39 protein-coding genes and 4 tRNA genes are annotated in these 51,062 nt (G+C 40.0%); 21 read left to right on the forward strand and 22 right to left on the reverse strand.

Annotated elements, in window-relative coordinates; all coding sequences use genetic code 11:
- Positions 1-899 precede the first annotated feature (899 nt).
- Positions 900-1,433, reverse strand: a complete 534-nt coding sequence (locus JQC92_RS05190) for a heme-binding protein (RefSeq protein ID WP_204998650.1) — start codon at positions 1,431-1,433, stop codon at positions 900-902.
- On the reverse strand, positions 1,426-1,629 hold the full coding sequence (locus tag JQC92_RS05195; RefSeq protein WP_204998651.1) for a twin-arginine translocation signal domain-containing protein: 204 nt from the start codon (positions 1,627-1,629) through the stop codon (positions 1,426-1,428). The genes JQC92_RS05190 and JQC92_RS05195 overlap by 8 nt, the downstream gene beginning before the upstream one ends.
- 538 nt (positions 1,630-2,167) lie before the next feature.
- On the opposite strand from JQC92_RS05195, the gene JQC92_RS05200 reads away from it, so the two are divergent.
- On the forward strand, positions 2,168-3,493 hold the full coding sequence (locus tag JQC92_RS05200; protein WP_204998652.1) for a sphingomyelin phosphodiesterase: 1,326 nt from the start codon (positions 2,168-2,170) through the stop codon (positions 3,491-3,493).
- 68 nt (positions 3,494-3,561) lie between these two features.
- On the opposite strand, the gene lysS is transcribed toward JQC92_RS05200, so the two are convergent.
- From lysS to JQC92_RS05220, 4 genes are all read right to left on the reverse strand, one after another.
- Positions 3,562-5,067 carry a lysine--tRNA ligase gene (lysS, locus tag JQC92_RS05205; protein WP_204998653.1) on the reverse strand — a complete coding sequence of 502 codons (1,506 nt, stop codon included), beginning with the start codon at positions 5,065-5,067 and terminating at the stop codon, positions 3,562-3,564.
- Between the two features lie 12 nt (positions 5,068-5,079).
- Positions 5,080-6,178, reverse strand: a protein-coding gene (gene prfB / locus JQC92_RS05210; RefSeq protein ID WP_204998654.1) for a peptide chain release factor 2 whose coding sequence is annotated in 2 segments (ribosomal slippage) — positions 5,080-6,102 and positions 6,104-6,178 — 1,098 coding nt in all. Because the reading frame shifts where the segments join, the coding sequence is not laid out codon by codon here.
- A gap of 108 nt (positions 6,179-6,286) precedes the next feature.
- The gene (chrA, locus tag JQC92_RS05215; RefSeq protein ID WP_204998655.1) at positions 6,287-7,444 is read right to left on the reverse strand and encodes a chromate efflux transporter; all 1,158 of its coding nucleotides are present in this window, start codon (positions 7,442-7,444) and stop codon (positions 6,287-6,289) included.
- Positions 7,445-7,872: 428 nt separating this feature from the next.
- Positions 7,873-9,060 (reverse strand): glycerol-3-phosphate dehydrogenase/oxidase, encoded by a 1,188-nt coding sequence (locus JQC92_RS05220; RefSeq protein WP_204998656.1) that lies wholly within the window; start codon positions 9,058-9,060, stop codon positions 7,873-7,875.
- 321 nt (positions 9,061-9,381) lie between these two features.
- Here JQC92_RS05220 and JQC92_RS05225 point away from each other — a divergent pair, with 321 nt between their 5' ends.
- From JQC92_RS05225 to JQC92_RS05245, 5 genes are read left to right on the forward strand one after another with little or no spacing between them, the layout of a single operon-like run.
- A complete protein-coding gene (locus tag JQC92_RS05225; RefSeq protein WP_204998657.1) occupies positions 9,382-9,858 on the forward strand; it encodes a CesD/SycD/LcrH family type III secretion system chaperone in 477 nt (158 codons plus the stop codon).
- The gene (sctE, locus tag JQC92_RS05230) at positions 9,851-11,509 is read left to right on the forward strand and encodes a type III secretion system translocon subunit SseC family protein (protein ID WP_204998658.1); all 1,659 of its coding nucleotides are present in this window, start codon (positions 9,851-9,853) and stop codon (positions 11,507-11,509) included. Before JQC92_RS05225 ends, sctE begins: the two co-directional genes overlap by 8 nt.
- A gap of 29 nt (positions 11,510-11,538) precedes the next feature.
- A complete protein-coding gene (gene sseD / locus JQC92_RS05235) occupies positions 11,539-12,534 on the forward strand; it encodes a type III secretion system translocon protein SseD (protein ID WP_204998659.1) in 996 nt (331 codons plus the stop codon).
- A gap of 10 nt (positions 12,535-12,544) precedes the next feature.
- Complete coding sequence (locus JQC92_RS05240) at positions 12,545-12,940, forward strand: hypothetical protein (RefSeq protein WP_204998660.1); 396 nt, start codon at positions 12,545-12,547, stop codon at positions 12,938-12,940.
- 48 nt (positions 12,941-12,988) lie between these two features.
- Positions 12,989-13,225, forward strand: coding sequence for a hypothetical protein (locus JQC92_RS05245; protein WP_204998661.1), 237 nt, complete (start codon positions 12,989-12,991; stop codon positions 13,223-13,225).
- 24 nt (positions 13,226-13,249) lie between these two features.
- Here the strand turns inward: JQC92_RS05245 and JQC92_RS05250 are convergent.
- The 4 genes from JQC92_RS05250 to JQC92_RS05265 form a co-directional block, all read right to left on the reverse strand.
- Positions 13,250-13,326: transfer RNA gene (locus JQC92_RS05250), tRNA-Pro, on the reverse strand.
- A gap of 35 nt (positions 13,327-13,361) precedes the next feature.
- A tRNA-Pro gene (locus tag JQC92_RS05255) sits at positions 13,362-13,438 on the reverse strand.
- 5 nt (positions 13,439-13,443) lie between these two features.
- Positions 13,444-13,519, reverse strand: a tRNA-His gene (locus tag JQC92_RS05260).
- Positions 13,520-13,567: 48 nt separating this feature from the next.
- Positions 13,568-13,644 (reverse strand) — tRNA-Arg (locus tag JQC92_RS05265).
- A 248-nt stretch (positions 13,645-13,892) separates the two neighbouring features.
- On the opposite strand from JQC92_RS05265, the gene JQC92_RS05270 reads away from it, so the two are divergent.
- Positions 13,893-15,779 (forward strand): diguanylate cyclase domain-containing protein, encoded by a 1,887-nt coding sequence (locus JQC92_RS05270; RefSeq protein WP_204998662.1) that lies wholly within the window; start codon positions 13,893-13,895, stop codon positions 15,777-15,779.
- Here JQC92_RS05270 and rep read toward each other — a convergent pair.
- The gene (gene rep / locus JQC92_RS05275; protein ID WP_204998663.1) at positions 15,776-17,791 is read right to left on the reverse strand and encodes a DNA helicase Rep; all 2,016 of its coding nucleotides are present in this window, start codon (positions 17,789-17,791) and stop codon (positions 15,776-15,778) included. The two genes, JQC92_RS05270 and rep, sit on opposite strands and share 4 nt — an antisense overlap.
- A 367-nt stretch (positions 17,792-18,158) precedes the next feature.
- Here rep and JQC92_RS05280 point away from each other — a divergent pair, with 367 nt between their 5' ends.
- From JQC92_RS05280 to asnB, 5 genes are all read left to right on the forward strand, one after another.
- Complete coding sequence (locus tag JQC92_RS05280) at positions 18,159-18,734, forward strand: TetR/AcrR family transcriptional regulator (protein WP_204998664.1); 576 nt, start codon at positions 18,159-18,161, stop codon at positions 18,732-18,734.
- Between the two features lie 15 nt (positions 18,735-18,749).
- Positions 18,750-19,868 carry an efflux RND transporter periplasmic adaptor subunit gene (locus tag JQC92_RS05285; RefSeq protein WP_204998665.1) on the forward strand — a complete coding sequence of 373 codons (1,119 nt, stop codon included), beginning with the start codon at positions 18,750-18,752 and terminating at the stop codon, positions 19,866-19,868.
- Positions 19,869-19,878: 10 nt separating this feature from the next.
- Positions 19,879-22,950 (forward strand): multidrug efflux RND transporter permease subunit, encoded by a 3,072-nt coding sequence (locus JQC92_RS05290; protein ID WP_204998666.1) that lies wholly within the window; start codon positions 19,879-19,881, stop codon positions 22,948-22,950.
- 71 nt (positions 22,951-23,021) lie between these two features.
- Positions 23,022-23,273 (forward strand): ubiquinone biosynthesis accessory factor UbiK, encoded by a 252-nt coding sequence (ubiK, locus tag JQC92_RS05295; protein ID WP_204998667.1) that lies wholly within the window; start codon positions 23,022-23,024, stop codon positions 23,271-23,273.
- 103 nt (positions 23,274-23,376) lie between these two features.
- The gene (gene asnB / locus JQC92_RS05300) at positions 23,377-25,311 is read left to right on the forward strand and encodes an asparagine synthase (glutamine-hydrolyzing) (protein WP_204998668.1); all 1,935 of its coding nucleotides are present in this window, start codon (positions 23,377-23,379) and stop codon (positions 25,309-25,311) included.
- A gap of 10 nt (positions 25,312-25,321) precedes the next feature.
- On the opposite strand, the gene JQC92_RS05305 is transcribed toward asnB, so the two are convergent.
- Positions 25,322-25,843, reverse strand: coding sequence for an FxsA family protein (locus JQC92_RS05305; RefSeq protein ID WP_204998669.1), 522 nt, complete (start codon positions 25,841-25,843; stop codon positions 25,322-25,324).
- A gap of 351 nt (positions 25,844-26,194) precedes the next feature.
- Between JQC92_RS05305 and cutA the strand changes: the two genes are divergently transcribed.
- Together cutA and JQC92_RS05315 are read left to right on the forward strand one after the other, a co-directional pair.
- Entirely contained in the window at positions 26,195-26,419 is a 225-nt protein-coding gene (gene cutA, locus JQC92_RS23140; protein WP_204998670.1) for a divalent cation tolerance protein CutA, read from the forward strand.
- Positions 26,358-28,187: a protein-disulfide reductase DsbD gene (locus JQC92_RS05315; protein WP_204998671.1), complete on the forward strand. Its 1,830-nt coding sequence runs from the start codon at positions 26,358-26,360 to the stop codon at positions 28,185-28,187. The genes cutA and JQC92_RS05315 overlap by 62 nt, the downstream gene beginning before the upstream one ends.
- A gap of 24 nt (positions 28,188-28,211) precedes the next feature.
- Here the strand turns inward: JQC92_RS05315 and JQC92_RS05320 are convergent, their stop codons facing one another.
- Both JQC92_RS05320 and JQC92_RS05325 read right to left on the reverse strand, forming a co-directional pair.
- Positions 28,212-28,778, reverse strand: a complete 567-nt coding sequence (locus JQC92_RS05320) for a hypothetical protein (protein WP_204998672.1) — start codon at positions 28,776-28,778, stop codon at positions 28,212-28,214.
- 129 nt (positions 28,779-28,907) lie between these two features.
- Positions 28,908-30,008, reverse strand: a complete 1,101-nt coding sequence (locus JQC92_RS05325) for a phosphoribosylaminoimidazolesuccinocarboxamide synthase (protein ID WP_204998673.1) — start codon at positions 30,006-30,008, stop codon at positions 28,908-28,910.
- Between the two features lie 234 nt (positions 30,009-30,242).
- Here JQC92_RS05325 and JQC92_RS05330 point away from each other — a divergent pair, with 234 nt between their 5' ends.
- From JQC92_RS05330 to arsJ, 3 genes are read left to right on the forward strand one after another with little or no spacing between them, the layout of a single operon-like run.
- Positions 30,243-30,584 (forward strand): metalloregulator ArsR/SmtB family transcription factor, encoded by a 342-nt coding sequence (locus JQC92_RS05330; protein WP_129945578.1) that lies wholly within the window; start codon positions 30,243-30,245, stop codon positions 30,582-30,584.
- A gap of 25 nt (positions 30,585-30,609) precedes the next feature.
- Entirely contained in the window at positions 30,610-31,617 is a 1,008-nt protein-coding gene (locus JQC92_RS05335; protein ID WP_204998674.1) for an ArsJ-associated glyceraldehyde-3-phosphate dehydrogenase, read from the forward strand.
- Between the two features lie 11 nt (positions 31,618-31,628).
- On the forward strand, positions 31,629-32,867 hold the full coding sequence (gene arsJ, locus JQC92_RS05340) for an organoarsenical effux MFS transporter ArsJ (RefSeq protein ID WP_204998675.1): 1,239 nt from the start codon (positions 31,629-31,631) through the stop codon (positions 32,865-32,867).
- Positions 32,868-32,888: 21 nt separating this feature from the next.
- Here the strand turns inward: arsJ and JQC92_RS05345 are convergent, their stop codons facing one another.
- The 6 genes from JQC92_RS05345 to JQC92_RS05370 form a co-directional block, all read right to left on the reverse strand.
- Positions 32,889-33,230, reverse strand: coding sequence for a hypothetical protein (locus JQC92_RS05345; RefSeq protein WP_204998676.1), 342 nt, complete (start codon positions 33,228-33,230; stop codon positions 32,889-32,891).
- Positions 33,231-33,346: 116 nt separating this feature from the next.
- The gene (locus JQC92_RS05350; protein WP_204998677.1) at positions 33,347-35,173 is read right to left on the reverse strand and encodes a DEAD/DEAH box helicase; all 1,827 of its coding nucleotides are present in this window, start codon (positions 35,171-35,173) and stop codon (positions 33,347-33,349) included.
- 469 nt (positions 35,174-35,642) lie between these two features.
- Complete coding sequence (locus tag JQC92_RS05355) at positions 35,643-36,485, reverse strand: hypothetical protein (RefSeq protein WP_204998678.1); 843 nt, start codon at positions 36,483-36,485, stop codon at positions 35,643-35,645.
- Positions 36,486-36,632: 147 nt separating this feature from the next.
- On the reverse strand, positions 36,633-37,853 hold the full coding sequence (locus tag JQC92_RS05360; protein WP_204998679.1) for a hypothetical protein: 1,221 nt from the start codon (positions 37,851-37,853) through the stop codon (positions 36,633-36,635).
- A 134-nt stretch (positions 37,854-37,987) separates the two neighbouring features.
- Positions 37,988-40,816, reverse strand: a complete 2,829-nt coding sequence (gene uvrA, locus JQC92_RS05365) for an excinuclease ABC subunit UvrA (RefSeq protein ID WP_204998680.1) — start codon at positions 40,814-40,816, stop codon at positions 37,988-37,990.
- A gap of 148 nt (positions 40,817-40,964) precedes the next feature.
- A complete protein-coding gene (locus tag JQC92_RS05370; protein ID WP_204998681.1) occupies positions 40,965-45,329 on the reverse strand; it encodes an ankyrin repeat domain-containing protein in 4,365 nt (1,454 codons plus the stop codon).
- A gap of 320 nt (positions 45,330-45,649) precedes the next feature.
- Between JQC92_RS05370 and JQC92_RS05375 the strand changes: the two genes are divergently transcribed.
- The 4 genes from JQC92_RS05375 (at position 45,650) to JQC92_RS05390 (ending at position 49,250) form a co-directional block, all read left to right on the forward strand.
- On the forward strand, positions 45,650-47,014 hold the full coding sequence (locus tag JQC92_RS05375; protein ID WP_204998682.1) for an MFS transporter: 1,365 nt from the start codon (positions 45,650-45,652) through the stop codon (positions 47,012-47,014).
- Positions 47,015-47,124: 110 nt separating this feature from the next.
- Positions 47,125-47,751: a single-stranded DNA-binding protein gene (locus tag JQC92_RS05380; RefSeq protein WP_204998683.1), complete on the forward strand. Its 627-nt coding sequence runs from the start codon at positions 47,125-47,127 to the stop codon at positions 47,749-47,751.
- A gap of 436 nt (positions 47,752-48,187) precedes the next feature.
- Complete coding sequence (locus JQC92_RS05385; protein WP_204998684.1) at positions 48,188-48,349, forward strand: hypothetical protein; 162 nt, start codon at positions 48,188-48,190, stop codon at positions 48,347-48,349.
- A 136-nt stretch (positions 48,350-48,485) separates the two neighbouring features.
- Entirely contained in the window at positions 48,486-49,250 is a 765-nt protein-coding gene (locus tag JQC92_RS05390; protein ID WP_204998685.1) for a hypothetical protein, read from the forward strand.
- Between the two features lie 44 nt (positions 49,251-49,294).
- Here JQC92_RS05390 and JQC92_RS05395 read toward each other — a convergent pair whose 3' ends face one another.
- Positions 49,295-49,816 carry a hypothetical protein gene (locus JQC92_RS05395; protein WP_204998686.1) on the reverse strand — a complete coding sequence of 174 codons (522 nt, stop codon included), beginning with the start codon at positions 49,814-49,816 and terminating at the stop codon, positions 49,295-49,297.
- 15 nt (positions 49,817-49,831) lie between these two features.
- Positions 49,832-50,662, reverse strand: a complete 831-nt coding sequence (locus tag JQC92_RS05400; protein ID WP_204998687.1) for a S1 family peptidase — start codon at positions 50,660-50,662, stop codon at positions 49,832-49,834.
- Positions 50,663-51,062: the final 400 nt, after the last annotated feature.

The following is a 51,062-nucleotide window of genomic DNA, read 5'->3' on the forward strand; positions in this document are numbered from 1 at the left end:
GACATATGCAATGGTTGCATCAATATCAATGCCACTAACTTTCAAAATAAGCTACAACTCAATGAATGATATCAACAGCATGACATGATGATTAGATCGGTCAAATGATCGTGAAAAATAGTGAGTTGAGTGCAGGTATTTTGTTCATTTAACTTTCAGAGTGCTGAATAGTTACAAAAGAAGAAAGTATTTCAGTAAACAAGTTCAAAGGGTTGCTCCAGAATTTGCAATACATTATTTGATGAAAAACGGTTCAGCACCGCTCTATTAAAACCTGAATATACCCAAGGGCATAAAAGCTCGTTGTCATGATAAGGTGATAGAGGCGGATACCATCAAGGCTACAAGACAGATTTCTTGATAAATAAGCCGAATATATGACAGCAATGAACCCTGTTTTTTCAAAAACTAATGCCTTGTAAATAGGGGAGAGTCCATATATGGGTATATATTGCAACCTCAGCTTTGGGTTACCATTATCATCCTGCTCAGCTAATTCTTGAAGGTAAAACGTTAATTGCATTTCCGTTGCCTTGGCCTTCTGATTAATAAAAGGAATATTCTTAATGCCTCCACTTTTATTTCTAGAATCAAACGTAAATAGAGTCGTTTTTGTTATCTCTTCGCTTTCGTTTACAGATTTTAGGTAATCACTGGGGTGCAGTGGGTCAAATACGCCTTGAACCTAGAAAACTCAGTTGGGTACGTTTTCAAGCGCAGAAAAAATTATCGGTAGCAAGGCAGAGCGTGCAGCAAGTAGTTAATCTACTTGCAAATGTTCTAACGCAGATAACGGCAATTTTAACCAGCTTGTGAGCGTAGAGCGATTCACCCAACAGGTGATAATATTCAATCAGGTTATTAATTTACTTTCATGGGCTTAAAAAGTCATTTAGCGTTCAACTGAGTTTTTTAGGTTGAAATAAATGCTCATGAAAATGCTTATAAGGCGCTAAATAAGGAGAGTTAATATCTCGTGCTGTAGCAATGGGCAATCCTGCAAAATCTTTTACATCAGGCACACCATCCGTTTGGCTCATATTTCCCAGTACCAATACAGAGTCGCCATGAGGGACTACTTCTATTCGTGCTATATCAAAATCTTTCTTTTGTGAGTTTTTAATATAGAGAAACTTACCGACCTCATGGTGAATATCAAGATTTTTACCTCCAGCTTCGCCACTCACAGGACTATCCTCTGCCGCAAGTTGTTTTATACTCTGCTGATAAGCTATAGCTGTTATAAACTGATCTTTTGGAAACCCTCTATTTGCGACATTTTCATCAATGTGTTTAAAAGTTAATTCTTCATTGTATTGATTTACGAGTAAACGGTAGGCGAACGGACCTTTTGGATAGGGCAAAGCAATCATATTGAAGCCATGCCCCGGTAGCGTTTTATTGCTCCAAGTGCCTACAAGCTGCTTAAACACACCTTGATAATTGCTTACTTCCTGCTGTGAAAGGAAATGCCGAGTAGGGCTCGATGAGGGATGAGGGGAAAATTTTAGCTGATAGCGGCATAGATTGAACTGCCATCGCAGCCAGTGCTGCCGTACAGCCAAATTTAATAAAGTCACGGCGACTTTTACTGCAATCACTCTCTTCATTATTTTTTCTGTTTGCCATTAATTATACCTTCACATTCAACGAAAACGCTTATTTCTGAGGTATGTTACTCGGTTCACACTTGCTGATTATTGAATAAAGCCTAGGGGCTGTTGATCTTTGTTTAATAATTCAGCTGAGCAATACATCGCCTTAATCGAGGCGGAAATAGTGCAATTTAGTCATCTAAATAAACTATTTTTAACACAGAGTAAGGCGATTTAGACTCAGCCCGTAGGGCAATGGTTATTTTTAACGCTATCTGCATTGTCACTGCGCTCATTTAGAAGAACTAAATAACGCTTGTTTCGCTTTGCTATCGTCAAAAAATAATCATTGCTGAAAATATAAACAAAGATCAACAGCCCCTAAGTTAACCATTCCGAAAACGTATAAATGTTGATGTTCATTTCATTACTGAATCATCAGTATTTGAGCTGAATATATCTAATAGCATTTTTAAATATAATATGTTGAGTTCCCCGCTTATAATCAACTGTTCTACAAAGGATATTATCCGCTCGGACGCCATACATTTATCGGCATTTGAGGATACAATATGACTGCTAAGCGCTTATCTATTGCAAGCAGTATGCTAATTTCATTATTTACGATGAACAGCTATGCAAGCGATTTTACGATTTCAATTACCAACAGCTTCACGAATCCAATATCCATTACATCCATCAAACAAAACAAGGCAGAACTACTTGATGAACCAACAAGCATTGCTGCGTTGAGCAACAGTAATTTTAAGCTAATCGGTAATGATGTATCTGATAACCAATTTGAAATTCAGCTTGAAAATATGAGCCGTCAACTGACATTGGATATTACTGAAGCCGACGGAGCAATCAATGCCACTTTATCAGGAGATTGTGATTCAAACGGCATACACAAATTATGTAATTTAGATTTAAAAGCGGATGATAAAGTAAATAGATTTAACCCTGAAATTGCTTCAATACATTCGGAGGTTGACGCCAAATTATCTTCTGCTAATTTATCGGTCATGTTAAACCCAACGCACAAGGGGCCAGAACTCAATAATGATGCAAGTAAAATCTCGGTACTTTCTTACAATGTTTGGGGAACTAAAATATACGGTTCTAAAAAAGAAAATGAACGCTTCAATGCCATTCCCGAAAACGTTGCTGGTTATGACATACTTGCACTCACGGAGGCAATTGATCAGAAAGCTACAACGAATATTTTACTCCCGAAATTAGCGCCTGAGTATCCCTATGCAACTAAAAATTACCATAACCTGTTTTTTGATCACCTCCCCAGAGTTGTGGGTTCTGGTTTAAGAATTGTATCTAAATATCCAATTGTCAGGGAGGATATCCATTACTTCCATCGTTGTGACGGGCTTCAATGTTTCGCCTCGAAAGGTGTTGTATATGCAAAGGTTGATAAACTCGGTCAGATTTACCATATATTCCTTTCTCATACTCAGTCAGGTACATCTTTTGATGCTAAAAATGATCGATTAGCTCAAATAAAAGAGATTAAAGATTTTATTGATTCAAAAAATATCCCTGATAACGAGCCTGTTATCGTAGCCGGAGATCTTAATATTGATAAAATCAACATGCCAGACGAATACGACACCATGCAGACGAGTCTAAATACTCAGGTGCCTCCAATGTCAGGATGGGAATATTCATATGATCCTCACCATAACCACTGGGCTAAAGGTGATAATGAATACTTAGATTACGTACTGCCCATAAATGACCATTTAATACCGTTGAAATCCTTTAACCGGGTACTGTCTTTAAGAAGTACTAATGACGATTTATGGGGGGTATGGGACTTATCAGATCATTATGCCGTAGCAGCTACTTTCGAGTATGCGTTGAACCCACATCCAACGAGATAAAGCTTTGCCCCTAAAAAAGCCCTGAACTTTCAGGGCTTTTTTTATTGTCATTCACACCAAGGTGAAGACTATTGTCCTTGAGGACGCATCGCTGGGAATAAGATCACGTCACGAATCGTATGGGTGTTGGTAAACAACATCACTAAACGGTCAATACCAATGCCTTGGCCTGCTGTTGGTGGCAAGCCGTGCTCTAGTGCAGTGATATAGTCTGCATCGTAGAACATTGCTTCGTCATCGCCTGCATCTTTCGCTTCAACCTGTGCTTTAAAGCGGTTGTCTTGATCTTCTGCATCATTAAGCTCAGAGAAACCATTTGCGACTTCACGACCACCGATGAAGAATTCAAAGCGATCAGTGATAAATTCGTTTTCATCATTACGGCGAGCAAGCGGAGAAATATCTGCAGGGTAACCAGTGATGAACGTTGGTTGCATTAACTGAGGCTCGGCGGTTTCACCAAAGATCTCTTCAAACAATTGACCACAAGTCCAGAATGACTCAACTTCAATGTGTAGACTTTTAGCCAGCTTGCGCATGAATTCTACGTCTTTAACTTCTTCATAAGTCATTGACTGAACCGTTGCGTTGTCTGGGTTGTAATGCTTAATCGCATCAAGCATGCTCATACGAGCGTATGGCGCACCAAAATCAACGGTATGCTCACCATAGGGAAGTTTAGTGTCACCACAAAGTTCTTTTGCGATTGAACTCAGCATCTCTTCCGTTAGATCCATTAGATCTTGGTAGTCAGCGTACGCCATATAGAATTCCATCATAGTGAATTCTGGGTTATGGCGTGGTGATAACCCTTCGTTACGGAAGTTACGGTTAACTTCAAATACACGCTCGAAACCACCAACCACTAGACGCTTTAAATAGAGCTCTGGCGCAATACGTAAGTACATAGCCATATCAAGTGCATTATGATGAGTCTCAAATGGACGCGCTGTTGCGCCACCTGGGATGGTATGCATCATTGGTGTTTCAACTTCCATGAACTCTTTTTTGATCATGAAGTTACGGATTGAAGAAACCACTTTAGAACGCATAATAAAGGCTGCACGAGAGTCTTCATTCACGATCAAATCAACATAACGCTGACGATAACGCATTTCTTGGTCAGTTAAGCCGTGGAACTTTTCAGGCAATGGACGCAATGCTTTGGTCAGCAATTGGTAGTCTTCCATGTTCACGTAAAGATCGCCTTTACCAGAAAGGTGCAATTGACCAGTAACACCAATAATGTCACCAATATCTAAACCTTGGTATTTTGCTTTCAGTTCTTTTTGAACAGGCTTACCAGCATAAGCTTGAATGCGGCCAGAAACGTCTTGGATCACTAAGAAAGGACCACGTTTCGCCATTACACGCCCCGCGATTGAACGCTGAACGCCCATTTCTTCTAGCTGCTCTTTAGTGTACTCGCCGTACTCAGCTTGAATATCAGCAGCCTTGTGTTTTCGATCGAAGTTGTTTGGGTGACCATTAGCAGGACAAGCTTCGCGAATATGGGCGAGCTTTGCACGACGCTCAGCAATGAGCTTATTTTCATCTTGGACGTGTTCAGTCATTTTCTTCTCTCTTTACAAACCTGATTTCAGGCTGGCTTCAATAAATCTATCTAGATCACCGTCAAGGACGGACTGTGTACTGCGATTTTCTACGCCTGTACGTAAATCTTTAATGCGGGAGTCATCCAAAACGTATGAACGAATTTGGCTTCCCCAACCGATATCAGATTTTGCATCTTCTGCAGCTTGCTTATCCGCATTTTGCTTCAGCATTTCAAGCTCATACAATTTCGCTTTTAACTGCTTCATAGCTGCATCACGGTTTTTATGTTGCGATCGATCGTTTTGACACTGCACAACCGTATTGGTTGGCAAGTGAGTAATACGAATTGCAGATTCCGTTTTATTCACGTGCTGACCACCTGCCCCTGAGGCACGATAAGTATCGACACGTAAATCAGATGGATTGATATCAATTTCAATTGAATCATCTACTTCTGGATAAACAAAAACAGAGCAAAATGAAGTATGACGTTTACCTGATGAATCAAAAGGCGATTTACGTACAAGACGATGAACACCAGTTTCAGTACGTAACCAACCAAACGCATATTCACCAGTAAATTTGATTGTTGCGCCTTTAATGCCGGCAACATCACCATCCGTCACTTCAATTAATTCAGGTTTAAAATCGTGAGCTTCACCCCAGCGCAGGAACATACGTAAAACCATGTTCGCCCAATCTTGCGCTTCAGTACCGCCTGAGCCTGATTGAATATCAAGGTAGCAATCAGATTCATCATTTTGACCAGAGAACATGCGACGGAATTCTAGCTCTTCAAGGCGAGATTTAAGATCGGTTAATTCTGCACTAGCATCATTAAACGTTTCTTCGTCATCTTCTTCAATCGCCAGCTCTAAAAGACCTTCAACGTCCTCTAGGCCGTTATCCATATCATCAATGGTCTTTACGACTTTTTCTAACGACACACGCTCTTTACCGAGCGCTTGGGCATGTTCAGGATTATCCCAAACTTCTGAACTTTCAAGCTCACGGGTAACTTCTTCTAGACGCTCTTTCTTAGCATCATAGTCAAAGGTACCCCCTAAGAAGATCTGTCCGCTCAGACAACTCCTTAATTTTGGTTTTCACCGGATTTACTTCAAACATGAATTTCTATTCGCTTATCCGTATTGAAAACCGTCATTGACGGCTTTCAGGTAAATTAAAAAATCAGCCGAGTATTTTAACCTAAGCGCCCTGCTCTGGAAATAGCCACTACAGGTTTTGTAGAACAAATTTTACGATTTGAAAGAGTAGGATAAGCATACTGAGCTTAAGAATCGAAAACCCTTGCCATCTCAATAGGTAAAACCCGGTAAGAACGATCAAACCATCAGCAACAGATACAACGGATGAGATGGCAACGGGCGATACCCAAGCTGCCGCAAGAATTCCTACTACAGCTGCACTCAGCATGTTAATCGCAGCACTAAAATTTGGCCGTTGGCTTAAGCTTTCCCAAGTAGGTAATACAGCGAGTAACAGCAGAAAACCAGGAGCAAAAATAGCGAGTGTCGCCAGTAGTGCACCAATAAAATTGTTTCCTTGCCATACCGTTGTGCCTAAAAAGCTGCTTAACGTGAACATGGGCCCAGGGATAAGTTGAGCAAAACCGTAACCAGCTAAAAAGGTCTGCGAATCGATAATTTCAGACAATCCATTTTGTAAAAGCGGCAGCACCACATGACCGCCACCAAAAACTAATGAGCCTGCTAAGTAGAACTCTTTAAGCACTTGAATATTTTGTGGATAGTGGTTTGACCACAACAACGCAAGCAATAGTGCTGAAAACAGCATTAACCAACGCTTTTTAAACTTCAAAGACGAAGTTTCACTTACTGCTTTTGTATTTGCGAAAAGTGTACTTCCTATGATTGCCGCTATCAGCAATACCGCAATTTGTATGATCGCGTTAGGGAAATACAACAACACGACAAACGAAAATAACGCCATAATTCGAGTGGCGATGTCACCACAAAAGTTTTTACTCATCCCGACGACAGCATCGGCCACGACTATCACAGCTAATAGCTTCAATCCATGAATCAATAGCTGCAGCCAAGAGGTTTCAAGCCAAGTTGAACTGACAATCGCTAATACAAACATCAATACAAATGAAGGTAATGTAAAACCAATAAAAGCGGCTAGCGCTCCAACTAAACCACCTCTATGATATCCAACGGCAAAACCAAGCTGACTGGAGGCTGGACCTGGTAAACACTGACATAAAGCGAACAATCGTTGAAACTGTGCCTCACTAAGCCACTTCAATTCGCCAACAAATCTTTTGTTGAAGTAACCGATATGTGCAACAGGCCCCCCAAAACAAATACAACCTAAAATAAGAAACTGCCCAAAAATATGTAGCGGCATTGCCTTTTCCCTTAGTATTTTTGGGGCCAGATTATGACACTTTAGTGTCATAATTATTACATACCTCAATTGCATTAGATTTATACCCATGATACCTGAAGATGCATGTTTCAGGACTTTTTCAGCGCCAATTCTTTGAGGCGCATTAGCGAAGGAATATCGGGATTCTTTCGAGCTAATGTAACAAAGAAGAATTGGCGCTGAGAAGTCCACGCAGTGCGAGTTGCACAGCTTGTTACTCTTCGTTGCCAGTGCTAACAATAGTTCACTATTGCCGCACACTGTCGCCTTGATTAACAAGTTGTGCATTCTCGCTGAAATCGAGCATCTTCAGGTATCATGGGTATATAACAACAAACTTAAATCTTTGAGATAAGTTAAGTCTTAATAAAAGCATTAAAGCGACTTTGTCTGAACGGAGTATTTAATTAGTTAGCCTTTGGTTTGGTTAAAGCAATCTTATCAAAATCAGCCACTTGAGTTCTTTTTCCCAATCGTTTTTCAAGCCAAACCAGTGTTTGTTTTGCCGTCACTCGATAAGTTGTTAATTTGCCACCTAATATAGTGACCACATTTTGATGCTCTGGGTATACTTTCATCATGGTTTCACGTGAGCGTTTGTAAGGATTAAATGAATTTTTAGGTAAAACTCTGGCGCCACAAAAGGTTCTTATAATCAAACTTTTTAATTCTTGATAGGAGTACTGCTCAAAATAATGAGCATAGATCTCACAAAGGTACTGAATCTCATTTTCGGAAGCTTTAAATGTATCAGGCGCTTCTTTAACTGCACTCTCAGTTGTCCCGACCAGGGTTTTTCCGTACCAAGGCATCACAAAAACCACTCTAGTATCTTGATGCGATTCAAGATATAGAATATGGTCGCTCGCTGAAATATCCAGTAAAACATGAGAACCAGCCACGAGCTCTACTTCCAAATCAGGTACTCGCGGGACCAGTTTTTTTGCTATTTCTGTTCCCCAAGGCCCTGCAGCATTTACGACACATTTGGCATTAATCTTTACAATTTCACCTTTTGATTCAGTTTCAACCACATAAGATTCACCTTTTTTCTCAATTTTAGTGCAATTGCAATTTTCATAGATTTCGGCGCCCATTTCTTGTGCACTTTGGGCCACCGAAGAAGTTAAAAGGTAATCATCAGTTTGAGCATCCCAATACTGAAATAGTGCGATCATCCCTTCTTGTCTAATGCCTGTAATGGTTGCCCATTCCTTTCTATTTACACGACGAAACTGGCCGTAACGGTTAAAACCACTCAATAAATAATACAAACTTAAACCAGCAAAAAGCTGCCAAGGTTTTCGTTGGCTAGATTGGTATACTGGAATATAAAACTTAACTGGCCTCACTAGATCTTTTGCATTGGCAAGTAGAAACGAACGCTCTGATAATGATTCATAAACCAGCTTTAATTGCGCCGTTTCAAGATACCTAAGGCCACCATGAATCAATTTACTCGAATTAGAGGATGTGGCCTTAGCGATTTTATTTTTATCGACTAAGATCACTCTATAACCTGCTGCTGACGCACATTGCGCTACGCCAGAACCTAAAATTCCACCTCCAATTATCACTACATCTGCATCTTTCATTTAAATGCCTCGAACATTAGTAATGTGATAAATAACCATCCAGTGGTTTGACCAGTTACAAAAATACTTCTTCTATTTTTCGATATCGCCAGAAACTTAACCATCTATTATTAATATCAGAAGAAGTCTAAAAACGCTGTTAAAAATGACCTGTTCATCAGCCAAACTCAGCGATATGACTATACTAAAAACTATAGCAGCTAGACGTTAAGTACAAAAAGGTAGAAACCACTGCCCCTTAACGATTAAAAGAGTGAGCATCAGACTTCTAGCAAAACAATTTTTATTCATCTGTGTAGTACCTATTGAAGGAGTTGTAAGATGAAAAATGAAGATTTCGATACGCTACAAAAGTTCGTTCAAATGGGCGGCTCTTTGAAAATGCTAACGGATATTGAAGATAAAGATTTAAATAACCTTTATCAATATGCGTTACAACTTGTCGCTTTCAAAGACTATCACGGTGCAAGAAACATCTTCTATATGCTTTGGCGCATCGATAGTTGGAACTTTGATTATAACTTCTCTTTAGGCTTGATGTGTCAACAATTAGATCAGCATCACGAAGCCATTTATTGCCTATGCAGGGCTGGAACTCTTCAAATCGATAACCCACTGCCTTCATACCATGCAGGGCTAAGTTATAGTGCACTTGGAAATTTAGAATTTGCAACAAAGAGCTTTACTGCTTCCTTAAATTGGACAAACGGACGGCCTGAGTTTTCCGAAGTAGAGATTTCAGCTAAAGAGCAATTGGCTCTGTTAGATACTCAAACTAAGGAGGTTCAAAATGCCTAGTGGTAGCGGAATTGCAGGTAAGCCTGGTGTTCATATTCCCCATGTGGGAACTCCAGACTACAACACTGACCTTAACCCAAACTTAATCGATGCTAGCAATCATGCGATCAAAAAAGCAACATCATTACCGCATTTTAATCAATCTGCCGGTGCATTGCTGAGTCATGTTGATGAACAAGACAAAAAGCAAAAAAAAGAACAAGTAAGTTTTAAAGATTATGATCAATCTACGCAGAATATCTTAAATGCGATAACTCATAATGCGAAGCCCAGCTCTCCAGAGATGAAAGCGGCGATTAAATCACTCAGCAGTATTTCTGGTAGAGATCTACCAAAAATAGATATGCGAGCACTAACTGGCATGATGGGTAACCTTTGTTTATCAGTCTTCTCGGCTACAGCTGATGCGAAGTCTAGAGCCAGTAAGATTATGACTGATTCACAATGTGATATCCGAGACAAAAAAGTTAAGCAGTATCAAGACCAGCTAAAGCAACAAGCTGATGCTGCTAAGAAAGCCAAAAAGCTTGGCATTTTTGCTTGTGTTGTCGACTGGGTGGTTAGTATTGCCGAACAGATTTATGGGCTATTCAAACTCGTTGAAGGGGTTGTTGAAGCCGTCGCCAGTTTCGGTTGCGACCCAAATGCTTACGCCAGTGTTGTAGCTGGTGCGGCCTATTTCACTGCAGGTGTAGTCGGCATGGTCAAGGCTGCGGCTGAAACAGCTAAACTCTGTGGCGCTGACCCGAAAATCTGTGACAAGGTAGCTGAAATAGCCGGTTATATACAACTGGGTGTTGAAATGGTTGGTCTTGCAACGGATATCTTTGGTGCAGGTATGGCCTTTAAAGCGGCAAGTGGTGCGGTAAAAGGTGCGGCTGAAGCTGCAACCAAAGCTGCCGGCGAAGAAGTGATGAATGCCGTCACCAAAGCAGGAACTGAAGGTGCTGAAGAGGGTGTTATGGAAATGACAGAGTTAGGTGCTAACTCTGCAGCTAAAAGCATCGAAGAAGTGTCTGAAAAAATAGCTGAAGAAGTATCTGAAAAACTTGGAGACTCTATTGTTACACGAATTCTTAATCAGGGCGTCAAAGAAATCGTCGAGGAAGCGGGTAAAGAAGGTTACAACTTAGGTAAAGAAGCACTTAAAGATACGGTTAAAAATGTATTCAAACGCGTAACAAAAGCCTTCGGTAAAGATGCGATTAAATCAATGGTTAAAGACAGCCTAAAAGAATCGATGGAAGCGGCAGCGAAGCAATCCTCTAAAGGCGTAAACCGAAGCCTAACAAGAATTATTAGCGACATGAACGTAAAACTCATGAAGCGTTGTGCGACTGCAGCACTTAAAGTCGCCGTAAAAGGCGGGTTTTTAACCGCTGTTTTCGGCTTGGGACAATCGATTAGTCAAGGTGGTAAAGGGGCGAATGCTATCGTTCAGGGTAATTTTACAAAAGCAATCCAAACCCTTATAACGCAACAAGGATTTTTAGGGCTTCTCGACCAAGACATGGACTCAAGCAGGAAAGAAGAAGAGAAACAAATCAAAGACGTGCTAAGTAAAAGTGCAACTGTCCTACAAAACGTTAAGGATATGCAAGAGCAAATGATGCAAGTCAGCGTTCAGGTTGCTGTGAATATTAGCCGTTAATATACAGGTTTAGACATGAGGAATTTATTATGACTAGCATTACACCACTCCATGCGGCGCACATTGCAGCACAAAACGCCGACATGCTTTACTCAGACGATGATGACATCAAAGGTGGAACAAAAGGAAAAGGCAGAAAGCGAGCATTAAGCAACAGAGGAAACCTAAAATCATCAACGGGTCATCACAATGGAAATAATAAAGCCCGAAAAGGAAAGAACCAACAAAACCAGTTGAATCGAACCTTAAATAGTGAAGTACATCGTCAATTAGATGAATTAGACGATGAAGTACAAGACATAGGTAAACATACCCAAGATTATAAGCAAAGACATGCTGCTTTCGCTAAGTTAAGTGATCATGACAGGCTTACAAGTACGCTAAAGTCAGACAATAAGTTCATTAATGACCTTGGTGACTTAAATAAAGATTGTAATGACTTTTATTCAGCCCTTAAAAAAGATTACGGCAATCTCGGTTCAGGTAGTCTTGATGGTGCTCAAGCCATCGCCGAAATTAACGATCTGATGTTTAAGTTAGCTAAAATGTTCCAAGCACTGCGTAATATCGTTCAGGATGCTAAAACACTGTTTGATAAGCTCAATTGGGATATCAAAATGAACGCCTTAAATCAGAAAATGGATGCGATAGGACAAACACGTAATGCAGCTATGCTTGCCGGTGGACTGAGTGTTGCTGGTGCTGCAATCGGCTCTGTTGCGAGTGTCTGTGGTGTCGTTGGTGGTGCAGTAGGTAAAGTCGGAATCGGCGAGAGTTTATCAATTGGTGGTCAAATGTTCAGTAAACTTTCTGATGGCGCTGGTAGTATGGGCAGTGCACAGATTACTTATCAAGCTGATATCAAAAGAACAGTCGCAGGTTTAGTCGACCAAATTTCTGAGCAGTTTTCTAAAGATGTCAGCGATGCATACTCAAGAGCAAATAAAACCTCTGTTGATATGATTTCGCTATTAACAGAACTTGTAAACTTGCATAGAGCTATCGAATCCGCACTCAGCAAATAATAGGTGAATCATGGATCCAGTTTCTGAATATTTTGAAAGTAAGGGAATTACGCCCGAAACAGCCTACTTCGGAGAGAGTAACTACGAAGTAGGAAAAACGGTCAATACCGAAGAATGGACAATGACATATCGAGTTGAAGAAAACGAAGTGATTATTGGTAATTTTGAAACCCATGAAAAATCTCCAAAAGGAATAAAAAGTTCGGTTTCAGCTTTTGTGGAATTACTAAAAAGCTTTAAACAGCTACCCGGAATTGAGAGGGTCAAAGGCATGGTGTTATCAAAACAATGCTTCCCTTGGGAAGAAGAGGAGCGAAAAAAGCTAGAACTACTCAAAAAGATATATTTACAAAACGGAGCGGTAGAAGAACTTGATGGAGAAGGCGATGTTTGGGTTGTTTACTGATTGTTAAAAGCGAGTTCCATTAAAGCGTTATTTCCAAGGAGTGGAATTATGATGTATTCACGGCTCAATATTATCCCATACGATAATGGTTTAAAATTAGAACCATTGAACGAGCTTTGCCTTCTTTCGAACAAATCAGCTGAAGAGCTATTGGTTTCGTTTACCCAGCAATCAGCAAGAAATATCAATACCCATGACTTTCCTTTAAACCTTAAAGGTTCAGATCACAGTCGTTTTTATTACCCGATTCATTTTGACGCTCAATCAGATACAAAAAAGCCCTAGTGTTTAAACTAGGGCTTAATGTTTTGGTCGGTGATAGAGGATTCGAACCTCTGACCCTCTGCTCCCAAAGCAGATGCGCTACCGGGCTGCGCTAATCACCGTATCTGGGAAAACTGAAATATCAGTTTTTAAAATGTGGTCGGTGATAGAGGATTCGAACCTCTGACCCTCTGCTCCCAAAGCAGATGCGCTACCGGGCTGCGCTAATCACCGAGAAGTGGGGTGACTGATGGGGCTCGAACCCACGACAACCGGAATCACAATCCGGGGCTCTACCAACTGAGCTACAATCACCACAAATATTTGCTAACAATTTCATGAATAGTGCATTCATTCCAGAAATGGTGCGCCCAGAAGGATTCGAACCCTCGGCCTCACCCTCCGGAGGGGTGCGCTCTATCCAACTGAGCTATGGGCGCTCATCATCGGTTAGCGCGGCGTATAATAGGGATAAATGAATGCCGCGTCTAGTACTGATTTCACTTTTTATTTTATTTGCTCAAGAAATAGCACATTAAGCCGAGTTTTATACATTATTCGATTAAAATTTGACTTAGCAGATAAAAAAAGTCATGTTAATTCTAGTTGCGATAATAAAAAAGTCATGTTAATTCTAGTTGCGATAATAAAAAAGTGAATAATTCCAAGCTGGAGTGAATACGAACAAATGGATTTTGGCGTAAATAAACCAGAAATACATCAAAAAAGCAGTACCGTAGGTCGATTAAAGAAACGGATTGTTCGGCTGAAAGACATTGCTTTGCAGTATAAGCAAGCTAAGTGTGCTCGAGACACTCTCATTTCTATTTCAAACATTGCCTCTAAAGCAGAAACCCTCAATTGCTTTTATCAGGGCGTTCATCAACACCTGCAACAAATCATGCCTGCTGATAATTTTTTTATTGCGACTTTGTGTACTCAGACCAATCGAATCGATATTCCTTTTTTTGTGGATGAAAAAGACGATTGTTTTTCTGTTAATACTGCAGAGCAAATCTCAAAAAAGCTTTGGAAAGATCTGACTGGTCATGTAATCAAAACCGGAGAAACATTCTTATTTTGTGGTAAAGATATTGATGAACAAATATCAGCTCAAGGAATTACTCCCCAAGGTCCTGCTTGCAAGTCATGGCTTGGAACTCCCATCATGCACGGTGGTACACCAGTCGGCGTTATTGTTGTTAAGAGCTATAGCTCTTCCGATTGTTATGGACAACCAGAGATAGAACTACTCAGCTTTATTTGTCAGCACATAGAAGGCGTAACCGAGCGCTTAAAGCAACACGCACAATTAGAGCAAGCTATCTCAATAAGAACGCGTGAACTGATTACGGCTTATAACGATTTAAAACTTGAAGTCACAGAACGCATCAAAGCCGAAAAACTCCAAAGTTCACTTTATAAAATCGCCAATCTTAGTCAGTCCTATATTGACGACAATGATTTTTACCGCGAATTACACAACATTCTTTGTGAATTACTTGAAGCAAATGACTGCTATATTGCCATGCATGATAAGAAAAAGAATTGGCTTAATTTTCCGTTCTACAGTTCAGAGAACTCAAACAATATTCATGAAGGTCGCGGTTACAAAGATGGTTTGACTGAATATGTAATGAAAATAGAAAGGCCAATTTTATTTTCTAAAGATGACATTCTTTTAATGACAGAGCAGAAGTTGATCTTTCAAGAAACACCGTTCTGCTTGAATGTCCCTTTAATAAAGCAATGGATGGGCACTCCACTGATCATCCAACAAAAAGTTCGTGGTAGCCTCGTCGTCCATCACAATGAGCAGGATGTTCTCTTTCACGAGAAAGATTTAGAGCTGCTCAATTTTGTTGCGCAACACATTGCTGCGGCTATCGAGAGAAAAGAATCCAAAGAAGCAATGCAATGCAGTTACAAATTGCTAGAAAAGCAGGTAGATAAACGTACAAAAGAATTAGAAAAATCGAATAAAGAACTTGAAAAGGAAATCAGTCGACGTAAAAAAGTTGAACAACAGTTAATTTATGATGCTAAACATGACCCACTAACAGGCTTACCGAATAGAGCGATGTTTATGGAACGCTTGCAGCAAGCCATCAATCATGTTCAGCGCCATCAAGATGACACTTTTGCTTTAATGTTTATTGATTTAGACAAATTTAAATTGATTAACGACACACTTGGACATATTGAGGGTGATCGTTTTCTTGTAGAAACCGCTGATAGGCTAAAACTTTGTATAAGACAAAATGACACACTTGGGCGTTTAGGCGGAGATGAATTTGTCATTTTGTTAGACAGCATTCAGCACACCAACGATGCGATTGAAATTGCCGATCGTGTATTGCAGCTCTTATCTCAGCCTTACTCTCTCAATGAACACAAGTTTTATTCTAGTGCCAGTATTGGGATAACCATCAGCACACAAACCACATCTTGCACAGAAAATATGTTAAAAAATGCAGATATGGCCATGTACCAAGCTAAAGCTAAAGGACGTGGACGCTATGTCCTCCACCAGCCTTCTCATACAATGAATCCAACGCCTAAAGTCGCTAGCTAGTCTTTGGTCAGCATTGCTCTTAAATTCGAAATATTGGACTTACCAGCACTCACCCTTTCTTGTTCTGACTGCGCGGGCTTTTTGTTTTCCCAAATAACATCGTCTTGTGGCAACTCCATTAAGAATCGACTTGGCTCCGTCCTAATAACCTCACCATACTGCCTGCGTTCTCGACAAATAATAAACCACAACTCTCGTTGTGCACGAGTGATACCCACGTATGCTAAACGACGCTCTTCTTCAACATTATCCTCATCTATTGACGTTTGATGTGGTAACAGACCTTCTTCCATTCCGACCATAAATACATAGGGAAACTCTAGACCTTTCGATGCATGTAATGTCATCAACTGCACTTGATCACCTGCTTCGTCCTCACTGTTTCGCTCCATCATATCTCGGAGTGTTAAGCGAGTAACCACTTCAGGCAAGGTCATTGGCTCATCCAACTCATCACCTTGCAGCATTTCAGTCACCCAGCGATATAACTCTGAGATGTTTTTCATTCGCATTTCAGCAGCCTTTGCACTTGTACTGGTTTCATACAGATAATCTTCGTAATTAATATTACGAATTAGCTGTTTGATGGCATCAATACCTTCGCCACGGGTTGCGATTTCGCCTGTATCCACAATAAACTTTCCGAACTTATATAACTCACCGCACGCCTTTGGACTAAGGTGGTGATTAAGCTCAGCTTCAAAAATCGCACTGAATAATGAAATATGTTTACTGTTAGCAAAGTTACCTAATATTTCTAATGTCGCAGGGCCGATACCTCGCTTTGGCAGGTTGACGACTCTTAGAAAGGCGTTGTCATCATCAGGATTAACCACTAAACGCAAGTAAGCCATGATGTCTTTGATTTCCGCTCTAGAAAAAAATGAAGTACCGCCACTAAGCTTATAGGGAATACGGTTGGTCATCAGTGCGCGTTCAAGCAATCTAGATTGGTGATTACCACGATATAAAATTGCATAATCACCATAACGAGTTTTTCCAACAAACTTATGCCTAATGATCTCTGCCACGACCCTCTCAGCTTCTTGCTCTTCGGAGGCTGCGAGTAAAACTCTTAATGGCTCACCATAGGCGAGCTCACTAAATAGTGATTTATCATAAACATGAGGGTTATTAGCAATCAAAATATTGGCTGACTTTAGAATTCGCTGACTAGAGCGATAGTTTTGTTCAAGCTTAATCAACTTTAAGTGTGGAAAATCTTTACCCAATAACACAAGGTTTTGTGGTTTAGCACCACGCCATGAATAAATCGACTGATCGTCGTCGCCCACGACGGTAAATCTGGCTCTTTCACCTACCAATAATTTCACTAATTCATATTGACTCGAGTTCGTATCTTGGTACTCATCCACAAGCAAGTACTGAAAACGAGTTTGCCAGCGCTCCCTCACTTCAGCGTTATGCTTGAGTAATAGTGTTGGCAGTAAAATTAAATCATCAAAATCAAGCGCATTATAGGCTTTCATGTGTTGAGCATAACGTTTGTATAACAGAGCAAAAAGTTGTTGCTGCTCTCCTTTAGCAATCTTTAATGCATGCTCTGGAATGACAAGGTTACCTTTCCAATTGGAAATTTCGGTCATTAATGCACGCAGTAAATCTTTATCTTCTTGTAGTTCATTTTCTGTAAGCTCTTTTAACAAAGCTAATGAATCTTGATCATCAAACAATGAAAATCCGGCTTTTAACCCAACGACTTTGTATTCTTTTTTAATGATTTCTAAACCCAGAGTGTGAAACGTCGAAATCCATAACCCACGTGATAACTGTTTACCGATGGACTGTGCGACACGCTCTTTCATTTCACGAGCCGCTTTGTTAGTAAAGGTTACAGCTGCAATATTTCTCGCTCGATAACCACATTTCTCTAGTAGATAGGCCATCTTATTAATGATCACCCGAGTCTTACCACTACCAGCTCCAGCGAGTACGAGACAGGGGCCTGAGACATAGTGCACAGCTTCGTTTTGACCAGGATTAAGTTTCATTAAAAGCGAATTCCAAAATATGAGTGACGATGGAGTTAAAAGAGTAATATAACGTAAACGCACCCAGACTAATAAAATAGTATAAAAGACGTTTGAGACACCACTCCCCTTTAGGCGAGCAGTTGACTATCGTATACAGTGAGTTTTGTGATCAATTATATCAAAGCCTTCTATACTGATAAATATTTGTGAGCGTGATCTAACTATCTGTATCAGAGCTGAACCAACATATCTTAAAACTCATCAGACTGTATACGACGGATAAAAACACGATCAGAATCACATTTTCATATGCACTTTTTGCTCGTTATAAGTACAAATCATATGATAATTAAATGAACGTTCATTCATTTTATTTTTTGGATCTATGGCATATAAACGAAACGTAATTTTGAGAGCAGCAGAGCAGCTCATCGCCGATGAAGGTCTTCACAACCTCTCAATGCAGAAGCTAGCCACGACGGCTCAAGTAGCTGCGGGAACCATTTATCGTTATTTCACGGATAAAGAAGCACTTATCTCTGAGTTAAGAAAAGACGTACTTAAAAACGTTGCAGAGTTTGTTTTCAGTGGCTTCACACAAGAAAGTGTTGAAGCGCAATTCACTCACCTTTGGTTTAATTTTTTAAAGCTTGGCAGTAATCGGAATTCAAATCAGCTGAATTATCAGCAATACAGTCAGCTTCCTGGCATTGAATCCGATGAACACCGAGCATTTGAACAAAATACATTTGAACCTTTGCTCACGATGTTTAAACAAGGCCAGCAACAAGGGTTAATCACCGACCTTGAAGATGAATACTTGTTTTCAATTGGCTTTGAGCCAGCGATTGCATTAGGACACAGAATTTCAGAAGGACATTTGGAATATAACGACTCAGAACTACTTGTTGTTTGCAAGCGGTGCTGGTCAGCAATATCTACTTCTTTTTCAGATAGCTAGGAGTCATAACAGATTATGAAAAAGTGGATTCTAATAATGCTTTTGGTTGCCGTTGCAGCCTTTGGCTCAGTTATTGGCTTCAATTTATTTGTGCAGGGAAAAATCTCTGACGCTTTATCCAATTTACCTGAACAAGAGTTCCCAGTAACGACTCAGACTCTGAAACAACAATCATGGCAGCCACAAGTCAATGCCATTGGTTTTGTTGAACCATTACAGGGTATAACCATCTCCAATCAATTAGCTGGCGTGATCAGCTCTATTGACTTTAAAAATGGCGCTGAAGTCAAAAAAGGGCAAGTCCTTGTTCGTTTAGATGCTGAAGTAGAAAAAGCAAATTTAACCAGTAAGCGAGTTCAGCTTCCTGCCGCAAGAGCTGATTATCATCGTTTAAATAAACTGTTTCGACAAAAGTCGATTTCTAAACAAGATCTCGATAATGCCGAAGCAAAATACCTTGCTTTAGAAGCAGATATAAAATCATTGCAAGCGACAATTGACCGTAAAGTCATTAAAGCGCCTTTCTCAGGCTTAATAGGTATTCGAAGTGTGCACTTAGGTGAGTTCCTTAAAGCAGGCAGTGAAATTGTCCGTTTAGAAGATATAAAAACACTAAAAATTCGTTTTACTATTCCTCAAACTCAGTTATCAAAAGTAAAGGTTGGCCAAGCATTAAATGTCAATGTTGATGCTTATCCTAGCCAACATTTCGTCGGTCATATTTCAGCGATAGAGCCTGCAGTATTTTACCAAAGCGGCCTTATCCAAATACAAGCAGAAATTCCAAATCCTGATGAGAAACTTCGTAGTGGTATGTTTGCACAAGTTAACGTCCAACTTTCTAAGTTAGAAAATCAAATTGTTATTCCGCAAACGGCAATTAATTATGCTTTATATGGCAGTACGGTTTATGTAGTTAACACCGTGACAGAAGGTGGCAAGTCGATAAAACGAGCCTCTCAAGTGGATGTAAATATTGTCGAACGCAATGGAAACCTTGCCTTAGTAAAAGGCAACCTACAACCTGGCGATCAAATCGTGGTTACCGGGCAAATTCGTTTAAGCAATAACAGTAAAGTAAAAACTGTGAACGCCAAAGCAATCACAACGCCTAAAGCTATGCCACAACTTTAAGGAGGCAGTGATGAAGTTTACTGATATATTTATTAAACGACCTGTTCTTGCTGTCTCAATAAGCTTACTCATCTTAATGTTGGGCTTAAATGCATTGAGTGGTATGCAAGTTAGGCAGTACCCTAAAATCACAAATACTGTTATTACTGTTTCCACCAGTTATTACGGTGCGGATGCGAATCTGGTTCAAGGGTTTATTACTCAGCCCATCGAACAAGCCATTGCTCAGGCTGACAACATCGACTTCATGACATCTGAAAGTACCTTAGGTACCTCGAAAGTTACGGTTAATATGAAGTTGAATACTGACTCTAATGGTGCACTGGCTGATGTGTTAGCGAAAGTTAATTCAGTTCGTTCTCAACTCCCTAAAGAAGCACAAGATCCAACTGTGACCTCATCGACAGGCTCGCAAACTGCTGTATTGTATATTGCCTTTTCAAGTGACAAGTTAAACTCCAGTCAAATCACTGACTATTTAGAGCGTGTTGTTAAGCCGCAAATGTTTACCGTAAATGGCGTAGCAAAAGCTGACTTGTACGGCGGGATTCAATACGCCTTGCGAATATGGCTTGACCCTGCACGTATGGGGGCTTTCAACCTTACGGCATCAGAAGTCAACCAAGTATTACAAGCTAATAACTTTCAATCCGCCGTCGGACAACTCAATAGCTATTTCACTCTAATGAATGGCACGGCAGATACACAAGTATCAACGGTTGATGAACTTAAAAAACTGGTCATTCGCAGTAAAAAAGGCGGTGTGGTTCGATTAGGGGATATTGCAAATGTCAGCCTAGAAAAAAGTCGCGACGTCTATCGTGCTCTTGCAGATGGAAAAGAAGCCGTCGTTATTGGCGTTGATGTAACACCAACCGCTAACCCATTGACTGTGGCTGCAGGAGTAAGAGATCTATTGCCTCAAATAGAGCGAAACTTGCCTCCTTCAATGAATGCAAGAGTGCTATATGATTCATCTCAAGCAATTAATGAGTCAATCAATGAAGTCATAAAGACGATCACAGAAGCGGCATTAATTGTCGTCGTCGTAATCACTTTGTTTATGGGATCGTTAAGAGCCGTACTGATCCCAATTGTCACCATACCTCTATCTCTGATTGGTGTAGCACTCGTCATGCAGATGTTCGGCTTCACCATTAATTTAATGACTTTACTGGCAATGGTACTGGCTATCGGCCTTGTCGTAGATGATGCCATTGTGGTCGTTGAAAATGTTGACCGGCATATTAAACAGGGAGAGCCTCCCTTTAGAGCAGCGATTATTGGTACTAGAGAGATCACGGTACCAGTGATCTCAATGACCATTACGCTAGCTGCCGTTTACGCTCCAATTGCTTTGATGGGTGGCGTAACAGGCTCACTATTTAAAGAATTTGCCTTAACCCTTGCTGGTAGTGTTTTTATTTCAGGTATCATTGCATTAACACTGTCGCCAATGATGTGCGGTAAAATTCTGAAAGCACACGTAGAGCCTAATGCGTTTGAAAAAGGAGTAGAACGTTTTCTTTCAGGTTTAACATCACGCTACGATCGAATGCTAAGTGCAACCTTGAACAAACGCTCTGTCATTCTTATTTTCTCTGCCATTGTATTGATTTCAATACCCATTATGTTCAAGCAAATCCCGACGGAACTTGCTCCTAATGAAGATAACGGTGTGGTAATGATGTCAGGTACTGCACCATCTTCGGCTAACTTAGACTTTATTGAAGCAAACATGGAGCAAGTTACAAATATCCTTAAGAAAGCACCTGAGACTGCAGCAACGTTAGCGTTTGTAGGTATTCCAAGCTCTAACCAAGCGTTCGGTATTGCGCCTTTAGTACCATGGAGTGAACGTACGAAGAGTCAAAAAGAAATGCAGAAAGAATTTTCTGCTGAACTTAAAGATATTCCGGGAATAGCGTTGACCACATTCCAAATGCCAGAACTTCCGGGGGCTTCAAGTGGTTTACCCATCCAATTTGTCATCACCTCTTCTGAGCCCTTCGTCAACTTATTCCAGTTAGGTTCTGAGGTGCTTGCCAAAGTTCAAGCCAGCCCGCTTTTTGTGTATAGCGACATCAACTTAAAATACGACTCAGCAACAATGAAAATCCATATCAAGCGAGATTTAGCGGGTGCCTACGGCATCACAATGCAAGATATTGGTACAACATTGTCAACTCTGATCAGTGATGGATATGCTAACAGAGTCAACCTTGACGGACGCTCATATGAAGTGATCCCACAAGTGACTCGTAACCTTCGAACAGGGCCGGAATCGCTATCACACTACTATGTGAAAGCAGCCGATGGACGAGAAATCCCGCTGTCGAGTTTGGTAGATGTAGAAATGACGACTCAACCTCGTTCATTACCACATTTTAACCAAATGAACTCTGTTTCAATCAGTGCCGTAAACTCTCCAGGCGTTGCATTAGGTGACGCTATTAAGTTTATGCAAAACATTGGCAACAATGATTTACCTAAAGGTTATAGCTATAATTTTTTGGGTGAGGCTCGTCAGTACGTAACGGAAGGCAGCTCACTGTATACAACCTTCATTTTAGCGATTGCCATTATTTTCTTAGTGCTTGCAAGCCAATTTGAAAGCGTGAGAGATCCCTTAGTCATTTTGATCACCGTGCCACTCGCCATCAGTGGAGCATTAATTGCGTTAGACTGGACCCATATCTTTGGCATGTCGTCGATGAATATCTACAGTCAAGTAGGGATGATTACGCTGATCGGCTTAATCACGAAACACGGAATCTTGATGTGTGAAGTTGCAAAAGAGGAGCAACTGCATAATGGGTTAAATCGCCTTGAAGCCATAAAATATGCAGCATCTATACGTCTAAGACCCATTTTGATGACGACAGTATCAATGATTGCAGGTTTAATTCCGCTCATCTTTGCTTCTGGCGCTGGCGCTGTAGCAAGGTTCAATATTGGATTAGTTATTTTAGCTGGTTTAGGCATCGGTACGATTTTCACCTTATTCGTACTTCCCGTGTTCTATACCTTCATCGCTGAAAAGCACCAACCACTAAAAGAATTTAGTGAAAATAAATCTTAACTCATTAGGGGATAGCGACAAGTTATCCCCTTTTCGTTATGATTAACATATTGCCTTAAAAAGTAAGATTAATGATGAACCCAAAGAAAATTGAAGAGATTGCTAAGCAATTATCTGACAACATGCCTGACAGTTTAAAGCAGTTTGCCGGCGAGTTTGAAAGTAAAAGTAAGCAAGTCTTACAAAACCAATTGATGAAGCTGGATTTTGTAAGCCGTGAGGAGTTTGAAGTACAGCAACATGTTTTATTAAAAACACGTGAAAAACTAGAGCAACTTCAACAGCAAGTCACTGAATTAGAAAAGTCGATAGCCGATAAATAATGAATTAACGCTGTCAAATTAAAGACTAAATACCGTCATATATTGACGTAACATCAACCGCACACTTTAATGACTAAACCATGATCTAGAAGTGAAGGTTTATATGTGCGGTTTTTTATGTGCTTTTGCTCCAACTAATGCGATTGATAAGCAAAGTATTTTAAATGGAATAAACGCTATTCAGCATCGCGGTCCTGATGAGGTTGGTCATTGGGGGAGCTTTGATAACCGCATACATTTAGGGCACGCCCGCCTTTCAATTATTGACCTCAATCAGGGGCATCAACCTCTTACAAATCAAGATCAAAGTATTGTCGCCGTCGTAAATGGTGAGTTTTACGACTATAAACGCATTGCTCGAGAGTTGATTCTTGAAGGTTACAAATTCAAAACACATTCCGACAGCGAAATCCTAGTACACCTTTACCAAAAATATGGCTCAGGATGCTTTGAACACCTTCGGGGCGAGTTTGCTTTCGTATTATGGGATAAGAACAATAACCAAATCTTTGCGGGGCGAGATCGTTTTGGTATCAAACCTCTTTTTTATTATCAAGATAAAAAGAACATTTACTTTGCTTCAGAAATGAAAGCTTTTAAGCCCTTAGGTTTACCATTGAGTTGGAACAAAGCTAACTTTTTACAAGAAAAATCATTGTTTCATATTGCTGATCACTCGCTCATTGAAAATATTCGTGAACTACCCGCCTCACACTATCTCACAAAAGCTTTCGATTCAGACAAGCTCTCCATCAAGCAATACTGGGATATTGAGTACCTTTCAACAAAAGCCCAAAAGCAGTACGACATTTCAGAAGCTGAAGCCGTGCAAGGATTCAGAGAAAAATTTGACGAAGCGGTCAAGTTTAGACTAAATGCTGATGTACCAGTTGGTTGTTATTTAAGTGGTGGTATCGATTCAAGCGCTATTTTAGGTGCTGCACAACAGCATTATCATCGACCAATAACGGCTTTTACATTGTCTTTCGATGATCAATCTTATGACGAATCCGTTTATGCAAAAGAAACCGCAAAATTCACTGGGAGTCACTACGTAGAGGTACCTGTCACCGCTATGGATATTGTCGATAACTTCGAAGACAGTGTGTACAAAGGTGAAAAGCTTATCTTCAATTGCAATGCCGTTTCAAAACACTTACTCAGTAAACATGTTCAGCAACATGGTTTTAAAGTTGTACTCACGGGTGAAGGCTCTGATGAATTTTTAGCTGGATATGCCAGTTTTCGCCAAGATTACCTCGCTCATTACATGGACGAAATGTCTGCGGCTCAAAAACAAGAAGTTGAAGTCGAATTTAAAAACGCAAATAAAGTCAGCCAAGGACTCCTTATTGGAAAGCAAAATGACCCTGCGATGAATACTGCACAACGTATTCTTGGATATCAGCCCAACTGGATGAGTGCATTCACGTACATCAGTGCAGCAAGCAAACAGATATTTAATGACGATTATTTGAACTTCGTAAAAGATTCTGATCCTATAGCAAACTTATTACACTCATTGCCAGTAAAAGAAAAACTGCTTGGTAGAGGGATTTTGCATCAAAGCCTATACCTTTGGACACGCTCAATGTTGCCTCACTATTTACTTACATTATTAGGAGACAGGATGGAGATGGCTCACTCGATTGAAGGCCGAGTACCATTTTTAGATCATAAACTCACTGAGTATGTGGCTCGGTTACCTGAGCATTTTAAAATTAGAGGAATGAAAGAGAAATACTTACTCAGGGAAGCAGCAAAACCAGTGTTAACTGACACTATGTATAAAAGGATGAAACACCCCTTTCTCAGCCCGCCGTCTAAAAATAATCGGAGTCAATTACTCAATGAATTCTTACTTGATAAAATCCATAGTCAATCGATGAGAAATTTACCTTTTTATGATCAGCAAAAATTAATTCAGTTTGCTGAAAGCTCGGATGACAACATTAACCCAACTCAAAGAGATGTCATCCTTATGCAAGCTGTTAGTGCTTGTATCTTAGGTGAAAAACTTGGCTTAAACTCAATTTAAGTTTAGAAAGTTATTTTTTCTCATCATCGTTGAGTCGATTTTCAGGCTTCACTTCTTCTCGCTTTATTTTGAAGTCACCTTCAAAGGTATTTCCGTGTTGATCATTTGAATCACGATCAAACGGTGAAGAACCAAATGGATTATTAGGTTGACCAAAGCTTTGATTAGAAACAACATTCACTTTCATTCGAGAGAAAATAAACTTAGCAATCGGTTTACGAGTAAACGGCGTGATAAACAACAAGCCAATAAAATCAGTGATAAATCCAGGTAACACCAGAAATACACCCGCAATTGCAAGCATCATGCTTTCAACGATTTCAATACCGGGTAATTCACCTTTTGCCATTTTCTCACGTACAAGGATCAACTTAGCGACACCTTGACTTCTGACAAGTGACGCACCAATAACTGCGGATAAGATAATGAGTGCAACAGTATTCCATGTTCCTAGCACTTGCCCTACATGGATCATCAATGAGATCTCAAGAACAGGCAAAGCAATAAAGATGATTAATAAAGCAAGTAACATGAATACACCAAAAAAATTTAATTCCGTTGAATAATTAGTGGGGGTAATTCGGTCTATTTTCAAGTCTTAGATAGAGATAATTACGAATTGATTACAATATGAGCAAAAGTTAATCTGCAATTAATGTTATTTCAGTATAATAACCATTAAAGTAGTAACTTTTAGGAATAAATGTAAATAATGCAACATCTTGTTTCTTGCGATGCACCAATGATTATCAGCTATAGTTTTAATGAAATTGCTACTACTAAAGGTTTAACCTAACAATTATTAGAGCAGATAAAGTGTTATCGATACTACAAGTAATACCACATGTAACATGTAACATCTTACTATTAGAAACGAGATGAAATGTGCGAAGATCAAGAGGCTGCATTGCATATAGATGCAAGTATTGAAGCAATGTTAAAACTGCTCAATTTGCACCATCCATACGATGTACCTGAACGTATTGTGTTATCAATACATCAAAGTTCAGGAGCTTATTTAAACTGGATTAAACCACGACTCAGCTATGAAAAAATTATTAAGTATATTGCTTACCAGCTTAGTTTTACTAGCGCCGCTTGCTCATAGCAATGGCATCTTTAACAATTCAAGTGGTGGACTATTTAGTTCTGAACCTGAAATTCTACCTGTTGAAAAAGCCTTTGATTTCGAAGCGAACCAACAGGGAAACAAGCTTAAATTAAGTTGGGTCATTGCCGACGGATACTACATGTATAAAGGCAAACTCAAGTTTAAGGCTGATGGCGCAACTTTGGGTGAAATAGCCTTACCAAAAGGAAAAATTCATCATGATGAGTATTTTGGTGAGCAAGAAGTTTATACCAGTTTTATCGAATTTCCGATAAGTCTAAAAGAAGCGAAAGCAGGCAGTACTTTCACAGTTACTTTTATGGGCTGTGCAGAAGGCAAACTTTGTTACCCTCCAACCAAGCGAGTCGTTAAATTAACTCAGGTAGATGCTAGTACCGCAACGGCTGATGACTCAACGACTAGTGACAAAGCATCAACTGCGGAGAAAAAACAAGCACCAATTACACAGCAAGATAAGCTGTCGCAAATGCTTTCGAACAACAGCTTGTTAATCACGTTATTAATCTTCTTCGGCTTAGGCATTGGTCTCGCACTCACACCATGTGTATTTCCTATGTACCCTATTTTGTCCGGGATCATTGTCGGACAAGGTGAAAAGCTTTCTGTAGGTAAAGGCTTTGCATTAGCGATGACCTATGTTCAAGGTATGGCTATCACCTACTCTGTTTTAGGGTTAATTGTTGCTTCTGCAGGTTTAAAGTATCAAGCTGCGCTGCAAAGCCCTGTGATATTACTGATTCTTGCCGCATTATTTGTGGTATTAAGCTTATCTATGTTTGGCTTGTATGATTTAAAGCTACCGGCCAAATGGCAAGATAAAATGAACAATGCGTCCAATACCCAAAAAGGTGGTAATTTCATTGGCGTATTTGTAATGGGTGCCATTTCAGGTTTAGTGGCTTCTCCTTGTACCTCGGCGCCGCTTTCTGGTGTATTAATCTACATTGCCCAGTCTGGCGATTTAGTACTGGGTTTCTTAGCACTATACATTCTAAGTATGGGCATGGGTGTTCCATTGCTTATCATGGGCGCTTCTGGTGGTAAGTTATTGCCAAGAGCAGGCGGTTGGATGGAAATCGTTAAGACGGTATTTGGTTTCCTTCTCATCGCAGTATCAATCATGATGATAGGCCGTATTTGGACAGGCGTTGTGTCCGATGTGTTATGGGCTATTTGGGGTGTGGCACTGACTGGTTACCTAATACATCAAAATAAGAAAACTGAGTTTAACTGGAAACAAACCGTTCGCTCAGTTCTACTCACTGGTGCTTTACTTGGTAGTTTTTCTTACGGCTTTATGTCAATGATGGAAACGTTAGGTTTTCAAGCTCCAAAAGCGGAACGAGCACAAGTTGCTGATGGTAGTGAGCCTCAACAGCAGCAAGGTTTTAAACGTGTTAAAACCTTGGCTGAACTGAACACTGAAGTCGCTAAAGCAAGTGCTCAAGGTAAAGTTGTGATGTTCGATTTATACGCTGACTGGTGTGTCGCATGTAAGGAGTTCGAACACATCACGTTTGCAGATAAAGACGTCGCAGCTCGCATGAACAACATGGTGCTTTTACAAGCCGATGTTACTAAAAATGATGATGATGATATCGAGTTGCTGGAACATTTCGATGTTCTCGGTTTACCAACAATTATGTTTTTCGATAAACAAGGCAAGGTTACTGATCAATATCGTATAACCGGGTTTATGGGGCCTAAAGATTTTGGCGCTCACTTGGATTTGCTACTGAAGTAAACACCAATTATCCAGCTAGACTAATCACTCCGGTCTAGCTGGGTTAGGGGCATCAATATTAAGTCTGCTGATATAACGCTGTCTAATTCTCAAGTCAGCTTTACTACCTTGTGTATTATTTATATATTCTTTACTTATAAGCTGAGCTTGTTCTGAACGTTGAGCTTCTTTTTCTTTCAACTCTTCACTTTCACTACCTTGTTTAGGTCTGCGATGGGTTTGCACGTCTTCATTATTCGTTGTAAATACTGCACTTCCTTCCTTGCCATCAGAATCAACTTCGGCAAGCCCTACTGTAGCTTTAGCAAATGCTGCAGATGTATCTCGAACACTTGTGGAAGTATAAAGTGCAAATTTTTTCATTTTACCGCCAGCTGAAAAAACAACGCTTGATAAATTTTCGAACAGATGAAACTTCGAAGCTCTTTGATGACACTTTGGTGCCCCATCACTTACTGCGAATGCAGAGCCCCCTTCATCAGTGATACTAGTCCCTTTTTGACTCCCAAAGTCTTCAAGTTGTGTACCTTCAGGAACTGATTGTTTCTCATAGTGAAACTGCGGATTCAACAATTGATAAGGTAACGCCATAGTTTTAACCTGTTAATAACGATAAAAACATTATAAACATGGAATTATTAAGATGTTACAAAGATAAACGTTATTTAATTTAGAGGTAATCCACATTTTAAATTTAATGCAGATTACCTTTTCAGAGGATTAATCAACTAAATGATAATTTTTTAATACTGAAATAAGCTCTAGCCTTGGATTTTCTGAAATCTCAATTTTTTTACCTGTCGCTTTTTCTGAAATTCCTATATAAGTTTTAGAAACATTCATCATTTCTTCTAATGGCAAAGCATTGTCTCTAGCTAACGCTTCTCGTTCGGGCATACGGTTCTTATTAAGCAGAACATCAGGATCAGGGAAGTAATTAAGCAGCATCTGACGGAAGCCTTCTTTCGAATTCTCAATGACTCGACCATCACGATAAGCTGCACCATCCCAAATTCTTGACGAATCAGGTGTACCTACTTCATCCATATAGATTAATTTTGAATTGCCCTGCTTGTCCGTCACGTAACCAAATTCAAACTTTGTATCGACAAAGATTTGATCGTGAGTGGCTAATTTGTCAGAAATCAGGTTAAAACCATCTTTCAGCAATGTCTCATAAAGATCGATATCCGCTTTTGATTCAAAGCCAAAAGCTTCAAAGTTGTCTTCAATATTCTTTCGAGAAACATTTACATCATCTTGTGCTGGCACACCTGGGATACCATTTAGAATACCTTTCGTAGATGGTGTGATCAGTAATTCAGGTAATTTTTGATTCTTTTTCAGCCCTTCAGATAAACGAATGCCACAAAATTCTCGTTCACCTTTTTCATAAGCTCTCCACATCGAGCCTGTAATGTATTGACGACAGATAGCTTCAACCATTACAGGTCTGGCTTTTTGTACAATCCATACCAGTGGATGTGGTACATCTAAAATATGGCTATCTGCAAGTCCTTGCTCTTTAAAACAATCAAACCAGTAATTTGAAATGGTGTTTAACGCTGCACCTTTTCCTGGAATACCATTTAACCCTTGCTCACCATGAAAAATACAATCGAAAGCTGAGATACGGTCGCTGATCACCATTACCGCAAGCGGGGTATCATCCTCTACCGGGTAGCCTTTTTCTTTTATCAAACGGCGGCTATCAGTATCCGTTAACCAATAAACGCTTCGCACTTTACCACTATGTACTGGTTTATCAGTGCGAATAGGAAGATCATCATTTACAGCAAGAACAGAATCAGCAAGACTCATCTCAGAGTTTTCCTTCAGGTAGGGTAATTTATTTTTTATTTATTTTCATAAGGTTATATTTAATTATTGTTAAAACACTCCTTTAAAAATGCTTTAAATTTTCGTTATTAGTCAAATATCTAACCTAAAAAATTGACCAATATCTTACGTCTAATTGAAGTAGTAATCTAGTGATTTACATATATGCTTTTTAATATATACTATTTTTGAGATATTTACTGGGAGATCATTTTTATGGATTCATTAAGCTTATTTAAAGCACTTTCTGACCAAACTCGTTTAACGAGTGTTGTGCTCATCCACTCTCAGCAAGAACTGTGCGTTTGCGAACTTATGGTTGGACTGGATGAAATCCAGCCTAAGGTTTCACGTCACCTTGCACTATTAAAAAAACAAGGTGTGTTATGTGGTCGAAAACAAGGGCAATGGGTCTTTTACTTCCTCAACCCTGAATTGCCAGCCTGGTTTATCCAAATGCTCGATCAACTCGTTTTAGAACCACAAAATTATCAAGCTGCATTAGACAGATTAAACAAAATGGGTGACCGACCTCTACGTCAAACCCAATGTTGTTAATTTATTTTTTTATTAGGAAATTGTTATGACAATTAGAGTTGGTATTAATGGCTTTGGCCGCATGGGTCGCTTAGTTTTACGCTCAGCATGGCAGTGGGAGAATATTGAGTTTGTGCAACTCAATGACCCACAAGGTAATGCTGAAACCTTTGCACATTTAATGCAGTTTGATTCTGTACACGGTATCTGGAATGAAACGGTTACAGCAGAAAACAACTGTATCTTAGTTAACGACAAGTCTATGCGTTTTACACAAAACACAGCGATTGCCGAAACAGATTGGTCTGAATGTGATGTCGTTATTGAAGCCTCTGGTGTAATGAAAGACAAGCAAAAACTGCAAGCTTACCTCGATCAAGGCGTTAAACGTGTCCTCGTTACAGCTCCAGTAAAACAAGAAGGTGTTCTCAACGTCGTGATGGGTGTTAACCACCACCTCTACAACCCTGACGAACACAGAATCGTCACCGCAGCATCATGTACAACAAACTGTTTAGCCCCAGTAGTCAAAGTACTGCATGAGAGTATTGGAATTGAACATGGCTCAATGACTACAATTCATGACATTACTAATACGCAAACTATCTTAGACGCTCCACATAAAGATCTTCGTCGTGCACGCGCTTGTGGAATGAGTTTGATCCCCACAACTACTGGTAGTGCAACGGCCATTACTCATATTTTCCCTGAGTTGAAAGGCAAGCTAAATGGCCATGCTATTCGTGTACCCTTAGCCAATGCGTCGATTACTGATTGTGTGTTCGAGATGAAACGCCCTGTTACAGCTGAAGAAATCAATCAACTGCTTACTGATGCCGCTGATGGCGAACTTGCAGGCGTGCTAGGGGTTGAGACTCGCCCACTGGTCTCTATCGATTATAAAACGGATCCCCGTTCAGCCATTGTTGATGCTATGTCGACCATGATCATCAATGACACTCAAGCTAAACTGTATGTTTGGTATGACAACGAGTGGGGCTACGCTAACCGTACGGCAGAGTTAGCACGCATGATTGGCGAAATGGATAAATAGGGAAATACCCCATGCTGGCTGCAATTAAATCCTTACCTGAATCAGTAAAGCAATATCTGATTATCACTGGAAATTATTGGTGCTTTACCCTAACCGACGGCGCTTTGCGTATGTTAGTGGTACTGCATTTTCACCAGCTGGGTTACTCACCACTCGAAATCGCCATGTTGTTTTTGTTCTACGAATTTTTTGGTGTCGTTACCAATTTAGTTGGCGGCTATCTAGGTGCAAAGCTTGGTTTGAATCGCACCATGAATATTGGTTTGGCTCTACAAGTGTTCGCTTTACTCATGCTCACTTTTCCAGCGGAACTATTGCCAAGTGTTATCGCAGGTATTCCTTGGGTGATGGCCGCACAAGCATTTTCGGGTATTGCGAAAGATCTGAATAAAATGAGTGCTAAAAGTGCAATTAAAACCTTGATTCCGGCCAATGCACAAGGAAAGCTCTATCAATGGGTGGCACTGTTAACTGGCTCTAAAAATGCACTCAAAGGCATAGGCTTCTTTTTAGGTGGATTATTGCTGACTGTGCTTGGCTATCAAGATGCTTTGTTTGCAATGGCCATAGCGTTAGCCGTCGTGTGGGTATTCAGTATTGTAATGCTCAAGCAAGAGCTCGGTAAATCTAAAGCAAAGCCTAAGTTTAAGGATCTGTTTTCTAAAAGCCGTGAAATCAATTTACTGTCTGCTGCTCGTCTATGCTTATTTGCCTCTCGGGATGTTTGGTTTGTGGTTGCTCTACCGGTTTATTTAGCAGTAACGTTAAATTGGACAGATTGGGAAGTCGGTTCTTTTATGGCTTTGTGGGTCATCGGTTACGGTATTGTACAAGCATTAGCACCTAAGGTTACCGGCAAAGAACAAGGTCAAGCACCAACAGCAAAAGCCGCTATTTTCTGGTTAATACCTCTATCCGTTATCCCAGCTTTGATCGCATTAGGGATTGGTAACTCGACTCAACTTACCTTGATTATTGTCTCAGGATTACTGATTTTCGGTGCTTTGTTCGCAGTAAATTCATCACTACACAGTTATCTGATTGTTAGTTATGCCAAAGCCGATGGCGTGTCGTTAGATGTTGGTTTTTACTATATGGCTAATGCTATGGGAAGGTTGATCGGCACAGTGCTCTCTGGGTGGATTTACCAAGTTTATGGGTTAGAGGCTTGTTTGTGGTTTTCTAGTGCACTATTAGCAATTGCATTTCTGGTTTCTCTAAAGCTCCCATACAAGGTTACAAATCAATAGCAGAATATAAAACGGGAGAAGTTAACACTTATCCCGCCAACTAATATAAATACAGTCAAAAATTGCCATTAACCAACAAGCAATCAAAACTTTTAATCCCATTGATGCTGACAGTAAAATATCTTGATAAACACTTTGGTGGATGAGCTGCATAATTTTAGCGGGATCGAGAGGGATGCTTCCAGCGACGATTTCATTAGCTATTTTATTGGCGATTTCCATGATTTTTTGCATCAATAAAGCAAAAGCACCAACTGTAACAATGATATAAACCCAACCACGAAGCCGCTGCTTTAAAATAAAGTGCCCAGAACCTGGAAATACAAAGGCTGAAAATAAGAGTGCTTTTGTTGATGGTTTCATATCGTTAACTGATTAAGCATGAATAATTCAATCTTAATATATGACAAACAATTAGCAAACAAAAAGGAGCCGAAGCTCCTTTATGCAATACAGTGAATGCTAAAAAGCATCAAAAATTAACTTTCTTGCTTTGGACGACGTGGTCGACGTTGCTCACCGCCTGAACGGTTTGAACGATTTCTGTCATTACCACGACGCTCACCGCCACCATTACCACGGCGATCATTACCACCACCGCTACGACGACGTGGAGGACGACTGTTGTTATCAGTAATCGCTTGCTCACCCGCTTCGCGAATGTTCAATTGACGTCCACATACACGCACTTTTTTCAGGTGCTGTAACACTTCTTTTGGCATGCTATCAGGTAGGTCAACCGTAGTAACGGCATCATATAAATGAATTTGACCAATGTAGCGACTGTCAATGTTTGCTTCATTCGCAATCGCACCAACAATATTTCCAACACCCACTTTGTTATCACGACCGACTTCAATCAAGTAACGACACATTTTAACGTCTGGGTTATCTTTAAGTGATTCCGCTGTGCCCATATTTTGTGGCATACGGCGGCCACCGTCACGTCCATCACGGCGTTTGTCACGACCATCACGAACACGCTCTTGCATTGCCGGTAATTGAAGAGGACGCTCTTCTTGCACTTTGTGCAATAATGCTGCAGCCAATAAATCAGTATCAACTTCAAGTTGGTTGCACAGCTCTGCAACCGCTTCTTTCATGAAGTCTAAGTCGCCAGATAGCGTTTTAGCTACTTGCTCACCTAAACGAGAAAGACGTTTTTCAGCAACAATTTCAGGGCTCGGCACTGACATTGGTGCAATTCGGCTATTCGTTGCACGCTCAATGGTGCGTAACATACGCATCTCGCGATGTGTTACGAATAAGATAGCCATACCTTGACGTCCAGCACGGCCTGTACGACCAATACGGTGAACATACGCTTCTGTATCGTAAGGAATATCATAGTTGATAACATGACCAATACGCTCAACATCAAGACCACGAGCTGCTACGTCAGTCGCAATAATGATGTCTAACTTACCTTTTTTAAGCTGATCAACGGCACGTTCACGCGCTTGTTGATTCATATCGCCATGTAAAGGTGAAGAAGCATAGCCACGAGCTTCTAGCTTTTCAGCAAGTTCAACACAAGAATTACGAGTACGAACGAAGATGATGATCCCTTCGGTATTCTCAACTTCAAGTACACGTACTAAAGCTTCTAGCTTGTTATGTTGTGAAACTTGAACAAAGCATTGCTCGATAGATTCAACCGTCGTATGGCTCGCTGCAATACTGATATAAGTTGGATCGTTCAAATGTTTGCTAGCAACACGTTTGATTTGCTCAGGCATAGTTGCCGAGAATAATGCAAGCTGACTGCCAGCAGGCTTATGATCTAATACCCATTCGATATCGTCAATGAAGCCCATTTTTAGCATTTCATCAGCTTCATCTAATACGAGTGCTTTTAAGCTATCAAGTTTAAGCGTACCACGACGCATGTGATCCATCACACGACCTGGTGTACCAACAATAACTTGTGGTCCACGCTTTAGATGTTGCAGCTGTTGCCCCATGCTTTGACCACCGTAAATTGGTAGTACATGGAAACCTTTCATATGTTTTGCATAGCTATTGAAAGCTTCTGCAACCTGAACAGCAAGTTCGCGCGTTGGCGCTAAAACTAAAATTTGAGGTGCATTCAGCTTTGGATTACAGCTGTTTAAAAGAGGGAGTGCGAAAGCACCGGTTTTGCCGGTCCCCGTTTGCGCTTGACCAAGAATATCCTTGCCAGCCATTAGTGGCTCAATACTGGCAGATTGGATTGGAGTTGGTTTCTCGTAACCTAAATCGTCAAGAGAACGCAATAATGACTCAGATAAACCGAGATCACTGAAAGTTTTTTCACTGGATGACATTGAGTTGTAGCCTTGTGGATGCACAGAAAAGTGCAAAGTAATTCACAGACAGAAAATCAACCCCGTGTCGATTTCCCGCACCGATAAGCGGCGTAGTATACCTCAAAGGCAAATAAATTACTATTGATTAATAAGCAATGTATCAATACAAAGTTTATGACTTCATAAAAGACATATTATTTGGGTAAATAAAAATACTATGTGACTAGGGCTGCATATCTTTCGTGATTGTTTTTGCATTGATAAATTAGTTGTTTTATTCAAGGCAGATTTTTTGCGGTTTGGTTTCTCCAAATTAGCAAGCGATAACGATGAAGAAGTGACCCATTTACGCTGTCTTCGGTGCTTTTGAGCATTCAATGCTCTGTGTTGTGATCAGTTTACTTAGATGGCTAAGCTCCACTGCTCACGCCTTGAACAGGTAAATGCTCAAATAGCACAAAATTTAATCCTGAAAGATAAACAGCCCCTAAGCAAGAGTATGCATTCTTTTAGGGCTATACTTTTCAACTTTACGAGCTAATCGACAATGTTCAGGAATATTACGTTCTCTTAGCACCCTATTTCTTCTCGCTTCTCTTTTTTCAGCTCTCGTCTTTACAGGTAACTCATCACCACCCCAATTAGGCATACTTTTCAAGAGGTAATAACTATTATCAGGACATTGTAGATATTGATTATAAGTATCGCCTACTGTTTCATCAAAAACTTGATATTTACCGATGCTTTTCTCAGTATTTAGTATGCGACACAATGTCTCGGCTTGCACCTTTAATTCATGGATAGTCTCGTGCTGTTTTCCCATAGTGAAGCGAAGTTGAGCTTTTACTTCTTCAGCTCTTGGGTGGTGTGTTGTGCGACGTTTTAACTCACGAAAATTACCGTTAAGATGCTCTATGTGATTTCGAAGAGCATCGCAATCTGCCGGTACTCTGTTTAACTCGATAGGGTCTGCACCTGGAATATTTAAAATATAAGTGGCTTCAGGGTTTTGACCATTTTCATCATAATCAATTGTATAAGTAACCTTTACACCCTTAGCTGGTTTCAGGGATTCATTTAAGTTACTCATCGCCCTAAAACAACCTTTATCAGTCTTCGAATTAACTAATGTCTTAACTCCATCTTCTACTTGACTCTGATTCAATCCAAAAAAACGATTTATCAATGCTTTAACAACCTTGACGACAACATTATCGTCACTGGCAAGCTCTTTCATTTCAAAAGACACACCCTTTGAATGATCAGTTTCATGCATTGAAATTTGAAATCTTTGTGAATTAAGGAAACCAGCAGATACAGTGCCTGACATAATACCTCCAAACTTAATCTTCTTGCTTAGATTTTAGCACCCAAAGATTAAGTAATACTCAGCCATTAAGTTAATATTGGTTCACAAAGCACTATTTGAAACTGTGGCAAGGATGAGGTACTGTTTACAAATTCGGCTCAAAAAATCTTAAACAAGTTTATGAGCAAACTTGCGATTTAAAATTGCAGTAGGGAAGGATACTAAAAGGAACTCTTTGTGCTTTTCTTCTGTTTGCTTACCAACTTCTGAAGCTAACGATAAATAGTAACTCACACCATCTGCATGATTAACTTTTTTGCAACGAACACCTTGATTCCATCCATTCTTTTGAATTTGCTTGGCTAACTCGTCGCAGTCCGACTCTGATAATTGTTGATTTGAAGGTCCAGTAATTTCGTTAAAGGGTTCGTAAAAATCTTGGTTCTCAAAAATTAAATAATCCCAATTTTCTCCTAATTGCTTGCTCATTGTTTTCATTAATTCACTATAACGGCAGGTTTCCATTTTAACAGGTCTGGAAGAATTGGAGTTTGAGATCGAATTGTCTTCGTCACCTTCTGCAGCTGTGGGGTTCTTGCCTTTAATCGTATCTACGGAGGGTTCGCCTTCATCGCCGCCCTCTATAACGACAGGGATATTGCTATCATCAGAGTCAACTATCTGTAGTTTTAGTTTATCAGGAATAGATCGAGTTACGATATTATCAAAATCCATTGTACTCAAACTCACAGAATATAATGGAGGTACTCCGTTTCGCTTTGCTTCAAAACTACAAGTCTGACCCGCTTGATTCAAGTGCTCAACAAATTGTTGAGTTGCGTTGAGGAGATCATCCGAGTACTCAAATTCTCCATCGATTAATTCTAGCAATTCATCGATTAATTCATGATCATCAACTGAAATATTAAAAATTTTCATTAACTCTTGAATTCGCTGCCTATACAATTGATTTTGTACATACTCTGAATCTTCAGAAGCAGGAACGCTTCTTAAAAAAATCGGATCTTGATGAGGGCTATTTAAGTAGTAACTGACTTGGCATTGACCATTAGCGTCTGGTTTTGTGCATCTATATGAAACGTAAACACCTTGTGCGTATTTCAACTCCTGGTTTATTGAGAACATCGCTTTTCGACAAGATATATCATCTGAGCCATCATTCATTTCATTTAAGCTATTAGACAAACGTTCACGATGAAAACCAGAGGTAAATGATGAAAGGTAATCTAATATTTTTTTTACAAATATCCTGACATTAGATTTACTCGATGATGAATTTGATAATTCAATACTATTGTGCTCTCGCACTAGCTCAACTTGACATGAACTCAACCTTTGAAAAGGTACAGATAATGCTATACCACTCATGACATCTTCCATTTTCTATTCTATATCAGAATTATAGCATTTTGTTCTAAATTAAACCCTTGCAGCCCGATTAAGCTTTCTTAACCAAAAAAGCCCGAGATATTCGGGCTTATGACTAAAGCTAAACTTAGCACTTACTTTAGCATCGGTTTTAAAAACCTTGCCGTATGCGACACTGGGTGTTCAGCGACTTGCTCAGGTGTACCACAAGTTAAAATAGTGCCGCCGCCCGAGCCACCTTCTGGGCCAAGATCAACAATCCAATCTGCGGTTTTCACAACATCTAAATTGTGTTCAATCACCACAACGGTATTACCATGCGATTTTAATCTATGCAATACATCTAACAGCATTTGAATGTCAGCAAAATGCAGGCCTGTTGTTGGCTCATCCAGAATATAAAGCGTTTTTCCGGTGTCACGTTTTGACAACTCTTTTGCTAACTTCACTCGCTGTGCTTCACCACCCGATAACGTCGTTGCACTTTGTCCTAAACGAATATAAGACAAGCCAACATCCATTAAGGTTTGTAATTTACGAGACACGGCAGGGATGGCAGTAAAGAATTCTCGTGCATCTTCAACCGTCATTTGCAGCACTTCATGGATGTTTTTACCTTTATAGCGTACCTCTAAAGTCTCACGGTTATAGCGTTGACCATTACAAGAGTCACAAGGAACATAAACATCAGGTAAAAAGTGCATTTCAACTTTAATTAAACCATCGCCTTGGCAAGCTTCACAACGACCACCTTTAACATTAAATGAGAAACGCCCAACCTGATAACCACGACTGCGCGCCTCTTGTGTACCAGCAAAGATTTCACGGATTGGTGTAAATATCCCAGTATAAGTAGCAGGGTTCGAGCGAGGTGTACGGCCAATAGGGCTCTGATCAATATCGACCACCTTATCGCAATAATCCATACCAATAATTTCGTCATAAGGTGCGGGTTCAGTCACAGTAGCTTTGTTCAACACTTTATGAGCAATGCGATAAAATGTGTCATTGATGAGGGTTGATTTACCAGAGCCTGAAACACCAGTAACACATGTCATTAAACCAACTGGAATGGCTAAATCAACATGCTTAAGGTTATTACCTGAAGCGCCCTTTAGCTCAATAAGTTTATTTGCATCGTAAGGTACACGATCACCTTTCACGTGAATCTTCAGTTCGCCTGAAAGGTATTGACCTGTCACTGACTCTTTGCAGGAGGTAATGTCATCAAATGTACCATCCGCAATCACTTGACCTCCATGAACACCAGCACCTGGGCCAATATCGATAACATGATCGGCCATGCGAATGGCATCTTCATCGTGCTCGACCACAATCACGGTGTTGCCCAAATCACGTAGATGCTTCAAGGTTTTCAGTAATCGCTCGTTATCACGTTGATGTAGGCCAATAGACGGTTCATCAAGTACATACATCACACCAACAAGACCTGCGCCGATTTGACTGGCTAAACGAATACGCTGTGCTTCACCACCAGACAAAGTATCAGCTGAACGAGATAAGTTAAGGTAATTCAAACCGACATTTACAAGGAAACCCAAACGCTCTTGAATTTCTTTTAAGATTTTTTCAGCGATTTTTGCTTTTTGACCTTCAAACACTAACTGATCAAAATAGGCTTTAGCTTCACCAATAGACCACGTAGTCAAAGCAGGTAAGTTGATATCGCCAATAAACACATTACGTGCTTCTTCTTTCAGGCGTGAACCATTACAACTTTGACAATGTTGAGTATTGATGAATTTTGCCAGCTCTTCTCGAACCGCATTGCTCTCCGTTTCTCGATAGCGGCGATCCATATTGTTGAGGATACCCTCAAATGGGTGATTACGATTAACTACATCACCTTTATCGTTGACATATTTAAAGGCTATTTTTTGACGACCCGAACCATAAAAAACGATTTTTTTAATATTGTCATCCAGCTGGTTAAACGGAGTTTCAACATCAAAATCATAATGCTCAGCCAGTGACGTTAACATCTGAAAATAATAGAAGTTACGTCTATCCCATCCACGAATGGCACCACCAGCTAGCGATAAATCATCATTAATGACGACTCTCTCTGGGTCGAAAAACTGCTGAACGCCCAAGCCATCACAAGTACCGCAAGCACCAGCGGGATTATTGAATGAGAAAATTCGCGGTTCAAGTTCAGTAATCGAGTATCCACAATGCGGACATGCGAAGTTAGCCGAGAAAATAAGAGGCTCATGACTTGCATCGTCATCCATCGACACGACATGTGCAATGCCACCTGATAGCTCCAATGCAGTCTCAAACGATTCTGCTAAACGCTGTTTTAAGTCTTCACGCACTTTAAAACGGTCTACCACGACTTCGATGGTGTGCTTTACGTGCAAATCTAGCGCTGGCGGATCGGATAAATCACAGACATCACCATCAATTCGAGCACGAATATAGCCTTGTGCAGCAAGGCTATCAAGCAGCTTAACGTGCTCACCTTTGCGAGCGTTAACAACAGGCGCTAATAGCATTTGGCGGCTGCCTTCGGGCAATTCGAGAGCTTTATCCACCATTTGACTTACCGTCTGCGCCGTCAATGCCTGATGATGCGTCGGGCATCGAGGTTCGCCGACTCGTGCGAATAAAAGACGTAAGTAATCGTAGATTTCGGTGATGGTTCCAACTGTCGAGCGAGGATTATGCGAGGTCGACTTTTGTTCAATCGAAATTGCAGGACTTAACCCTTCAATGTGGTCGACATCTGGCTTCTCCATCAAACTTAAAAATTGACGGGCATAAGCTGACAGTGATTCAACGTATCGACGTTGACCTTCTGCGTAAAGCGTATCAAAAGCTAAAGAAGATTTACCTGAGCCAGATAAGCCAGTGATAACAATCAGCTTATCTCTGGGAATGGTTAAATTGATATTTTTTAAATTATGGGTTCTGGCACCGCGTACTTCAATTTTATCCATCTGACTCTGTATGCCCTTAGCGTAAAAAATTCAGTCCGCTAGTATGACAGATTCTGTTTATTGAAGTAATGCTATTTGCGAGTAAACGCTATTTTTCTAATTCGCATAGCATAAAGGCAAGGTAGGATTTAAATTTCACTTTGTAATTTTAATCCGATAAGTGACTCTGCTCTTCATGAAGCCATTGAGCAATTTCGTCTTTATGAAATTCTCTTGCTATTGCAATCCAATCAAACTCACTTTCAAGAGTTTGCAGAGCCTCAGGAATTTCAATACGTTTCAATACCTTTAAGGACTCAAGTTTGCCAAGCTGTATCATCCAAGATGTAAATGACTTCAAATCTATAACTTCACTAATATAAAAAAGTAACTCTCTAGTAATATCTTTTTCATTCTCTGAAGCAGCCTTTTCAAGCGCATTTGCTGCCCTCAAAACAAAACCTTCAAGCTGTTGACTTTCGATTTTTTTTCTTTCTTTCGGTGCTGATATCGAATCGGTTTCTTGATGATCAATACGCCTTAATTTGAGCCAAGTCTTCAATTTTAAGCTACCTATCGCCATTTCAGAGAGCGTTTTTCCTTGGATATTAGACGGTGTATGAAAATCAAAGTGATGCTCAGTGAGATAATCAATCATTTCAGCCGAATCAGACATAGTGGCTTGAACATGTAAAGAGTGTTGTGCATTGCTTTGATAGAGGTCTTCAGAGCTAAGAAGGTTAAGCCGTTCTAACTCCTGTAATAGTTCTACTTGCCCCCATAATGCAGCATAAGCAATGACATTAACTCCATGAGAATCAGGAGTATTCCAGTTTTCCCCCATTTGTTCTACAATATCTTTTGCAGCTAACAAATTGCCATTTTGTACTGCGTAATGAATAGGCAACTTTCCATTATTATCAAATTTGAATAAACACTCTTTAGGCATCAAGCTCAAAAGAGGTTGCAATAAGTTGCTTTGATAATTCATCACTGCAACGTGTAAGAGATTTTGGCCATTATCATTGGGCATAGTAAGTAGCTTTTTAGATTCTGACTCAAAATTTTGGATCACCCAATTAACAATATCTATTCGCCCTAATAATATCGCTCTGGAAAGTATATGGTTCCCTCCTTTAAAAGTAAGCTTCAAGTCAACACAACATGCATTGCACCTCTTAAGCATCGGAATAATTTCCATAAAATCATCAGGCCTACGCTCTAAAAGATACTCTAACCTGAATTGTTGCAACCGCATGCCAGAAAGATCGGGATCTTTAATGGCTTGCTCTAACATAACTTTGATGATGGGTGGCGGAGCACAGTTTAGAGCATATCCCACGGCACTCCTTGTTTGGTCAGATGGTTTATGAAAAACATATACTCTCATTTTTTCTGAAAGCTCTTTAACGGCCGTGATATTTTTATTTCTTATCGCATAATGAATTGGATACATACCATCTTTATCAGGCTTGAACAGATAACCTCTAGGGATGAGATTTAAAAGCGGCTTTATTGAATGATTACCGTGGATTTTCGTTGCAAGATGTAACAGGTTTTGCTCATTAGCATTTCTAATGAGAAGCCCTTGATGAACTCGAGACTTATAATTTTCTATTAACCAATTTGCGTTCTCTATTTGTCCCGATGATAGCGCTTTAGCAATTATTTTTCCTTCACTTTGATCAGAGGTAACGTTATCTAAAAAGCACATATTGTGTTTCTTCAATAACCCTGCGATTTTAACAAACTCTTTAGGTCTGTGATCTAAAATATACCCCAATCGAAATGCCATGCCGGTGTAATCCTGCAAGCTATATCTTTTGGCCGTTTCTTCTATCATTATTATTATTATATCTAGCGGGGCTGATTTAATCGCATAAGCCAGCGGAGAACGCTGTCCTGAATTCGCTCTATAATAAATACTAGCTCCATTATCTAATAATGAATCAATATCTTGTGGGCTTTTATTGTTCAAGGGGCTACTAAGATCAGTGCCATGGTTCAATAAATATTGAATCGCTAACTTATTTTCAGAGTCAATGGCATAACGCAGTGGTAACCGCCCCCTATCATCTACAACATTACTTTTAATTTGCGATAATAAATAACACTTGTATTCCCAGCTAGATTTACCGTACTCAGACCAAAAGCTGTGATTTTCTTGAAATTTAAACATTAATTTGACAAGTATTGCTTCTTTGCTATCTACGGCATAATGCAGAGCTGTTTTACCATTTTGGTCTTGTATGTTTATATTTAGTCCAGGAACCAACATTGCTTGGAATAACTCTGCATTCCCGGAATTCACTGCAAGAATTAACGGAGGTGTCATTCCTTCTCCGAATGCATTCGGATTGGCTCCGCTTTTAATGAGCAATTTAACCATCTCTACGTCTTGAGCCTCAATGGCTAGCATTAAAGGGGACTTCCCCGTAGTTTTAGATGTCCTATTAATGGTTTTAGCTGCTTTAGAGTAGTCAAGCATTTTACGAACTAATTCTGTATTACCTGTTTTCACCGCCAAATCAAATGGTGTATAACCTATTTTATTTTCTTGGAAATACCACCAATCACTCTTTCTTTCAATGTAAGGTAAAAATAGTTCTAGGTAACCTGGATTTGACTCAAGTACTTCATGAATAACGCAGTTCTTAGTATCACGGTCGACTAAAAGTTGCACCCCCCCATGTTCATCTGTACCCACTTCCTTAAAAGGAGACCAAGCTTCAGGAAGACCTAATAATGGTTCTGCTCCAAGTTCTTTTAGAAGTGTTGCAGACTTAAAATGACCGTTTTTAAGAGCACATGCCATGGGGTTACAGCAGGATTGGTTGAGGTCATTGACTCCAGCCCCATACTGAGTTAATAGTCTCAAAATTTCTGTTTGTCCATTATGAGCCGCTAAATGTATAGCTTTATGTTCCAGAGTAGCACTGCCACTTGCCGAGAAACCATCCTCAAGCATGAGTTTTACGAGATCGGGACGATTCAATTCTATTGCTAGGCCAAGAGGAAAAAAATTGGGAGCAGCAGTTCTATCATGAGAAATGTTTTTGGCGGAAATTAAAATTTTCACCATTTCAAGATCGCCACTTTCTATAGCCATCCCAAGTTCTGTTCTATTAGGGAGCGCTCCCTTTTCTGTGGTTGGTTCAGCTGGAGTATGCCAATAGTTTACTGGAACACCTTGTGCCACCATATATTTCACAAGCTTCGGACATCTAAGTCTTACTACTACATGAAATATCGTCTCACCCGTTATTTTATTAATGAATGGTTCTGGCGTTGTATCTTTGCCCGGGCTCGTAACCCAATGAACTAGAGCTGTTTCCTCATTTGCGTTTTTTATTTCTGTGGAAGCGTCATGCTCCAGTAAAAATTCAATTACTCTGAAGTTAAAGTTGTGCGTTGCTATATGTAATGCTGTATTCCCAGCTCCATCGATAGGTTCATTAATATCAATTTGTGAAGTTTCGAGGAGCATGTTAATTACATTTAAATCACCTGATGCTGACGCCCTCTTAAATAAAGACTTGATTTGGCTTTGTTCAAGGCCACTTTTTATTTGTTCATCAAGACCTTTATAATCTTTAACCATAAAGAAATAGTTCGCTAATAACCTCGACGAAAGTGGTTGAGGACTATCCGGTTCGGAATAATTTTTAGGCTCACTTGCTAAATCTAATGCACCAGTGCTCCTAGAAACAGGTTCGGAATAATTTTTAGGCTCACTATTTTTAGGCTCACTTACTAAATCTAATGCGCCTGCGCTCCTAGAAACAGTAGCCCTTAAACTATGGCTGGGGCTATGTATAGTCTTCAGGAGTCGTTCCAAATTTTCGATATCCCCATCTTCCTTCAACCAAATTAGAAGCCGTAATAGCTCATCTTCACTACACTTATTGAAAGATGTATCTATTTCACACTCGTCTTTACTCTTTAAGGCTGTTTTTAAACTTCTTTCACTGTTTGTTAATAATTCAAAATATTTTCGGTCGGGGTTATGAGTTAAACACTTTAAATCATTTACTTCTTCGCATTCCTCACTTTCAAATTCACTACTTACTTCAACTTTTTTGGGTTCAGGATTCGAGGGTTTTGATATATATTTTTCTAACGAGAATTTTAGTGTTTCTTCAAATTCCTCATCAGTGTCCGAAAGGGAAAGCGGGTGTGACTCTACAGTTACTAATTCGCTTTTTTCATCGACTCTATTAAAGCTACGGTTCAAACTTGAAAAATTTGAGCTTTCACAATTTTGGCAGCCTTCAACTACCTCATCAGAGCCCGACTGGGTAAGTGATGATTCTACAATTACAAATCGACACATTTCATCGATGCTATTACTGCTACTGTGAAAACTTGAAAGAATTGCACTTTCAGTACGCGGATGGGGCTTAGTGTTAGCAACCCATGGCTGCTCTACTTGATCAGCCATGCTTATTTCAAGCTGACTAGGTTCGCCTGGCGTGTTATTTTCACTTTTAGAGATGTTTAATTCACTGAAAGTACTCAAGAGACGTTCAATCATAAAAAATTTATTTGAGGGATCTCTCTCTAGACTATGATGTCTAGAACTTTATGCAATATATATGAACTAAAATTTAAAATAAGCAAACCTAGAATTAATAAAGAATAAACCAACCTTAAACGAAATATAACAAAACAGCCCTAGATAGACCTATCTGCGATTGAAGTAATTTGTCATTAATACTTTTGCTAATTACTTATAGATATCTCAACAACTTACCTGACCTTAAACTGTACGTCGTCTTGATTTTTTTTGAGTAGAGCATTTTCACTATGTTATTATGCGTTCCCTTCTGTTTTATTGATGTTTAAGGCTCCCATATGGTCAACAATGGCTTATCTAAAATAGAGAAAAAAGTCGCATTTTCTCTGGCAAGTGTATTCGGCCTCCGAATGATGGGGCTTTTCATGATCATGCCGGTTTTTGCCTTGTATGGTCAGCACTTAACAGGGTTCTCTCCATTGTGGGTAGGTATTGCTATTGGTGCCTACGGTTTAACCCAAGCCTTATTGCAAATCCCAATGGGTATTCTTTCTGATAAGTTTGGACGAAAGCCCATTATTCTCATTGGGTTAGTCTTGTTCGCCATCGGTAGCCTAATCGCTGCTTCGGCAGACAGTATTTATATGGTTGTCTTTGGTCGAGCAGTGCAAGGAATGGGGGCAATTGCCGCCGCAGTTTTGGCACTGGCTTCAGATTTAACTCGTGATGAGCAGCGAACCAAAGTCATGGCGATCATTGGCATGTGCATTGGTTTTTCGTTTGCATTGGCCTTATTAGCGGGTCCCATTATTGCAGAGCACCTGGGCCTTCATGGTTTGTTCCTGATGACAGCTGCCTTTGCCGTATTGGGGATGCTGATTGTTCAGTTCTTCGTGCCTGACCCAGTAACCCATGCTCCTAAAGGTGATACAACTGCAGCGCCTGCACGTTTGAAAGCCATGTTAAAAAACCCTCAGCTCGTGCGTTTAGATGCAGGGATCTTCATCCTTCATCTAACATTAACAGCGGTCTTCGTTGCATTACCTTTTGTTTTAGTCCACGCAGGGTTCCCTAAAGAAGAGCATTGGAAACTGTATTTTCCAACGTTTATCGGCGCCTTCTTCTTGATGGTTCCGTTAATCATCATTGGCGTTAAGAAGAAAAATACCAAAGCCACTTTCCAGATTTCACTGTTAATAATGCTAGCAGCATTAGCAATCCTAGCAGTTTCAGGCCAGTTCTGGGCGATTGCCGTTGCCATTCTGTTGTTCTTCACTGCGTTTAACTACTTAGAAGCCTCGTTACCCAGCCTCATCGCTAAATTCTGTCCTGTTGGCGATAAAGGGTCTGCCATGGGTATCTACTCCACAAGCCAATTTTTAGGTGCATTCTGTGGCGGCATGATGGGCGGTAGTATGTATCAATTTGTTGGTAGTACAGGCGTCTTTATCTTCGCCTTCGTACTCGTGACAATTTGGTTGTTATTATCAATTGGAATGAAAAACCCTGTACTACTGAAAAGTTACACATTAACGGCTAATATTAAAAATAAGCAGCACGCTAAAACCATGGCTGAAGAACTCGCAAATCTAAAAGGTGTTGCTGAAGCAACCTTGATTGCCGAAGAGCAAGCAGCCTACCTCAAGGTAAATGATCAATTTGATTTATCCGAGGCTCGAGCTGTGTTAGGCTCTACTGAATAATCTATTCATGCCTTTGAATGAGCAGAATTCAGAGGCATATCAAAAAACCGCGTACCTTTGCCGTAACGCAAGTAAGCAATAAAATATATAAAGACTCTCAGGAGATATTAATGGCCAGTCGTGGTGTTAATAAAGTAATTTTAGTTGGCAACTTAGGACGTGATCCTGAACTACGCTACATGCCAAACGGCAATGCTGTAGCGAACTTCACGATTGCTACAAGTGAAACATGGAAAGACCAACAAGGTCAGCAACAAGAACGTACTGAATGGCATAACATTGTAATGTATCGTCGTTTAGCTGAAGTTGCAGGCGAGTACCTTAAGAAAGGTGCAAAAGTTTATGTTGAAGGTCGTCTACAAACAAGTAAATGGCAAGATCAACAAACTGGGCAAGATAAGTATCGCACTGAAATCGTTGCTAATGAAATGCAAATGTTAGACAGCCGTGGTGGTAACGGTGGTCAAGGTGGTGGTTACGGTGGACAAGCTCCACAGCAGCAATCTTACGGTTCTTCTGCACCACAGCAACAGCAATCAGCTCCGGCTTATCAATCACAGCCACAGCAGCAACAATCTGCGCCTGCGTATCAGCCTGTTCAACAACAGCAACAATCTGCGCCTGCACAGCAACCTGCTCCAGCTAAGCCTGCTCAATCACAACCACAGCAGCCTCAGCAACAACAAAATTTCACGCCAAATCTTGATGATGGTTGGGACGACGATATTCCGTTCTAATTCAAGACAAATTTAAGAATGTTGATTAACACATAAAAAAGCCGCTATAAGCGGCTTTTTTTATTTCAATGGAATGATCACAATCAGTAAGAGCTTGATTTCTTTAGCTGCTGAGTGATGTAATACCAACTACAGGAAAAACATAACAAGGACCGTTATGAAATATACTAAAAGCGCTAGCGTCTACAGTAATGATTTTCAGTTTAAACTCCCTTGCCCAACAACAAACACCCAATAATCGTTTTCCAAACAACATCAACTTGCCAGTATATCCTGCATCAACTATCGCAGTTAGATACAACAATGTTTAAGGAAGTTTACTCAGCGGGAAAATCATGCAAACTGCATTATTTGTGTCAGATGATGATGTGAACGAGGTCATTAAGTTAGACTACCAACATATAAAAAATTTGATCTCGCATTTGGTGCTATTTTAATGAAAACAGCCCCTGATAACTTCCAAATGCATACTCACTTTAAACATTACATTTCTACTCCTTTCGTACTCATACAAGAAATGAAAGTCATTAGAGTTGCAGGATTCGAAGGTAATATAAAAATTGAGCTCAACAACCAAGTTAGGCATAAACTTCAGTAGAGCAGTGGTCAATAGCTTTATATTTATCAACAAAGCATCATTTTTTTAAAAACTGCTCTCTGGAGCTTTTTGTTTATTCTTGCTAGCATATTTTGAATACAAAATGATTTTGTATTCAAATCTAAGGAATGGATTTATGATAAAACGGATTTTTTGGTTGTCACTGGCCACAGTTATGCTTCCTGTATTGGCTAACGTCAATATGACATCTAAAGATAAACTGATTCAACAAGCTGCATTAATCATTGAAGAGGGTTTATCATCGACACCTCTTAGTTGCCTAGGCATTTCAAGAGTTGATTTTAATAACGTGTTCAGAGACGCAAAGAACACTTGCGCTGAACGGCTTCCCGAAAGCATTGAACAGGTAGAAAAAGAACGGTACGTCACAGAATTTGGTAACTGCGTTAGCAGTGGATTACGATCGCATTTCGACATATCTCAAGCAACGATAGACCGTTGTGAAACCGCTGCATATTCACCACCAAACTCTTTAAAAGAAGCGGCAAAAAGGTTAAACCAAGGGCTAAAACTTCATGCAAGTCAATCGGATATTGGGCAAGTTACTCTTCCACTGTACATGAACCATCGAGTTGTGAGTCATTTTCCTGATGGCATGGGAAATGTGTTAGGTACAAGCTCCCTTCCCGTGGCGGTTTTTGCAACGGATGACGACATCAGTAACGTCATTAACTTTTATCAAACTCAGTTACCTGACTTTAAAAAGTTCACCGTCGAAAATGGGGTGGTTTTTATCGAAGATGCGCCTGCTGATTTTGACTTGTTGACACACATTGGGCTCTATACATCCACCCCACATGTACTAATAGAAGACATGCGTTTCAATGAGATCACGGCACAAGAAGGTGACGTTAAAATAGAAGTCAGTTACCGTAAATAGTGTTAACTATCCCCTACATCAAAGCTGGTATAGGGGACTTAAAATTACTTTTCGCCGAAATAAAATTCGTACTCACGTTGTAATTCTTTCACTTTTTCATCTTCTTCAATTAACTTTAACGCCTGTGGAATAGTACTTTTAACCCACTCGTAAGGTTTACCATCAAGCTTAAAACTATTTTGTACACTGTACATATTAATGGCTTCTGTAAAGTTTTCAGAGAACTCATGGTTTGAAACAGGATGGCCTTTCACAAACACTTCGTAGCGGATCACTAAGTCTCGGTTTGTCACAACGGGTAAAATACCCAACGACATTCCAGCCCACATTGCAGAGGCTAGTCCAGCAGCATTTCCACCTGCAGTAGCTTTAAAGGTATGGCTTATTTCCAAACGAATAGGTGCACCAATAAGCTCAGAATCCATATTTTTAAACAGTGGCTTGTCTTTTAAAATATCGTAAAGTTCTTCATGGTTGAATGAACTACCAAAACTCATTGGAGGCAAAGCCTCTGCTTGCCCCAAAAAGCTAACAATACTTAGCAATAATCCTAATGCTAATCTCATATTTATTTTCCTTTATTATTGGTAGCAGTTTAGCTGTACAACTGAAGTCAAAGCAGCATCATTACTGATCCTGATATTGCCTTCCAAGTTCGGCTCTACTTCAGTAAATGTTATCTCGTGCTTATTTAAGAACTTAGCAATATACTGAGCATCCAAAGCAAAGTTAACATTTTGTGGCAAAGAACCATTTTCAACGAGCGTTTTATAATTCAGCGTGCTCACTGCTAGGCCCAATAATTCGCCACCATCAGATACAACAGGTCCACCGCTGGAACCAGGTTGAATCGGTGCAGAGAATTGGAAGTTCGCCACATCACCCTTTAAGCCTTTGCGAGAACTGACATTACCTCTGGTTAAATTGGGAGACTGAGCTAAAACACCTTGAAGTGGAAAGCCAACGTTGGTCACTTGCTCACCTAAGAAAATCTCTTGCTTAGTTCTAAACGGTAAAAAGCGTTCAACCTTGCTTTTTCCTTCAATAACAGCAAGGTCGAGCAGTGTTGAATCTGCAATGGTATGAGCTACATGCGACTCACCATCTTTATTCACTTCGGTATATAAACACTTACGCAGTACATGCGCAGCCGTTAATACTTGCCCTGACTCATTGATATAAAAACCGGTACCACTCGAATAGGGTTTTTCTGTATTGGCCAGTTTCACTACATCAACATCCGACATAGCCAACTCAGCGGGATACGTTGCCGCAGATGGTTTGAATTTATTAATGAGTTCTACAACGACAAGCTGTGCAGCACGTAACGATACGTTGTAAAACGCAGCATCATTTCCGATATGACCAAAATTAACTTTGAATTCTTTTTCACCTGAGTGAATGTTACTCATCGTAGAATCAAATACATTGAACTTCATGGTCATTTTGACATTCGGATATTCGAATGACCACTTAGGCTCTAAATCTAACAGTAAAGCAAACTTTTCTTGTGACGTGCGATCAAACGCTTTTCTACTTTTAAAATAAACAGATAATGCATCTTCAACACCTGCCTTTAATGCCGGACCGGTATTAACACGTGTTTTATATTTGTTTAAGTAAAAGCTTTCTTCAGATAATGATTTAGGAATGTAATAGGCAAGTTCAATGTCTCTTGGTAGTTCAACTCCTGACTCTTCTACACAAATATTATGGAAATTGAACTTATTATCGTTTCGTTGATCTGATCAGTAAATTACACTAGATAAGGCAACGCATCATGTCAATTTTCAACCAAGATCTATGGTCAAA

The sequence above is a fragment of the Parashewanella hymeniacidonis genome (assembly GCF_016900895.1).
In the GTDB taxonomy this organism is placed as follows: Bacteria; Pseudomonadota; Gammaproteobacteria; order Enterobacterales; family Shewanellaceae; genus Parashewanella; species Parashewanella hymeniacidonis.

Bases quoted from the DNA above. Each gene is read 5' to 3' on its own strand.
- ubiK (WP_204998667.1), top strand. From the start codon at position 23,022: ATGATGAACCCAAAGAAAATTGAAGAGATTGCTAAGCAATTATCTGAC.
- JQC92_RS05330 (WP_129945578.1), top strand. From the start codon at position 30,243: ATGGATTCATTAAGCTTATTTAAAGCACTTTCTGACCAAACTCGTTTA.
- JQC92_RS05245 (WP_204998661.1), top strand. From the start codon at position 12,989: ATGATGTATTCACGGCTCAATATTATCCCATACGATAATGGTTTAAAA.
- JQC92_RS05285 (WP_204998665.1), top strand. From the start codon at position 18,750: ATGAAAAAGTGGATTCTAATAATGCTTTTGGTTGCCGTTGCAGCCTTT.
- lysS (WP_204998653.1), bottom strand. From the start codon at position 5,067: ATGACTGAACACGTCCAAGATGAAAATAAGCTCATTGCTGAGCGTCGT.
- JQC92_RS05390 (WP_204998685.1), top strand. From the start codon at position 48,486: ATGATAAAACGGATTTTTTGGTTGTCACTGGCCACAGTTATGCTTCCT.
- JQC92_RS05320 (WP_204998672.1), bottom strand. From the start codon at position 28,778: ATGGCGTTACCTTATCAATTGTTGAATCCGCAGTTTCACTATGAGAAA.
- JQC92_RS05280 (WP_204998664.1), top strand. From the start codon at position 18,159: ATGGCATATAAACGAAACGTAATTTTGAGAGCAGCAGAGCAGCTCATC.
- JQC92_RS05240 (WP_204998660.1), top strand. From the start codon at position 12,545: ATGGATCCAGTTTCTGAATATTTTGAAAGTAAGGGAATTACGCCCGAA.
- JQC92_RS05380 (WP_204998683.1), top strand. From the start codon at position 47,125: ATGGCCAGTCGTGGTGTTAATAAAGTAATTTTAGTTGGCAACTTAGGA.
- JQC92_RS05395 (WP_204998686.1), bottom strand. From the start codon at position 49,816: ATGAGATTAGCATTAGGATTATTGCTAAGTATTGTTAGCTTTTTGGGG.
- arsJ (WP_204998675.1), top strand. From the start codon at position 31,629: ATGCTGGCTGCAATTAAATCCTTACCTGAATCAGTAAAGCAATATCTG.
- JQC92_RS05370 (WP_204998681.1), bottom strand. From the start codon at position 45,329: ATGATTGAACGTCTCTTGAGTACTTTCAGTGAATTAAACATCTCTAAA.
- JQC92_RS05315 (WP_204998671.1), top strand. From the start codon at position 26,358: ATGAAAAAATTATTAAGTATATTGCTTACCAGCTTAGTTTTACTAGCG.
- rep (WP_204998663.1), bottom strand. From the start codon at position 17,791: ATGAAACTTAATCCTGGTCAAAACGAAGCTGTGCACTATGTCTCAGGC.
- JQC92_RS05360 (WP_204998679.1), bottom strand. From the start codon at position 37,853: ATGAGTGGTATAGCATTATCTGTACCTTTTCAAAGGTTGAGTTCATGT.
- JQC92_RS05345 (WP_204998676.1), bottom strand. From the start codon at position 33,230: ATGAAACCATCAACAAAAGCACTCTTATTTTCAGCCTTTGTATTTCCA.
- sseD (WP_204998659.1), top strand. From the start codon at position 11,539: ATGACTAGCATTACACCACTCCATGCGGCGCACATTGCAGCACAAAAC.
- JQC92_RS05305 (WP_204998669.1), bottom strand. From the start codon at position 25,843: ATGTTACTTGCTTTATTAATCATCTTTATTGCTTTGCCTGTTCTTGAG.
- JQC92_RS05325 (WP_204998673.1), bottom strand. From the start codon at position 30,008: ATGAGTCTTGCTGATTCTGTTCTTGCTGTAAATGATGATCTTCCTATT.
- JQC92_RS05355 (WP_204998678.1), bottom strand. From the start codon at position 36,485: ATGTCAGGCACTGTATCTGCTGGTTTCCTTAATTCACAAAGATTTCAA.
- JQC92_RS05350 (WP_204998677.1), bottom strand. From the start codon at position 35,173: ATGTCATCCAGTGAAAAAACTTTCAGTGATCTCGGTTTATCTGAGTCA.
- JQC92_RS05290 (WP_204998666.1), top strand. From the start codon at position 19,879: ATGAAGTTTACTGATATATTTATTAAACGACCTGTTCTTGCTGTCTCA.
- JQC92_RS05335 (WP_204998674.1), top strand. From the start codon at position 30,610: ATGACAATTAGAGTTGGTATTAATGGCTTTGGCCGCATGGGTCGCTTA.
- JQC92_RS05220 (WP_204998656.1), bottom strand. From the start codon at position 9,060: ATGAAAGATGCAGATGTAGTGATAATTGGAGGTGGAATTTTAGGTTCT.
- JQC92_RS05400 (WP_204998687.1), bottom strand. From the start codon at position 50,662: ATGAGTAACATTCACTCAGGTGAAAAAGAATTCAAAGTTAATTTTGGT.
- uvrA (WP_204998680.1), bottom strand. From the start codon at position 40,816: ATGGATAAAATTGAAGTACGCGGTGCCAGAACCCATAATTTAAAAAAT.
- JQC92_RS05200 (WP_204998652.1), top strand. From the start codon at position 2,168: ATGACTGCTAAGCGCTTATCTATTGCAAGCAGTATGCTAATTTCATTA.
- JQC92_RS05385 (WP_204998684.1), top strand. From the start codon at position 48,188: ATGAAAACAGCCCCTGATAACTTCCAAATGCATACTCACTTTAAACAT.
- chrA (WP_204998655.1), bottom strand. From the start codon at position 7,444: ATGCCGCTACATATTTTTGGGCAGTTTCTTATTTTAGGTTGTATTTGT.
- JQC92_RS05270 (WP_204998662.1), top strand. From the start codon at position 13,893: ATGGATTTTGGCGTAAATAAACCAGAAATACATCAAAAAAGCAGTACC.
- JQC92_RS05375 (WP_204998682.1), top strand. From the start codon at position 45,650: ATGGTCAACAATGGCTTATCTAAAATAGAGAAAAAAGTCGCATTTTCT.
- cutA (WP_204998670.1), top strand. From the start codon at position 26,195: ATGTGCGAAGATCAAGAGGCTGCATTGCATATAGATGCAAGTATTGAA.
- JQC92_RS05195 (WP_204998651.1), bottom strand. From the start codon at position 1,629: ATGGCAAACAGAAAAAATAATGAAGAGAGTGATTGCAGTAAAAGTCGC.
- JQC92_RS05225 (WP_204998657.1), top strand. From the start codon at position 9,382: ATGAAAAATGAAGATTTCGATACGCTACAAAAGTTCGTTCAAATGGGC.
- asnB (WP_204998668.1), top strand. From the start codon at position 23,377: ATGTGCGGTTTTTTATGTGCTTTTGCTCCAACTAATGCGATTGATAAG.
- sctE (WP_204998658.1), top strand. From the start codon at position 9,851: ATGCCTAGTGGTAGCGGAATTGCAGGTAAGCCTGGTGTTCATATTCCC.